General features: G+C 38.0%; 49 protein-coding genes and 10 tRNA genes. 7 read left to right on the plus strand and 52 right to left on the minus strand.

Features of this window, described 5'->3' with window-relative positions; genetic code table 11:
• Positions 1 to 161: 161 nt before the first annotated feature.
• The 10 genes from AC4NPH_RS29415 to AC4NPH_RS29460 form a co-directional block, all read right to left on the minus strand.
• Positions 162 to 247 (minus strand) — tRNA-Leu (locus AC4NPH_RS29415).
• A gap of 22 nt (positions 248 to 269) precedes the next feature.
• Positions 270 to 352 (minus strand) — tRNA-Leu (locus AC4NPH_RS29420).
• Between the two features lie 12 nt (positions 353 to 364).
• Positions 365 to 437 (minus strand) — tRNA-Lys (locus AC4NPH_RS29425).
• Between the two features lie 4 nt (positions 438 to 441).
• Positions 442 to 516 (minus strand) — tRNA-Gln (locus AC4NPH_RS29430).
• Between the two features lie 10 nt (positions 517 to 526).
• A tRNA-Asp gene (locus AC4NPH_RS29435) sits at positions 527 to 602 on the minus strand.
• Between the two features lie 28 nt (positions 603 to 630).
• Positions 631 to 706, minus strand: a tRNA-Val gene (locus tag AC4NPH_RS29440).
• Positions 707 to 729: 23 nt separating this feature from the next.
• Positions 730 to 804 (minus strand) — tRNA-Glu (locus tag AC4NPH_RS29445).
• 9 nt (positions 805 to 813) lie between these two features.
• A tRNA-Ser gene (locus tag AC4NPH_RS29450) sits at positions 814 to 904 on the minus strand.
• Positions 905 to 907: 3 nt separating this feature from the next.
• Positions 908 to 982 (minus strand) — tRNA-Asn (locus tag AC4NPH_RS29455).
• A gap of 134 nt (positions 983 to 1,116) precedes the next feature.
• Complete coding sequence (locus AC4NPH_RS29460; protein WP_013055015.1) at positions 1,117 to 1,566, minus strand: SprT family protein; 450 nt, start codon at positions 1,564 to 1,566, stop codon at positions 1,117 to 1,119.
• A gap of 109 nt (positions 1,567 to 1,675) precedes the next feature.
• On the opposite strand from AC4NPH_RS29460, the gene cmpA reads away from it, so the two are divergent.
• A complete protein-coding gene (gene cmpA / locus AC4NPH_RS29465) occupies positions 1,676 to 1,792 on the plus strand; it encodes a cortex morphogenetic protein CmpA (protein WP_013055014.1) in 117 nt (38 codons plus the stop codon).
• A gap of 57 nt (positions 1,793 to 1,849) precedes the next feature.
• Here the strand turns inward: cmpA and AC4NPH_RS29470 are convergent, their stop codons facing one another.
• The 14 genes from AC4NPH_RS29470 to acpS form a co-directional block, all read right to left on the minus strand.
• On the minus strand, positions 1,850 to 4,024 hold the full coding sequence (locus AC4NPH_RS29470; protein WP_057274099.1) for a Tex family protein: 2,175 nt from the start codon (positions 4,022 to 4,024) through the stop codon (positions 1,850 to 1,852).
• Between the two features lie 84 nt (positions 4,025 to 4,108).
• Entirely contained in the window at positions 4,109 to 4,714 is a 606-nt protein-coding gene (locus AC4NPH_RS29475) for a PP2C family serine/threonine-protein phosphatase (protein ID WP_013081423.1), read from the minus strand.
• Positions 4,714 to 5,508 carry an RNA polymerase sigma factor SigB gene (gene sigB, locus AC4NPH_RS29480; RefSeq protein ID WP_013055011.1) on the minus strand — a complete coding sequence of 265 codons (795 nt, stop codon included), beginning with the start codon at positions 5,506 to 5,508 and terminating at the stop codon, positions 4,714 to 4,716. Before sigB ends, AC4NPH_RS29475 begins: the two co-directional genes overlap by 1 nt.
• Complete coding sequence (gene rsbW / locus AC4NPH_RS29485; protein ID WP_013055010.1) at positions 5,474 to 5,959, minus strand: anti-sigma B factor RsbW; 486 nt, start codon at positions 5,957 to 5,959, stop codon at positions 5,474 to 5,476. Before rsbW ends, sigB begins: the two co-directional genes overlap by 35 nt.
• On the minus strand, positions 5,956 to 6,288 hold the full coding sequence (locus AC4NPH_RS29490) for an anti-sigma factor antagonist (RefSeq protein ID WP_013055009.1): 333 nt from the start codon (positions 6,286 to 6,288) through the stop codon (positions 5,956 to 5,958). Before AC4NPH_RS29490 ends, rsbW begins: the two co-directional genes overlap by 4 nt.
• A 59-nt stretch (positions 6,289 to 6,347) precedes the next feature.
• Positions 6,348 to 7,358 carry a PP2C family protein-serine/threonine phosphatase gene (locus AC4NPH_RS29495; protein ID WP_013055008.1) on the minus strand — a complete coding sequence of 337 codons (1,011 nt, stop codon included), beginning with the start codon at positions 7,356 to 7,358 and terminating at the stop codon, positions 6,348 to 6,350.
• Between the two features lie 13 nt (positions 7,359 to 7,371).
• The gene (locus AC4NPH_RS29500) at positions 7,372 to 7,773 is read right to left on the minus strand and encodes an anti-sigma regulatory factor (protein ID WP_013055007.1); all 402 of its coding nucleotides are present in this window, start codon (positions 7,771 to 7,773) and stop codon (positions 7,372 to 7,374) included.
• A 3-nt stretch (positions 7,774 to 7,776) separates the two neighbouring features.
• Entirely contained in the window at positions 7,777 to 8,133 is a 357-nt protein-coding gene (locus AC4NPH_RS29505) for an STAS domain-containing protein (RefSeq protein WP_013055006.1), read from the minus strand.
• A gap of 2 nt (positions 8,134 to 8,135) precedes the next feature.
• Positions 8,136 to 8,972: an RsbT co-antagonist protein RsbRA gene (locus AC4NPH_RS29510; RefSeq protein ID WP_013055005.1), complete on the minus strand. Its 837-nt coding sequence runs from the start codon at positions 8,970 to 8,972 to the stop codon at positions 8,136 to 8,138.
• 157 nt (positions 8,973 to 9,129) lie between these two features.
• On the minus strand, positions 9,130 to 9,480 hold the full coding sequence (gene ndoA / locus AC4NPH_RS29515) for a type II toxin-antitoxin system endoribonuclease NdoA (RefSeq protein ID WP_013055004.1): 351 nt from the start codon (positions 9,478 to 9,480) through the stop codon (positions 9,130 to 9,132).
• Positions 9,481 to 9,484: 4 nt separating this feature from the next.
• The gene (locus AC4NPH_RS29520; protein WP_013055003.1) at positions 9,485 to 9,766 is read right to left on the minus strand and encodes a CopG family ribbon-helix-helix protein; all 282 of its coding nucleotides are present in this window, start codon (positions 9,764 to 9,766) and stop codon (positions 9,485 to 9,487) included.
• Between the two features lie 200 nt (positions 9,767 to 9,966).
• Complete coding sequence (gene alr / locus AC4NPH_RS29525; protein WP_406643764.1) at positions 9,967 to 11,208, minus strand: alanine racemase; 1,242 nt, start codon at positions 11,206 to 11,208, stop codon at positions 9,967 to 9,969.
• 62 nt (positions 11,209 to 11,270) lie between these two features.
• On the minus strand, positions 11,271 to 12,329 hold the full coding sequence (locus AC4NPH_RS29530; RefSeq protein ID WP_013055001.1) for a LolA family protein: 1,059 nt from the start codon (positions 12,327 to 12,329) through the stop codon (positions 11,271 to 11,273).
• Positions 12,330 to 12,387: 58 nt separating this feature from the next.
• The gene (gene acpS / locus AC4NPH_RS29535; RefSeq protein ID WP_013055000.1) at positions 12,388 to 12,753 is read right to left on the minus strand and encodes a holo-ACP synthase; all 366 of its coding nucleotides are present in this window, start codon (positions 12,751 to 12,753) and stop codon (positions 12,388 to 12,390) included.
• Positions 12,754 to 12,817: 64 nt separating this feature from the next.
• Here acpS and AC4NPH_RS29540 point away from each other — a divergent pair, with 64 nt between their 5' ends.
• Entirely contained in the window at positions 12,818 to 13,420 is a 603-nt protein-coding gene (locus tag AC4NPH_RS29540) for a rhomboid family intramembrane serine protease (RefSeq protein WP_013054999.1), read from the plus strand.
• Between the two features lie 8 nt (positions 13,421 to 13,428).
• Here AC4NPH_RS29540 and uvsE read toward each other — a convergent pair whose 3' ends face one another.
• From uvsE to AC4NPH_RS29560, 4 genes are all read right to left on the minus strand, one after another.
• Positions 13,429 to 14,400 carry a UV DNA damage repair endonuclease UvsE gene (gene uvsE / locus AC4NPH_RS29545; protein WP_035439664.1) on the minus strand — a complete coding sequence of 324 codons (972 nt, stop codon included), beginning with the start codon at positions 14,398 to 14,400 and terminating at the stop codon, positions 13,429 to 13,431.
• A 94-nt stretch (positions 14,401 to 14,494) separates the two neighbouring features.
• Complete coding sequence (cshA, locus tag AC4NPH_RS29550; RefSeq protein WP_013054997.1) at positions 14,495 to 16,006, minus strand: degradosome RNA helicase CshA; 1,512 nt, start codon at positions 16,004 to 16,006, stop codon at positions 14,495 to 14,497.
• Between the two features lie 196 nt (positions 16,007 to 16,202).
• Positions 16,203 to 17,585, minus strand: a complete 1,383-nt coding sequence (locus tag AC4NPH_RS29555; protein WP_057274102.1) for a UDP-N-acetylmuramoyl-tripeptide--D-alanyl-D-alanine ligase — start codon at positions 17,583 to 17,585, stop codon at positions 16,203 to 16,205.
• Between the two features lie 96 nt (positions 17,586 to 17,681).
• Complete coding sequence (locus tag AC4NPH_RS29560) at positions 17,682 to 18,764, minus strand: D-alanine--D-alanine ligase (protein ID WP_013054995.1); 1,083 nt, start codon at positions 18,762 to 18,764, stop codon at positions 17,682 to 17,684.
• Between the two features lie 293 nt (positions 18,765 to 19,057).
• Here AC4NPH_RS29560 and AC4NPH_RS29565 point away from each other — a divergent pair, with 293 nt between their 5' ends.
• The 3 genes from AC4NPH_RS29565 to AC4NPH_RS29575 are packed head-to-tail and all read left to right on the plus strand — an operon-like array spanning position 19,058 to position 21,385.
• On the plus strand, positions 19,058 to 19,570 hold the full coding sequence (locus tag AC4NPH_RS29565; protein ID WP_308334669.1) for an FMN-binding protein: 513 nt from the start codon (positions 19,058 to 19,060) through the stop codon (positions 19,568 to 19,570).
• Positions 19,571 to 19,581: 11 nt separating this feature from the next.
• Positions 19,582 to 20,514 carry an FAD:protein FMN transferase gene (locus tag AC4NPH_RS29570; RefSeq protein ID WP_308334670.1) on the plus strand — a complete coding sequence of 311 codons (933 nt, stop codon included), beginning with the start codon at positions 19,582 to 19,584 and terminating at the stop codon, positions 20,512 to 20,514.
• Complete coding sequence (locus AC4NPH_RS29575) at positions 20,498 to 21,385, plus strand: RnfABCDGE type electron transport complex subunit D (RefSeq protein ID WP_192101323.1); 888 nt, start codon at positions 20,498 to 20,500, stop codon at positions 21,383 to 21,385. The genes AC4NPH_RS29570 and AC4NPH_RS29575 overlap by 17 nt, the downstream gene beginning before the upstream one ends.
• Before the next feature lie 16 nt (positions 21,386 to 21,401).
• Here the strand turns inward: AC4NPH_RS29575 and AC4NPH_RS29580 are convergent, their stop codons facing one another.
• From AC4NPH_RS29580 to mscL, 10 genes are all read right to left on the minus strand, one after another.
• Complete coding sequence (locus tag AC4NPH_RS29580) at positions 21,402 to 22,637, minus strand: sensor histidine kinase (RefSeq protein WP_308334671.1); 1,236 nt, start codon at positions 22,635 to 22,637, stop codon at positions 21,402 to 21,404.
• Positions 22,630 to 23,307, minus strand: coding sequence for a response regulator transcription factor (locus AC4NPH_RS29585; protein WP_013054991.1), 678 nt, complete (start codon positions 23,305 to 23,307; stop codon positions 22,630 to 22,632). The genes AC4NPH_RS29580 and AC4NPH_RS29585 overlap by 8 nt, the downstream gene beginning before the upstream one ends.
• Positions 23,308 to 23,452: 145 nt before the next feature.
• Complete coding sequence (locus AC4NPH_RS29590; protein WP_057274105.1) at positions 23,453 to 24,565, minus strand: acyltransferase; 1,113 nt, start codon at positions 24,563 to 24,565, stop codon at positions 23,453 to 23,455.
• A 218-nt stretch (positions 24,566 to 24,783) separates the two neighbouring features.
• The gene (locus AC4NPH_RS29595; protein WP_029325470.1) at positions 24,784 to 25,857 is read right to left on the minus strand and encodes an ABC transporter substrate-binding protein; all 1,074 of its coding nucleotides are present in this window, start codon (positions 25,855 to 25,857) and stop codon (positions 24,784 to 24,786) included.
• Positions 25,854 to 26,660: an ABC transporter permease gene (locus AC4NPH_RS29600; RefSeq protein ID WP_013054988.1), complete on the minus strand. Its 807-nt coding sequence runs from the start codon at positions 26,658 to 26,660 to the stop codon at positions 25,854 to 25,856. The genes AC4NPH_RS29595 and AC4NPH_RS29600 overlap by 4 nt, the downstream gene beginning before the upstream one ends.
• Position 26,661: 1 nt before the next feature.
• The gene (locus AC4NPH_RS29605) at positions 26,662 to 27,462 is read right to left on the minus strand and encodes an ABC transporter permease (RefSeq protein ID WP_013054987.1); all 801 of its coding nucleotides are present in this window, start codon (positions 27,460 to 27,462) and stop codon (positions 26,662 to 26,664) included.
• Complete coding sequence (locus tag AC4NPH_RS29610; protein WP_025601794.1) at positions 27,452 to 28,561, minus strand: ABC transporter ATP-binding protein; 1,110 nt, start codon at positions 28,559 to 28,561, stop codon at positions 27,452 to 27,454. The genes AC4NPH_RS29605 and AC4NPH_RS29610 overlap by 11 nt, the downstream gene beginning before the upstream one ends.
• Before the next feature lie 20 nt (positions 28,562 to 28,581).
• On the minus strand, positions 28,582 to 29,124 hold the full coding sequence (locus AC4NPH_RS29615) for a helix-turn-helix domain-containing protein (RefSeq protein ID WP_013054985.1): 543 nt from the start codon (positions 29,122 to 29,124) through the stop codon (positions 28,582 to 28,584).
• A gap of 195 nt (positions 29,125 to 29,319) precedes the next feature.
• Positions 29,320 to 31,389 (minus strand): LTA synthase family protein, encoded by a 2,070-nt coding sequence (locus AC4NPH_RS29620; protein ID WP_308334673.1) that lies wholly within the window; start codon positions 31,387 to 31,389, stop codon positions 29,320 to 29,322.
• A gap of 195 nt (positions 31,390 to 31,584) precedes the next feature.
• Positions 31,585 to 31,980, minus strand: coding sequence for a large conductance mechanosensitive channel protein MscL (gene mscL, locus AC4NPH_RS29625; protein ID WP_013054983.1), 396 nt, complete (start codon positions 31,978 to 31,980; stop codon positions 31,585 to 31,587).
• 280 nt (positions 31,981 to 32,260) lie between these two features.
• Here mscL and AC4NPH_RS29630 point away from each other — a divergent pair, with 280 nt between their 5' ends.
• On the plus strand, positions 32,261 to 32,797 hold the full coding sequence (locus tag AC4NPH_RS29630) for a L,D-transpeptidase (protein WP_029325467.1): 537 nt from the start codon (positions 32,261 to 32,263) through the stop codon (positions 32,795 to 32,797).
• A gap of 37 nt (positions 32,798 to 32,834) precedes the next feature.
• Here AC4NPH_RS29630 and AC4NPH_RS29635 read toward each other — a convergent pair whose 3' ends face one another.
• From AC4NPH_RS29635 to sigW, 12 genes are all read right to left on the minus strand, one after another.
• Positions 32,835 to 33,320, minus strand: coding sequence for a VOC family protein (locus tag AC4NPH_RS29635; RefSeq protein ID WP_308334674.1), 486 nt, complete (start codon positions 33,318 to 33,320; stop codon positions 32,835 to 32,837).
• 89 nt (positions 33,321 to 33,409) lie between these two features.
• Entirely contained in the window at positions 33,410 to 34,552 is a 1,143-nt protein-coding gene (locus AC4NPH_RS29640; protein ID WP_013054980.1) for a mannitol-1-phosphate 5-dehydrogenase, read from the minus strand.
• 5 nt (positions 34,553 to 34,557) lie between these two features.
• On the minus strand, positions 34,558 to 36,648 hold the full coding sequence (locus AC4NPH_RS29645) for a BglG family transcription antiterminator (protein WP_013054979.1): 2,091 nt from the start codon (positions 36,646 to 36,648) through the stop codon (positions 34,558 to 34,560).
• Between the two features lie 60 nt (positions 36,649 to 36,708).
• Complete coding sequence (locus AC4NPH_RS29650) at positions 36,709 to 38,601, minus strand: PTS mannitol transporter subunit IICBA (RefSeq protein ID WP_013054978.1); 1,893 nt, start codon at positions 38,599 to 38,601, stop codon at positions 36,709 to 36,711.
• Positions 38,602 to 38,761: 160 nt separating this feature from the next.
• Positions 38,762 to 40,096 carry an SH3 domain-containing protein gene (locus tag AC4NPH_RS29655; protein ID WP_013054977.1) on the minus strand — a complete coding sequence of 445 codons (1,335 nt, stop codon included), beginning with the start codon at positions 40,094 to 40,096 and terminating at the stop codon, positions 38,762 to 38,764.
• Positions 40,097 to 40,240: 144 nt separating this feature from the next.
• Positions 40,241 to 40,957: a YebC/PmpR family DNA-binding transcriptional regulator gene (locus tag AC4NPH_RS29660; protein ID WP_013054976.1), complete on the minus strand. Its 717-nt coding sequence runs from the start codon at positions 40,955 to 40,957 to the stop codon at positions 40,241 to 40,243.
• 893 nt (positions 40,958 to 41,850) lie between these two features.
• Positions 41,851 to 43,653, minus strand: a complete 1,803-nt coding sequence (gene glmS / locus AC4NPH_RS29665; RefSeq protein ID WP_013054974.1) for a glutamine--fructose-6-phosphate transaminase (isomerizing) — start codon at positions 43,651 to 43,653, stop codon at positions 41,851 to 41,853.
• Positions 43,654 to 44,083: 430 nt separating this feature from the next.
• Positions 44,084 to 45,430 carry a phosphoglucosamine mutase gene (gene glmM, locus AC4NPH_RS29670; protein WP_013054973.1) on the minus strand — a complete coding sequence of 449 codons (1,347 nt, stop codon included), beginning with the start codon at positions 45,428 to 45,430 and terminating at the stop codon, positions 44,084 to 44,086.
• Between the two features lie 28 nt (positions 45,431 to 45,458).
• Entirely contained in the window at positions 45,459 to 47,012 is a 1,554-nt protein-coding gene (locus tag AC4NPH_RS29675) for a CdaR family protein (protein WP_308334677.1), read from the minus strand.
• Positions 47,005 to 47,826, minus strand: a complete 822-nt coding sequence (cdaA, locus tag AC4NPH_RS29680) for a diadenylate cyclase CdaA (protein WP_013054971.1) — start codon at positions 47,824 to 47,826, stop codon at positions 47,005 to 47,007. The genes AC4NPH_RS29675 and cdaA overlap by 8 nt, the downstream gene beginning before the upstream one ends.
• A gap of 192 nt (positions 47,827 to 48,018) precedes the next feature.
• Positions 48,019 to 48,624 (minus strand): anti-sigma factor family protein, encoded by a 606-nt coding sequence (locus tag AC4NPH_RS29685; RefSeq protein ID WP_013054970.1) that lies wholly within the window; start codon positions 48,622 to 48,624, stop codon positions 48,019 to 48,021.
• A 14-nt stretch (positions 48,625 to 48,638) separates the two neighbouring features.
• On the minus strand, positions 48,639 to 49,202 hold the full coding sequence (sigW, locus tag AC4NPH_RS29690) for an RNA polymerase sigma factor SigW (RefSeq protein ID WP_013054969.1): 564 nt from the start codon (positions 49,200 to 49,202) through the stop codon (positions 48,639 to 48,641).
• Between the two features lie 155 nt (positions 49,203 to 49,357).
• On the opposite strand from sigW, the gene AC4NPH_RS29695 reads away from it, so the two are divergent.
• On the plus strand, positions 49,358 to 49,528 hold the full coding sequence (locus AC4NPH_RS29695) for an aspartyl-phosphate phosphatase Spo0E family protein (RefSeq protein WP_223260213.1): 171 nt from the start codon (positions 49,358 to 49,360) through the stop codon (positions 49,526 to 49,528).
• 82 nt (positions 49,529 to 49,610) lie between these two features.
• Here AC4NPH_RS29695 and rocF read toward each other — a convergent pair whose 3' ends face one another.
• Together rocF and AC4NPH_RS29705 are read right to left on the minus strand one after the other, a co-directional pair.
• On the minus strand, positions 49,611 to 50,510 hold the full coding sequence (rocF, locus tag AC4NPH_RS29700) for an arginase (RefSeq protein WP_013054967.1): 900 nt from the start codon (positions 50,508 to 50,510) through the stop codon (positions 49,611 to 49,613).
• Positions 50,511 to 50,673: 163 nt separating this feature from the next.
• Positions 50,674 to 50,749, minus strand: a tRNA-Ala gene (locus AC4NPH_RS29705).

Raw genomic sequence — 50,749 nt, forward strand, 5'->3', positions numbered from 1 at the left:
GCCCGAGAGGAGTCGAACCCCTAACCTTTTGATCCGTAGTCAAACGCTCTATCCAATTGAGCTACGGGCGCTTCTTATGATGTTTACCGCCGTTGTTTTGGCGACTTTATTATAATATCATTTCTATTTTCTTATGTCAACACTTTTTTAAAAAGTTTTTTTGGTGCGGCCGAGAGGACTTGAACCTCCACGGGGTCGCCCCCACTAGGCCCTCAACCTAGCGCGTCTGCCATTCCGCCACGACCGCTAAATACATAAAATGAATAAGATGCGGGTGAAGGGACTTGAACCCCCACGTCGTAAAGACACTAGATCCTAAGTCTAGCGCGTCTGCCAATTCCGCCACACCCGCAAGAAATGAAAATGAGCCATGAAGGACTCGAACCTTCGACCCTCTGATTAAAAGTCAGATGCTCTACCAACTGAGCTAATGGCTCTTTATGGCTGGGCTAGCTGGATTCGAACCAACGCATGACGGAATCAAAATCCGTTGCCTTACCGCTTGGCGATAGCCCAATAATTTAAATGGCGGTCCCGACGGGAATCGAACCCGCGATCTCCTGCGTGACAGGCAGGCATGTTAACCGCTACACCACGGGACCATCCAAAATTATGTATAAAACAGTCAAATGGTGGAGGATGACGGGATCGAACCGCCGACCCCCTGCTTGTAAGGCAGGTGCTCTCCCAGCTGAGCTAATCCTCCACGAATATGTAAATAAAAATCAATGGTGACCCGTACGGGATTCGAACCCGTGTTACCGCCGTGAAAGGGCGGTGTCTTAACCGCTTGACCAACGGGCCATTATAAAATGGCGGAGAAGGAGGGATTTGAACCCTCGCGCCGCTTACACGACCTACACCCTTAGCAGGGGCGCCTCTTCAGCCACTTGAGTACTTCTCCATATGGCTCCACAGGTAGGACTCGAACCTACGACCGATCGGTTAACAGCCGATAGCTCTACCACTGAGCTACTGTGGAATAATATTCATCAGACTTCTTACATTGTAATCGACATTATATTTAATGTCAATAAGTTTTTGTAATTTCTTTGCCGTTTATTTGAGACGGCTTTATTAATTTATCATAATCAATCTATTTTAGTCAAGCATCTTCTACATTTTTTTTAATTTACCTTTACACTTTCCACAAACATATTTAACCGTGTTCACTTTTCTTTTTCGAACATATTTTTGATCACACTGCATACATACATATATGTGCTCTTTTTTCTTTCCATCACTTTCTTTTTTCAATGCCTGACAAAAGCGGGGGGCGCCTACTTCTTTCATTAGCCTTTTAAAGTCTTGATCTCCATGCTTATACCCTTTCCCCTCAATATGCAAATGATAGTGACAGAGCTCATGTTTAATAATTTCTACTATTTCTTGTCTGCCATATTGTTCAAAGTATTTGTAGTTTACTTCTATATTAGATGTACGTAATAAATACCTTCCACCTGTCGTACGTAAACGAGAATTAAAAGTGGCTTCATGACGAAATGGTTTGTGAAACAGCTTCAATGAAATTTCTTCTACAAGTATTTGTAAATCCTTATCATTCATCTTATATACTCCTCTACTGTATGAAATCACCTGACTAGCTCTTTGGGCATACACTTCATTACATACTCACTATTCACCTTATCATAAATGAAAAGGAGTGATTGTCCTTATGCCAATGTGGCTACAAAAACAAATGAGGCGCGCTTATTCTGAAAAAGACCGTGCACAAATAAAATTGCTCAATCAATGTTGGTTTTTTTATCAAAAAAATAATTCCGCTTCTTAAATCACTTCTTTTTACAAATAAAATTGCCTTTTCAGATTTTCTGAAAAGGCAATTTTATTATTGATGAGGCGGAATCATCGTCAGTGCGACTCTTCCTTTTTTCATATCTACGTCTTCTACCCACACATTCACCAAATCTCCTACTGAAACGACATCGAGGGGGTGCTTAACGTACCGATTCGTTAATTTAGAAATATGGACTAGACCATCTTGCTTAACTCCTATATCGATGAACGCTCCGAAGTCTACGACGTTTCGCACCGTACCTTCAAGCTGAATACCTTTGGCAAGATCCTCTAACTTCAAAATATCCTGACGGAGCAAAGGTTTTGGCAGTTCATCACGAGGATCTCTTTCCGGTCTTACGAGCGCTTCTATAATGTCTTTTAAAGTAAGCTCCCCTATACTTAGTTCTTCTGATATTTCAGGTAAAGAAATATGTTTTAATGCTTCTTTTACTTTCTCCGTTCCAAGCTCAGTCTCTTTCACTTCCGCCTTCTTTAAAAGCTTTTTAACGTCTCCATACGTTTCAGGATGGATACCCGTTCTGTCTAAAGGTTCTTCACCTTCTATAATACGTAAAAACCCAATACACTGCTCATACGTTTTAGCGCCTAGACGCGGAATTTTCTTCAACTGTTTTCGGTTAGAGAATTTTCCGTTTTCATCCCGATATTTTACAATGTTTTGAGCAACTGTCTTATTTAGACCAGCAACGTATTGTAGAAGCGAAGCAGAAGCCGTGTTTGCATTTACTCCTACCTGATTTACTACTGTCTCTACAATAAAAGTCAGTGAATCATTTAATTGCTTTTGAGACACATCATGCTGATACTGCCCTACTCCTACCGACTTAGGATCGATTTTCACAAGTTCAGCCAGCGGATCTTGCAGCCTTCTGGCAATCGATACAGCGCTTCGCTCTTCTACTTGAAAATCAGGAAATTCCTCTCTAGCAACATCAGAAGCCGAATATACGCTTGCTCCCGCTTCATTCACAATCAAATAATAAACTGGGTTTTCAATTTCTTTAAGAACATCCGCTACAAATTGCTCCGTTTCGCGAGATGCCGTTCCGTTTCCAATGGCTACTACTTCAATAGGGTATTCAGCGAACATTTTCTTTAATTTATTTTGCGCTTCAGCTGCTTTTCTCACAGGAGGATGTGGATAAATAACATCAATTTTTAATACCTTGCCTGTTTCATCTACTACAGCTAATTTGCAGCCTGTTCGAAAAGCTGGATCTACTCCTAATACCACTTTCCCTTTCAATGGAGGCTGGAGAAGAAGTTTTCGTAAGTTTTCAGAAAAGATGTGAATGGCTCTTTCTTCCGCTTTTTCTGATAGCTCTTTACGGATTTCGCGTTCAATAGATGGTTCTATTAAGCGTTTATAAGCATCTTCTATAGCTGAGATGATATAACTTTCAGCTGAAGAATCCCTTTTTTTGATTACTTGTTTATGTAAATATGAAAGAATACGATCTGTAGGCGCATCAATACTCACTTTTAAAATACCGTCTTTTTCTCCTCTATTCATAGCTAAGATACGATGAGGAACGATTCGCTTTACCGCTTCTGTATATTCGTAGTACATTTCATAGATATTTTTTTCATCTTTTTCCGGATCTTTGACTGAAGTAACAATTATGCCATCTTTTACAGTGGTCGTACGAATCCATTGACGGTAAGATGCTTCGTCAGAAATTTGTTCCGCTACAATGTCTAGGGCTCCCTGAATAGCTTCGTCAGAAGATTGAACTCCCGCTTCTTCATTTATGTATGTTTGCGCTTCATTCTTCACGTCAGAACGTGGAAAACTTAGTAGCCACTCTGCTAATGGTTCAAGACCTTTTTCTTTTGCTACAGTTGCTTTTGTACGTCGTTTTTGCTTAAAAGGGCGGTATAAATCTTCTACTTGCTGCAATTTCTTCGCTTGATGAATTTGAGCAGCCAGTTCCTCAGTTAATTTCCCTTGCTCTTCAATTAATCGAAGAACTTCCTCTTTACGCTCCTCTAAATTCATTAAGTAGTTCCAGGAATCTAAAATATTCCGGATTTGGACTTCATCCAAAGCACCAGTTTGTTCTTTTCTATATCGAGCAATAAAGGGAACTGTATTACCGTCTTCTACTAAAGCAATTACATTTTGTACTTGCTTTTGTGAAATCTCCACCTCTTTACTTACACGTTGAACAATTTGATTATCTAATTTCGTTGCAACAGACACAGCTTATCCTCCTACCTAAATGAAACTTTGTCTCTATTGTAACAAAACTCACATGCAATAACACATGTGAGCTAAAAAGAAAGGCTATGCAGTTGGAAGATGACCAGCGATATACGTAATATCGTCATTATGAGATCGAATTGCTGCCTGTAGCCGTGTCGACAATTGATCTACATTCATCGAGTTAGCAAAAACAGATTTAATCTCTTTTAATTCTAAGCCATCTGTATGAATCAAAAATTTAGAACCGGAGTCATATGGGAAGGTTTGTGTGCGGAACTTTTGAATTTTCCCTGATAAAAAACCTTGAATTGGCAGAGGGTACGTTAATTTCCCCTCCGGAGAATACAGATAAAAGCGGATATTACCTACATTTGTATAATGAAATTCGTTATGTTTTTTATCAATTTTCAAAATAGCTACTGCCGCGCCTCTTGTATGTCGAGTAGCTTTGTTGCACTTAGAAATGATTTCATCCACATCTAGATGATGATGAGCTTTCGCTACATCCGTAACAGCTACAGAAGCGGCTCTAGCTTGTTCACCGCTTCCTAATCCATCTGCCACTGCACATAGAAAATAGTCATCCGTTTCTTTGACATAGTAACTATCTCCACAACATACGTTCCCTTGCTTTGGCTCTTGGTATATATGAGTTTGAATCAACTTTGTATTAGGGTCTACTGTCATCACGACATATACTCCGAATCGTTAGAATCTGAGCGAGCTGCAGTCCTTAGCTTATCAAGAGCTCTTCTTTGCAGTCGAGATACATGCATTTGAGAAATCCCTAACTTCTCACCGGCATCTTTTTGACTCAGATTTTCAATAAATGTATAGCGAATCACTTCTTTTTCTCTATCGCTTAATACATGAAGAATCTTTTCTAACACTAAGCGCTGATCAGTTTTCTCATAACCCGACTCTTGTTCACCTACTAAATCAAGGATTGTAACAGTACTTCCATCAGAGTCTGCTTCAATGGAATGATCAACAGACAACGCTTGATAACTTTGCCCCATCTCCATCGTTTCTAAAATTTCTTCCTCTGTCACTCCGATATGATCAGCAATTTCTTTCACTTGAGGAGATCGCTGTAAACGGGTTGTTAGCTCTTCGACAGCTGCTTTAATTTTAGGACCTAATTCTTTGATGCGGCGCGGTACGTGAACACTCCACGTTTTATCGCGTAAAAATCGCTTAATCTCTCCAATGATTGTAGGAACAGCAAACGATTCAAAGCTTCTTCCAAATGAAGCATCATACCTTCTAATAGCTCCTAACAGTCCTAGCATCCCTACCTGCACAATATCTTCATGTAAGCTTCTGCCTTTTGAATAACGACGTGCAATAGATTCAACAAGGTTCTTGTAATGTACTACTAGATCACTTTGTGCTTCTTCATCCTGCGTTTTTTGAAAGCGCTCAATTCGTTCCTGAACCTGTTCTTTAGTTAATTTCATAGGTTGAGACTGTGTTTTCATCACTCTCCACCTGCTCTCTTTGCACATACTTAGTCATCATTAGCGTTACACCTTTTGAATTGACCATTTTCACTTCGTCCATTAGTGTTTCAATTAAATATAAACCAAGTCCACCTTCAGGAAGAAATTCAACTTCTTTTGATGTTTCATAAGGTCCTATATGTTCCTTAAGCTCTTCAAAATTAAAACTTTCACCTTTATCGACCACCATGATTTCTAAACGGTCATCAAATAAACCAAAACCTACTCTCACTTCACCATTTTCTTCATTCTTGTAAGCATGCTGCACGGCATTCGTACATGCCTCACTCACAGCAATTTTCATATCTTCAATTTCATCATAAGAAAAACCCATCCGGTTCGCTACACCAGACAGCGTCAGTCGAATAATCGCTACGTAGTCTGGCTTAGCAGGAATCTTCATCTCAACAAAGTCATAAGGCTGTTTCATTTTACGCCACCTTCTACTTGTGAATTCACGTTTAAAATGTCTGTGAGGCCCGTAATATCAAATAAGCGCTTGATGCGCTCTGATACACCAACAAATTTCAAAGAGCCGTTATTTTTCTTATTGGCTTTTAACAATGCAATAAATACACCTAGTCCTGTACTATCCATGTATGATACATCGGTTAAATCGACTATAATTTCCGGTTCAGTATGTTCAGTAATTTCCATGAACTTTTCTTTTAGCTTAGGTGCTGTATATGCGTCAATCTCTCCAGCCAGCTTAATACGATATGCTTGACCGTCCTTTTGTATATCTATTTTTAAATTCATCGTATTAGTAGACCCCCTCTAATTTTGTGCTATCTTTTTTGTACCCTTTTTTAGAATACTTAAACTAAACTCTTCAAAATAATCAATGTAAAGTCATCCCTCAATTGAAAATGCTGTAATTTTTCCAGCTCTTTATATACAGATTCTACAATTTCTTGAGGAGACAAATGCATGTATTTTCGAATTAATTTTATGATGTCCAATCTTTCAATAAATCCTTCTTCAGTTCTGCATTCTGTTACGCCATCTGTTAACAGAACAATCATATCGCCTTTTGAAAGCTGCTGCTCATACTGAAGATATTTCACATGGCGATCGACTCCTAGCACGAGTCCTTTTGCCTCCAAATCTTCAAATGAATCAGCTTTTGCATCATAATAAAAACCTGGCTCATGCCCTGCAGAAGCATAATCAAATAAGTTTGTCTCGGGATTATAGCTTCCGTAGAACATCGTAATAAACATACTTGGATCTACGTTTCGCTCTACAATATTATTCAAGTTCTCTAATACATAACTTGGATTTTTTCTTGAGTCCGGTAAGCTGTCCATTGCATATTTGATCATAGACATACACATTGCAGCTGGAATTCCTTTTCCGATCACATCGGCAATGGCAATACTTAACCCACCGTGCTCTTCTTCTACAAAGTGAAAATAATCTCCGTTCATCTGTTTAGCCGGTACGCTAATCGCACCAATTTCTAAAGTTGAACTAGCCGGAACCTTTGTCCCCAACAGCGTCTGCTGGACGTTAGCAGCAACTTCAATCTCAGAACGAAGTTCCCGCTGCTTATTTTTTAATGTTTGATGCTCACGAAGAGCAAGACCGTAGCTAATCATTACCTCAAGTAAAAAGTCCAGAGAATGCAGCACTTTTTCTGGAATATCAGAATAAATTTCTTCAATCACTTCTTTATGAATGCTCACTATATCTTCTGGCGATATTTCATTCTCTAAAGATTTTCTACTTAGTTTTTGTCCTTGATACAAAATTTGTTCATTTTGTGTTTGGATATAGTTCCCCAAAATATCTTTGTATAAATCTCTCATCTCTTTATCAAAAGACATTATCTATTTCCTCCTACCGGAGCCACTTAACTGCTTTAATCTCAGTACCTTCTCCGACATTTGTTTCGATGTCAAACTCATCCATCAATCGTTTTACCCCAGGAAGCCCAGCTCCTAGTCCACCCGATGTTGAGTATCCATCCTCCATTACTTTGCGAACGTCGGGGATACCTGGCCCTTCATCTGTTGCTACGACAAGAAGACCGTTTTTTCCTCCACGATTTAATTTCTCAATATAGATTTGACCCTTACCCGCATATAGGTAAATATTACGAGCTAATTCAGAAATGGCGGTTGTAATACGAGCTTGGTCAACTGTTCCAAACCCTAGCTCTTTCGACACATTTCTACCTAATTGGCGTGCCGCTACGATGTCCCATTCTGTTACGATTTTTACGCTGGATTGGAATTCCATATACTAATCCCCCAATTCCGATTGGAGTTTCTCAAGACCTTTTTCTAAATCGAGTGCAGTAAGAACATCATTTAGGCCAATCCCTAACTCAACAAGTGTAATAGCTACTGCAGGCTGGATACCTGTTAATACTACTCTAGCCCCCATCAAATTAGACATGCTAACCACGTCACCTAACACTTTTGCGATGAATGAATCGATCATATCAATTGAAGTTAAATCGATTACCACTCCTTTTGCTCCAGTTTGATGAATTTTACTTAGCAAATCTTCTTGGAATTGAATAGCCGTTTGATCATCCAGCTCCCATTGAATGGATACCAATAAATAGTCGTACAATTTCAAAATGGGTATTCTCACGTTTATTCCTCCGATTCTATATCAACTATTTTCCGCTCAGTCATTTCTAACGCAAACTCTACGCCTTTTTTTAATGAGTTTTTCGTAATAATTTCGTTTAAGTTAATACCTAAGTTCACAATAGTCTGAGCAATTTCCGGACGAATTCCTACTAACAAACACTTGGCTCCAACCAAACGTACGGCTTCAGCAGCTTGAATGATATGATGGGCAACCATCGTATCCACTACTGGTACTCCGGTAATATCTATTAATACGACCTCTGATCGGTGCTTTACGACACCTTGTAATAAATTTTCCATAATTTTCTTAGCGCGATCAGTGTCAATTGTTCCCACAAGCGGCATTACTGTAATTTTATCAAATACCGGTATTAATGGAGCAGACAATTCTTGAAGTGCAACTTTTTGCAACATAACTGTATTTTCCCACGAGTTGGAGTATTGTTCTACTATTTTGTTATAAATAGGGCTTAACCACTTATCAAACCGATAGAATAATTCAGAATGAGTTTGGTCAGCCTTCACATGTTCACTGTTTACATACCCTTCAACCACTACGTGACCCAAGTTACGTACACCCTGTGTCAAATAAGCAAGAGGCCATCCTAAACTCACAACTCGTCCTACTACTTCCTCTAGTTCCTCTGCAAAATTTTCCTGATCACGGAATGCTTTTGCCAAAAGTAAATTTACAAAATCAGAGCTTACATTTACGTACACTTGCTCGGATACAATATTTTTAATCCGCTCTGTTTCCACATCATTCATTAACACTAGCCATCGATCAAAAATTTCTGATTTATGATTTTGTATATAATTGAATAAATCTTGATTCATGAGGTCCTCCTTGTGAGTCAATACACTCATTTATATCTATATATATATTATCATTTTTAAAACGTTTCTTATTACAATATACGTTTACTGATTATTCCTAGTCAAATTAAAAAAGTTGCTCATAAAGGAGCAACTTAGTATAAATGGAAGTATAATTCTAAAAGTCGATAAGTCCTACACTGATTTGCAAGGCTTCATCCACTCTGTCCATCATTTCATCATCTAAATGGGTAATCTTGTCTGTTAGCCTCTGTTTATCAATAGTACGAATTTGTTCTAGTAAAATAACTGAATCTCGCTCAAATCCATAGCGTTTTGCATCAATTTCAACATGCGTAGGTAACTTTGCCTTTTGAATTTGAGCAGTGATCGCAGCTACAATAACAGTTGGGCTAAAACGATTGCCTATATCATTTTGAATGACAAGTACAGGGCGAACGCCTCCTTGTTCTGAGCCAACAACAGGAGATAGGTCAGCAAAATAAACGTCGCCACGTTTGACTACCAAGTCATTACCCCCCGCTTACTAAACGATCCACAGTATGATCAGCTTCATACTCTGCTAGAAAAGCCTCGGAAGCAATATTTAAGTTTATCTTTGCCATCTCCATATATCCACGTCTCATTGATTCGCGAATATGGCGTTTTTTTCGCTCACGAAGGTACAATTTTGTTGCTTGGTGAATAAAATCACTTCGGTTGCCATTTTCTTGTTTAACCATAAGATCGAGCTCCGATACTAAATTTTTCGGTAATCTTACTAGGATTTCTGTAGTTGCGCTCGCTTCAGACACAAACATACACCTCCAACATCAATACACACACCAATAGTCTCATCTTTCCTTATCATAACATTGATTAGCTTTAATGGAAAGTTAATTCTGTCAATTTCTACACTATTATCGTCAATTGATACCCTCTTTTATGCATGGAAGTTATTATTTTATTGTCTTTTGTTCGCAGACTTTTTATGTTGACTCAGGAAGATGTATATTCAGCGCAAGATATAATTATTAACATCAATATGCTGCGAATCTCTTGTATAAACCCTCGGAACCCTTGCTGCAACCATGCAAGGGATTTCATAATTAATTGTTTCAAGATGCTTCGCTACTTCATCAATTGTAATTTCAGCACCTTTTTGTTTTCCAATAAATGTTACTTTTGTACCCATTTTATACATTTTAGGTAATTTAATCATCAATTGATCCATGCAGATTCTACCAACAATTGGCACTTTAACTCCATCTACTAATACTTCAAAATTGCTTAATTTACGAATCCAGCCGTCTGCATATCCTACTGGAATAGTAGCAATCCATTCATCTTCTTTAGCTTCATAAGTAGCTCCGTAACTGATATGACTCCCTTTTTTGACTTTTTTAACATGCACAATACGGCTGTGCAGCGAAAAAGCTTGTTTTAACGGAATTGGCAAGACTTCTTTTAATTCCTCAGAAGGACTCAAGCCATACATAGAGATACCTAAGCGTACGCCATTAAAGATATCTTTCGGACGACGAAGCAAGGCTGCGCTATTTGCACAGTGAATCATCGGAGGTGTAAAATTATACTCTTTCACAATTCGAACCATTTCTTCAAAGAATGTGTATTGTTCTTCAAAATAAGACGAGTTTAGCTCGTCTGCTGTTGCAAAGTGTGTAAACACTCCATCCAGCACGAATCCCGAATGAGAAGCGATGATCTTCATCGTTTCGTGTAATTCTTCTTTTGTTCTAACTCCCAAGCGACCCATGCCTGTATCTATTTTTAAATGCATATGCAGCTGACTGTTTTCATCTAGAATGGACGCCGCTTCTTCAATCCAAGCTTTGCTATAAGCAGTGACCGTTACATCCCACTCCAATGCAGTTTGAATGTGTAGGGTAGGCACGGCGCCTAATACTAAAATGGATTCCTTTATCCCTTTTTTCCGAAGAGCAATAGCTTCATCCAAAAAAGCTACAGCTAGCATATCAGCACCAGCTTGAAGCGCAATCTCTGCTACTTCTTTATCTCCATGCCCGTACGCATTCGCCTTCACTACGGCCATTAACGTTTTATGCCCCGGTATCAGTTCTCTTACATGATTCACATTTTGAAAAATGGCTTCTACATCAATTTCTGCCCATGTTTCTCTATAAAATGCATCCATTACTACGACACTTCCTTTTTTCAGAACCATTCTAAACGTACTTTCCTCTGTTAGTATAATACATCTATAGCCAAACTTCATCTCGATCTTTATTCAAATTAAGCAAGAACAAGCCTACATGTATGCAGGCTTGTAAGCTTCTCTTATTTTCCCATCTGACTTTGCACAGATCTAGCAACTGTACTCAATTCATCTGGTGTTAGCTGATCAGAAGCCAGCATAAAGTCTACTCCATTATATGTCCAAGATAGACTTTTATCCGTTAAAGCTCCCACAGTAAAACCTAAATCAAATGGCTCTCCGGCAGTAACTGTAGATGTTGCTGTTTTAGCTACTTGCGCTTTTTCTTGTACAAGCGTAAACGGCTTTTCTCCTTTGTACATTAAAACGACTCTCTCGCCATTTTCCGTCTCAATTTTCTTTTCCTTGGACAGCTTTGTACCTTTTGGAACATCCTTAGGATAAAGGACGCTAAATGATTTCTGCTGAGCTAATGTCGGAACGTCAATCTTTGCACTTGTCATGTTTCTTTTTGTATCAAAAGCCCCTTTATCAAACTTAGAATCGAATTTCACCTTAGAGAAATCAACTTTTATTAACACTTTATTATCCGTATCCATAATTTTAACAGAAACAGGCGCTAAATCACTTTTGTTCAGCGTAATTTCTTGTTTAGGAAGCATCGTGCTATTTTGATAGTTGGTTTTTGTTTCAAAAATATAATGCTTATCCGTTGATTTAAAACTTGCCTTTTCATCCTTCACAATATCTTGGACAAGGGATTCATACAAATAAGCTTGGCTGCTATTTTGCGGCCAGTCACTTTGAAAACGAAAGCTTTTATTTAAGGCAGGCGTTAAAACAAAAACCCCTTCATCATTACGCAAAATCATTTGGCTTTGATCTTTCTTTGTATTTTTCAAATTCACTCGATAATACATAGGCTTACTATGCCAAATCTCTACATCGTATACTTGAGCATCTTTCCCTGTATTCAATGTCATCTTAGCATCTGATTTATACCCCGCCATTTCTTGTACCTTGGCATCCAATGCATCTGTTACATCCTGCTGACTTTTTTCACCGCATGCTGATAAGGCTAAGAGAAAAAAGGCGCAAACAAATAAGCCAATCCATTTTTTATGCATTTCCCCAACTCCTTTATTTCGTATATTCACAGCTAAACGGAGAAGCAAGAACATATCTTGTATCCCCTATCCACACTATGAATATATGAACAAGAAATAGTGAATATGCAGACTAGCTTGACAAGCGTTCAATAATTACTTGAGCAATCGCATAGTGCGCACTGTGGGAAATAGATACGTGTACGGACGCGTCCAGTGGTTGTTTTGTAACAATGTAGGGCTTTCCTCTTTCATCATTCATGATTTCGATATCTTGGAAGCTGAAATCTTTTCCTATTCCTGTTCCAAGAGCTTTCGAATATGCTTCCTTCACAGCAAATCTTCCTGCTAAAAATTCGACCTTACGTCGGCTTGATAGCTTTTCATAGCGTTCTCTTTCATTTTTTGTTAAAATCCGAGTAACAAAAGCACTTTGACGCTGCACCATTTTTTCAATCCGCTCTAACTCTGTAATATCAATTCCAGTTCCTATAATCATTTTCATTTAATCCTCTCTTACAGAATAGTATATAAAAAGGCCTTTATAAAAAGGAGTGACAAATATGTTCGTACGCACAGAAAATGCAGCTGAATTTAAACGTTTTTACCCTGTTACCTTCACGCTTATCTGCATCCACATTGCGCTATGGTTACTTGCCGCTCTTCCCTCACACCTTGCAGAATCTTTTATACATCAGCTTATTGGTGTGAATAGCTTAATTTCTCAAGGAGACTACTGGCGACTTTTCACACCTATCTTTTTGCATCTAAGCTTTTCACACCTTCTTTTTAACTCATTTTCATTGTTCTTGTTAGGGCCAGGTGCTGAGCGTATTCTTTCTTCTTATAAGTTTCTTCTATTCTACCTTACGTGTGGATTGCTTGGAAATATCGTTACATTTTTAATCCAATCTTCTTTTTACAGCCATGTGGGTGCATCCGGTGCCATTTTCGGGCTGCTTGGGTTTTACCTCTACCTTGTAATAAAACAAAAGCATATGCTTTCTCAAAGTAACCAGCAAATCATTGTCGTCTTTTTAATTATTGGATTACTTTCAGGTCTGCTAACGCCAGGAACCAACAACACAGCTCATTTCGTTGGAGGTATTGCTGGATTTCTTCTCGCTTTTCTCGCGTTCAAACAGAAAAACAAGCCACAGATATGAGGCCTGCTTTAAGATTTAATATAAAAAGTGGATGAGTTAATAAATTCCACATCTTCATAAGACTTCAAGTCTCTTACTAACTGAAAGAGCGCTTCATCTTTTTTCTTAGCTTCAATCATGCAATCAATTTGCGGTATCGTTCCATTTACTTCTTTTAAAAAGCTGTAAAACCCATTGACATCGATATAATCTGCATGGGCTCTAAATTCTTTATCACTTTTAGGACTAGATATATGCATTTTTAGAGGAAGCGTTTCCTGTTCCCACGTTCTAATGATACGGTCCCAATGCTCTTGCCATGAAGTTTCATCATTGTTTGCCTGATGATGATGAAGATCAAAAATGATTGGGACATTTAGTTTTTCACATAAATACAAGACGTCCTTTATATGAAAGGTTGTATCGTCGTTTTCTAACATAATCATTTGCTGAAGGGATTGAGGTACAAGCCCCCAATTATGAATAAACTGCTCCAGTGCTTTTTCTTTATCATTATAAGCCCCTCCAACATGTAAAACACAGCGATTTTTAAGCGGAATGTCCATTCCTTTTAGCAACTTTTGATGCATGCGAAGAGTTTGGATAGAATGCTTAAAAACCTCTTTATCCGTTGAGTTTAAAACAACAAAATGATCCGGGTGAAAATCTACTCGCATTGGATGTTCCTTCAAAAATACAGAAATACGCTGAAGAGCATCCTTTAAAGGAGCTATGTAGTTCCAATCTTTTAGCGCCTCATGGTTAGCTAATGGAATTAACTTAGAACTGAATCGAAAAAACTCAATTTCACTCCACGCATTATGTTTTAATAACCGTAAGCAGTTTTCTAAGTTGGATATTGCAATACGTTCGAGCTTGCGAATGGCCGCTTCATGGTCTTTCACACGCTGAAATTGTGCAAAAGTCATTGTTTGAGAAGGAGAACTATTTTCCAAATGAACGCTCATCGCCACATAACCTAACCGAACAATGGTCGACATCAGTGAACACCCCATTTTATTTTACTCATAGTGTGCACCAATAAAATAGCAATTAACACATAAAAAAACGAGCCTGTTAAGGCTCGTTTTTATTTTACGCTTTGCTGCGAGAATCTTTACGATTACTGCTGCTATTACGATTTCTATTATCACTGCCGTTGCTTCCACCGCGACGCTTGTCACCAAAACGCTTTGAGTTTCCACGACGATTTTGCTGTGAGTAGTTTTTAGAGTTAGAACGTGAACGACCTCCGCCATTTCCACGTTTGTTTTTATCACCTTTTGCAATTACCGGTGGTTCAGCAGTTAATTGAATTGGTGATTCGTTTGGTTCTTTTGTAAATAATTTGATTGCTGCTGCCACTAATGAAACTGAATCGTGCTCTTCAAGTAACTCTTCTGCCAACTGTTTGTAGTAAGATAAGTTGCCTTGTGTCACAGATTCTGTTAATTTGTCAGCTGCAATACGCTGTTGACCTTCCATTGCTTCATCAAGCGTTGGAGGAGTAAGACGCTCCATTTTACGTTTTGTTGTACGCTCAATATTGTGTAACTGTCCAGTTTCTCTTGGCGTTACAAATGTCATAGCAGCACCCATTTTACCAGCACGTCCTGTACGTCCGATACGGTGTACATAGCTCTCTGGATCTTGAGGGATATCAAAGTTGTATACATGAGTAACACCAGAAATATCAAGTCCGCGTGCAGCTACGTCCGTCGCAACTAATACATCAATAGAACCTTCTTTAAATTGACGTAGTACAGATAGACGTTTCGATTGCGTCAAGTCACCGTGGATACCTTGTGCAGAATAACCACGCATATTTAATGCTTCTGATAACTCATCAACACGGCGCTTTGTACGACCAAAGATAATAGCTAATTCAGGTGATTGCATATCTAAAAGACGAGTAAGGATATCAAATTTACGCTTTTCTTGTACTTCTAAATAATACTGCGTAATGTTTGGCATCGTTACTTCTTTTGCTTTTACTTTTACCACTTTTGGTTCGTTCATGAATTTTTCAGCAATGCGACGGATTGGAGTAGGCATTGTTGCTGAGAATAAAAGTGTTTGGTGGTTCTCAGGTACGTTTGATAAGATTTTTTCAATGTCTTCGATGAATCCCATGTTTAACATTTCATCTGCTTCATCTAAAATAACTGTATGAACATCTTGTAGACGAAGTGTACGACGATTAATATGATCTAGCATACGCCCTGGTGTCCCTACGATGATATGAGGGTGCTTTTTCAATGCACGAATTTGACGACTGATATCTTGACCACCGTAAATTGATAGCACGCGTACGCGCTTTGTTTGACCAATTTTGTAAAGTTCTTCAGATACCTGTACAGCAAGTTCACGAGTAGGAGCAATAATTAACCCTTGAATTGCATCTACGTTTACATCAACTTTTTCAATAAGAGGAATACCAAATGCCGCTGTTTTCCCTGTTCCTGTTTGTGCTTGTCCGATCAAATCGTGACCTTCTAGTGCTAATGGGATAGTTTCTGATTGAATTGGTGTTGCTTCTTCAAAACCCATTTTACTCACAGCTTTATTAAGCTGTTGACTTAATCCTAAATCTTGAAATAATGCCAAGTTTTTCAAACTCCTTTTATATTTAGACTATCTATATTTTACAAAAAAAAGCATTCTCCGAGGAAACGGAAAATGCTCTAAACGACTACTTCAATAAATTCAACGTTTAGAGTATAAGCGCCTCAAGACACTCAGACTACATCATAACACTATGGCTTTCCGTTTGCAATAGAGCTTACTTATACTCTTTTTAATATCACGGTAATTTATGCATCATTTTTGAGATAACTTCCTCAAGCTTCATCCCTCGAGATGCTTTCACTAAAACCACATCTTCTCTTGTTGTAATCGCTGTTAATTTTTTAACAAGCTCATCTTTCTCCTCAAAGTGCATTACCTTATCTTCTGCAAAATTATTTTTTGCTCCTTGCTCAATTTCAACAGATAAGGGGCCGTATGTTAGAACATAATCAATTTTTTCTGCTTGAATAAACTCTCCCACTTCTTTGTGGAACTCTTTTTCCTGATCACCTAATTCAAGCATATCGCCGAGAACAAGAATTTTTTGCTTATAGCCTTCTAAATCATGCATCAACGTGATAGCAGCTTTAACGGACGTTGGGCTTGCATTATATGCGTCATTAATGAAGGTCAGGCCATCTGTTCTTTTCACGAGCTCCATACGCATATTGGTTAGCTTTAATTCTTTTAATCCCTTAGCGATTGTTTCATTGTCTAGTCCAAAATAATGACCTACCGCAATAGCAGAAAGCGCATTGTGAACATTATGTTTACCTAATACCGGGATAAAGAATGAATATGTTGTTTCACGTGAAACAGTGAATGTTGTGCCTAACTCTTCAGCTGAAATAGCACTTGGATACAAATCGTTTTGTTCTGAGCTGCCAAATGTCACCGTTTCAAATACTGGATTAACAACGCGCGACGTTAAAAGTGGCTCATCACCATTATAGACAAGCTGACCTGTTGGCGCTAAGCCGCTTGTAATTTCTAATTTTGCCTCTGCAATTCCATCACGGCTTCCTAAGTCTTGAAGGTGCGATTCTCCGATATTTGTAATAATGGCCACATCAGGCTCCGCTAAATTAGAAAGAAACTCAATTTCCCCTCGGCTGCTCATGCCCATTTCTAAAACTGCAATATCATGAGTTTCATCTAAACGCAAAATAGTAAGCGGCATGCCAATGTGATTATTAAAGTTTCCATCTGTTTTCAGCACACGGTAAGTTGTATCGAGCACAGCTTTCACCATGTCTTTTGCCGTTGTTTTTCCGTTACTTCCTGTAATGCCCACTACTTTAATATCTAACTCGTGACGATAAGATTTCGCTAATTGCTGAAGAGCTACTAGCGTATCATCGACTAAAATAACACTAATGTCTGTCGGTGGATTTTCTTCATCTTTGTTCCACAGTGTAGCGACCGCTCCGTTTTCAATTGCTTTATGAACAAATGTATGCCCGTTAAAACGTTCCCCTTTGATTGGGATATATAAATTACCTTGCTGAATGGTTCTCGTATCAATTGAGACTCCCTCAATTACAGCTGCTTCGTTCCCGCTATGAAATACACTTCCTGGAATCATTGTAGCTAGCTGTTTAAGCGTACGTTTAATCATTGTTGGTTTGCTCCTCTCGATATAAAGTAAACTATGGATAACATTAATTGAAACTAAACACAGAAACACTATTCATGATGAATAGTGTTGTGTGAGTTACATTGTGTGTTTAATTTGCTGCTTTTCGGTATGACGTTCAATTGCTAGTGATACAAGTTTTTCAATTAAATCTGGATATTCAACACCTGCGTGTTTCCACAATAACGGGAACATACTGAAAGGTGTAAAACCAGGCATCGTATTCACTTCATTAATAATGAATTTACCTTCTGATGTTAAGAAGAAATCTGCACGTACAAGACCAGATCCATCGATTGCTTTAAATGCTTTGATTGCTAGTGCTGACATTTCTTGATGCTGTTCTTCTGTAATTTCAGCTGGAATAATAAGACCTGTATCGCCGTCTTCATATTTGGCTTTGTAATCGTAAAACGCTTTTTTAGGTAAGATTTCTCCAACTACTGAACAAGCTGCTTCATCATTCCCTAACACACCAATTTCAACTTCACGACCAACTGCTGCTGCTTCTACAATGATTTTCCGATCGAATAAGAAAGCTTCAACAAATGCCGCTTCTAACTCTTCGCGGTTATCACATTTGCTAATCCCAACGCTTGAACCTAAGTTTGCTGGTTTAACAAAGCAAGGGTATCCAAGTGTTTCTACTTTTTCATAAGCAGCCGTTCGATCTGCTTCCCACTCGCGGCGGATAAATGATACGTACTCTACTTGAGGCAGACCTGCCTGTGCAAACAGCTGCTTCATTACAACTTTATCCATACCAGCTGCTGAAGCTAATACACCGTTTCCAACATAAGGAATATTCAATAATTCTAATAATCCTTGTACCGTACCATCTTCTCCATTTGGACCATGAAGAAGTGGGAAAATAACATCTAGCTGATCATCTGTTTTTGAATCTGTTAATGCAAACATTTCCGTATTCAATGAAACTGGTGAAATAGCAGTTCCGTTATCTTGAATTTCTAATTGAGCAACTGTTTCAAGCGGACCAGTCAGCTGTGTGCCGCGAATCCACTTTCCTGTTTCTGTAATGTAAATTGGATGCACTTCATATTTATCGTGGTTAATTGCTTTTGAAACTGCTAGAGCTGTTTGTAAAGATACTTTATGTTCAGCGGATTTTCCTCCGTATAAAAGGCCAAGCTTAATTTTCACTGATGTTCCTCCTAACACATATTCATCTTTTCTATTTTATCATGCACGTTTAGATAGTAAACAGAAATATTAACTATTATTACGTATGTCAAAATAGCTAGGCTTGTGAAAGAAATTCCATCGCCTACCTTTATTATTTAGAATCATCTTTTCCTTTGGCCCATTTATTTTTGAAAAAACTTTCTTGATTTTAAATCTTTTTTAAAAGTTTATTTGTAAAGTTTATTTATGCTAAAGACAACCATCAATAATCGAAACTATAGTTCTGGTACAAAACAGGAGGTTCAACAAACATGAGTAAAATGGGAAAGAAGATGATTGCTGCATGCAGCGTAGCCATTGGAAGTATTTATGCAACTGGTTATATAAACACTCTATCTGATGCACAAGCTGTTCAAGTCACACCTGCTCATCATCAGAAGAAAACGACAGATCAGACAGACAATCAAACGATTGTCAATGACAACTGGGGAGAAGATATTGCTTCATCTAATGAGAACAATTCATCAGCGAGTGCCGAAAGTTCTGCTCCTAAAACAAAATACAAAGATGGAACGTATTCTGGCCAAGGAAGCAACCGTATCGGAACGGTCTACGTATCCGTGACCATTAAAAACGACCGAATTGATACCGTTGAAATTACAGAAGCGGATACTCACTATTCGGAAAGTTACATTGAGGGCCTTCCGACTCAAGTCGTACAAAGACAAAGCTCAGATGTCGACGTCGTGAGCGGAGCAACGCTTAGTACAGAAGATTTTCAAAATGCCGTGGACGACGCACTTCAGCAAGCAATGAATGCATAAAGGAGAAACGAATGATGTCCATAAAAACGTATAGCCGCTCTGTCTTATGTATGGGAACAACCGTGTCCATTCAAGTAATTGCTCCGCAATCAGATGAGGCAAATGTCCTTCACCACATCTCAAAGGCATTTACTATTTTTAAAACCGTTGAAACGACGTGCAGTCGATTTGATGCCAAAAGCGAAGTTATGAAACTAATTAGACATGTCAAAGAACCCGTTTCTGTTAGTCCTCTATTATTTGAAGCCCTTCATTTCGCTGTCTTAGTAGCAAATGAAACAAATGGAATCTTTGACCCAACGGTAGGAAAACAATTAGAAAACCGCGGTTTTAACGAACACTACTTATATGGAAAGCCCGTACAAGTGGACGAAGCAGTCGATTCTGGAAGTTATAAAGATATCGTATTGGATACACATAAAAAAACGGTTTGTTTACAAAAACCGATGATTATAGATCTTGGAGCGGTCGCCAAAGGGTTGGCGATTGATTTGGCTACCCGCTCCCTTCCTTATCAGCATTTTATGATTAATGCAGGAGGAGACATCCTAGTTAAAGGACGCAATCAACACGGAGAGTTATGGAAAGTCGGGATTCAGCACCCTGGAATTCAAACGCAGTCATTACTGACTTTACGTGTAACAGATACGGCTGTCTGCACATCAGGAAATTATGCTAGAAAAAATAAGACGCAACCATTCATGCATCATTTGGTTAATCCCTTATCTCCATCCACTGGAAGCAGTCTACTGAGTTGTACAGCTATTTCTCCTTCTGCCATGCTGGCCGATGCATTATCTACGTCAGCTTTTATTTTAGGAGCGGAAAAAGGAATAAATTTATTGAATGATGCCGACATAGGCGGCGTACTCTTCGATTCTAGTTTCACTCCTTTTTTTACATCAGATATGGAGGAATTAATGAATTATGACCACACGTTCTGAACGAAGAAGCGGTGTTAAATATATTAGTACACCAAAAGGTTATATTATTGTAGATGAAAACAAACCAAAAGAAATAAGCCCTTGGGCGCAGCTAGTTAAAACACCAAAAAGATACGTGATGGCTATGCTGCTGCTTTTAACCTTATTAGGTGAATTCAACTCTTCTGCCTTTCAAGGATTAGGACACCTACTGCTTGCCGTATGCTCGGCAGCCGCCTTAGATTTAGGATTTTCTTTTGCCTATAAAAAGAAAATTCAGCTTCCTGACGGCGGAATTATTACTGGATTAATTATTGCCTTAGTGCTCAGCACCTCCACACCTGCTTGGGTCACATTTTGCACTGTAGCTGTTGCGATTTTATCGAAGCACTTAGTAAAAGTAAAAAAGAAGCCTATTTTTAACCCTGCCGCTTTTGGTCTTCTCTTTTCACTTATTGTCTTTTCAAACGGCCAAAGCTGGTGGGGAAGCTTATCTTTACTACCCGTATGGCTCATTGTATTCGTGTTTGTGACGGGGTACCTTGTGACCAGCAAGGTAAATAAATTCCCTCAAGTATTTGCTTTTTTGGGCGTGTATTTTGCTATTTTTACGATTATGTCATTAATAGGAGTAGGCGATGTAGCGGATGCTTTACGAGCTCCTTTTGTCAATTCCGCTTTATTTTTAGCCTTCTTCATGGTGGCTGATCCGCCAACTTCTCCTGCCAAGTATAAAGACCAAATAAAATTCGGACTGCTTGCGGGGGCGATTAGCGCTGTAGATTACTTAGTTTTTGGCGGCCTTGCCTATTTATTAATTGGCCTGTTACTTGCTAATGCATGGAAAGCGTGGAAGACTGCCAACAAAAAAGTGATGAAAAAAGCTGCCTGATAATAGGCAGCTTTTTTCATAGCGGAATTTTCACATGAAATTCCGTACCCACGTTTTTTTGGCTAAAAACCTTAATTTCTCCGTCATGAGCTTGTACAATCCATTTGGCAATCGCGAGACCTAAACCTGACCCTCCTTCGGCACGTGCTCGGCTCTTATCACTTCGATAAAAGCGATCAAACACATAAGGAAGATCTTTCGCTTCAATTCCAACGCCTGTGTCCCTAACGATTAACGTCATAGAGTGATGGTGTTTCTTTAGACAGATGTGAATGCTTTCTCCAGATGGGGTGTATTTAAAAGCGTTATCTAATAAAATCATACATAGCTGATGAAGTCTTTCTTGATCTCCTCCGCACATTAACGATTCAATTTCCCTTGTGAAGTGTAGCCCCTTTAGTTCAAATATGGGCTCAAATTGATTAGCTACTTTATCAACCAGCTCGCCCATATTAAAGACCGTTTTGTTTAGCAGCTGCGCATTTGAATCAGATCTAGCCAGTGTTAGTAAGTTACCCACCAGCTTCGTCATCCGCTTCACTTCGTTTAAGCTTTGATAAATATTTTCGCTTTCTTGCTCGATCGTATGATTTGGTCGTCTAAACAATAGCTCGAGATGCGTTTGCATCACGGAAAGAGGCGTTCTTAACTCATGGGAAGCATCTGCAATAAATTCGACCTGTTTGTTCCACGACTTTTGTATAGGTACAAGCGCTCGATTAGCTAAAAACAAGCCAGCTACAAGCGAAAGAAGCAGTCCAATAAACGCTGAAATGATAAGAAGAAAAGCAAGGTGCTCTAAGGTTTGAGTTTCTGGATCTACGTTTAAGACAAGTTGAATCGTTGAAACGTCTTGGTCTTTTATATATCCTTCGTTTTTCACATTCATCACTCGATAAGCATGACCGTTTACCTCTTGCGACGTTTGGGTTTTTCCTTCTGAGAGCGCAGGCTTAAAGTCGTCAATATCGTTTGTATATAAACCTTTTTTAGGTGTGATTTTGATTAGTTTTTTATCACTGCTCCAAAGTAAAAACGCAACGCGTCTTTCTGTTTCTCTCTCATTGTTTTCCTGAATTTCATGTAAGTTTCTTTTTTTAACTTGCTCGCTCATCTCACTTAACCGATTGTCTGGATTTAAAAAAATAACATGCTGCATATAAACATATAAAACTAAACTAAAAATGCTCAAAATAACCATCAGCACGATTGTGTTAAATAACACAAGCCTGATTCTCGTCTTTTTAAACATGCTCTTCCCCTTTTAACATAAAGCCTACGCCTCTCACTGTACGTACATAACCGTCACAATTAAAAGGCTGAAGCTTCTTTCTTAAATGGTGAACATAGACATCTACTACACCCACTCCTACGTCAGATGTAAATCCCCATACCCGATTAAAAATTTGATCTCGAATAAGGATTTGTTCTTTATTTCGAATAAAGTATTCCAAAAGCTGAAATTCTTTAATCGTTAACGTTAGGGCACTCCCATTTATCATAACTTCATGATTGGCTTCTCGTATAGAAATGGGACCATATGAAATCATGCCTTCTTCTGCCTGCAAGTCTCTGAGCATCACCCTTAACCTTGCAAAAAGTTCAGCCATAGCAAAAGGCTTAACCAAATAATCATCAGCTCCATAATCGAGCCCTTTCACTCGATCTTCTACACTATCTTTTGCAGTGAGAAAAATAACTTTCGTCAGCACCTTTTGTTTTCTTAGCTTTTTTAGTATGTCAAGCCCTGTCATACCCGGCAGCATAATATCTAAAATCAAGGCATCATAAATATTCTGCTCTGCTAAAAACAAACCTTCATCTCCTTCAGACGCACAATCAACTTCATATCCTTCTTCTTTTAAGCCTTCTACGATACCGTGTAATAATGAAGCATCATCTTCTACCACAAGTACACGCATATCAAACTCCCCCTTTTGTGAGTACCTAAGTAAGCATTATCTTAGCATGTCACTTTTAAAAATATTTTAAAACTAGCGTGTTATCATCTCTTATACTTTATAAAAAAAGTTATGCCTGCAAGCAGACATAACTTTTAACTAAACGCTATTTATGATCCGGACGTCGGTAAATGAACACCGCTTCTTTTGGCAGTTTACCAAACAAAAAGCTAGCAAACGGTAAAAGACGATGACATCCCCAAATGATGAGGTAACAGCCCGCTAATGTTAGAATATAGCGTGCCAAGATTTCAAAGTGAAACATGTAGTTGCCTTGTATTGGTACTGCTTTTGCCACAAAGTTTAAAACCATTGGGTGAATCAAGTAAAATCCAAACGAGTACATGGCAATATTTTTAACAATCGTCACAGACTTCACAGAAAGCTTTTCAGCTAATATCTCTGCAATTCGGAAGAAGAAGTAACTTCCAGCGACCAAATAAAGCGTATTAACAGCCTCATACGTAAAGCCTGAAATTTGGATTGTCTTCATTGTGTACAAGTGATAATTTAACAGTGAAATAGCTATTCCCGATCCGAGCGTCACTAGAAATAATACAATATTCGAACGACTGTACTTTTTATCCACTTGCTCACGATAATAAATGCCAATCCAACCGCCGAGTAAAAACGTAGCCATTGTATTTAAAAATAAATTAAATGAAGTGATATGATACGTATTGTTAAGCATTAAATAACCAAGCTGAATGATAATGCCAAACAGCCACATGTATTTTTTAAAAATGGTTACTTTTTGTGCTAGCCATACAAAAACAGGCAGCACGAGATAAACTTGTACAATTAAAAAGATAAAATGAAGCTGATAGTAGGACTCTCCGCGTAAAATACGTTTCACAATATCAGCTGCATTTAATTCTGTTGCTCCTACATAGTACGAATAAAATTCATAAATAAGTGCCCAAATAATATAGGGAACCAAAATATATGTCACTCTTCGAGCATAATACGTTTTCCATAAAGTCTTTGTTAAAGGCTTGTTAATATAACTATAAAAGAAAACCAAACCTGTGATCACAATAAAGATCCCTGCTTCAATTCGAACAATTCGGTTAAGAAAATGATATTTCTGATAAGCTTCGCTTGCAAATGGCAGTACCGTTGCATATGCTGCTGTTACATGTACGAGCACAACCATCATCATAGCGAATAATCGTAAAAAATAAATGGATTGAATATGCTGCTTTTGTTTTTGCTTCACTTTTTCTCTCCTATATAATGTGAAATATAAATTCTAGATGAATAATAGAACATTCAATTTTTTCTTATCTTTCCCGTTTTACAAATAAAAAAGCTAATAACATAAAATAAATGTTATTAGCTTTACTCGTTTGTATTTTATCTTTCCTCTTTCTATCACGCAACTGAATTTACAAAAACAATAAAGAACTTAAGTATAAAGACCTAATTAAGTTCCTTTTATTTACGGTGCATTTTAAATTCTAAAAATAATTCATTGTAATAAGCAAGCATTCGTTTGCCTAAGTTATTATATACTTCAAGCTTTTTTGTTAGTTCTTCCTCTGGATAAAAACGTTCATCTTCCGCTACTTCTTTTGGCAAATAATCTAACGCTTGTTTATTAGGCGTAGAATACCCTACATATTCCGCGTTTTGAGCAGCGTGTTTAGGATCTAACATAAAATTCATGAATTTATGTGCGCCTTCTACGTTTTTAGCCGTTTTGGGAATAACCATGTTATCAAACCATAAATTTGAACCTTCTTCTGGAACAACGTAATTCAGCTTATCGTTTTCACTCATAATTTCAGAAGCATCGCCTGACCAAACAACGCCAATTGCCGCTTCTTCATTTGCTAGGAGCATCTTAATCTCGTCTCCTACAATGGCTTTAACATTTGGTGTTAATGTATCAAGCTTTCTTTTTGCTTCTTGAAGATGGGCTTTATTCGTATCATTTAATGAATAATTTAAGCTGTTTAGCCCCATTCCCATCACTTCTCTAGCGCCATCTGCAAGTAAAATTTGATTTTTCAGCTTAGGATCCCATAAATCATCCCAACTTTTTATCTTCTTACCATGAATCATATCAGAGTTATACACAATACCCACAGTTCCCCAAAAATAAGGAATAGAGTACTTATTGCCAGGATCAAAGGATAAGTCTAAAAAACGCGGATTAATGTATTTTAGATTAGGCAGCTTCGAATGATCAATTGGCAATAGTAAATTTTCTTCACGCATCTTGCTAATCGCGTACTCAGAAGGCACAGCAATATCAAATGTCGTACCGCCTTGTTCAATTTTGGTCATCATTGCTTCATTCGAATCAAAAGTCTGATAAATGACTTTAATTCCGGTTTCTTTTTCAAACTGATTCACTAAATCAGGATCAATATAATCTCCCCAATTATAGACAGTCAGCGTATCTCCTCCAGAGTATCCTTCGGCATTGTTCAAATGATGAACCACATACATAAGAACGAAAGAAAGGATGACGATGAAGATAAACGGCTTTGCTAATTGCTTCATTTTCCAGTCGCCACCCCTTTCACTTTATTGCTATATCGCTGACTGATAAAGTAATAACCAATTACAATCAGCACGGTAAACATGAAAATAAGAGTAGAAAGAGCATTGATTTTCAGCGAGACCCCTCTTCTTGCTAACGAGTAAATTTCTACTGAAAGCGTGGAAAAACCGTTCCCGGTCACAAAGAACGTAACCGCAAAGTCATCCAAAGAGTAAGTTAAAGCCATAAAAAAGCCTGCAAAGATACCAGGACGAATAAATGGCAATACCACTTTCGAAAGTACTTCAAAGCGGCTTGCTCCCAAATCACGGGCTGCATCGAGCAGTGTCGGACTCATTTCCTGCAGCTTAGGCAGAACCATGATGACCACAATCGGTACACTGAATGCAATATGCGCTAATAATACCGATATAAATCCGAGCTTTACACCGATAATGGTAAATAGAATTAAAAAAGATGCTCCAATAATAACATCTGGACTCACAATTAACACATTATTAAATGTTAACAGCGTATTTTGAACACGTCTGCGCTTCACGTATACGATAGCAAGTGCCCCTATCACGCCAATAATAGTTGAAATAACCGAAGACAATAGAGCAATAATAAGGGTATTCAAGACAATAATAAGCAAACGTGTGTCTTGAAACACTTCTTTGTACCAATCTAACGTAAACCCTTCAAATTCACGCATGTTCCCTCCGCTGTTAAAAGAGTAATACATTAAATAAAAAATGGGCGCGTATAAAATGAAAAACACAAAAAATAAATAAAGGTGGCTGAACTTCCACTTTCTCTTCATTTTACACACCTCTCTTTCCAGTGCCTGTTATGAGCATCATAACGGCCATCGCAATAATTAAAAAGACGGCTATTGTGGCGCCCATGCCCCAATCCTGCGTCACTAAAAAATGTTGTTCAATCGCTGTTCCCAGTGTAATGACGCGGTTTCCAGCAATTAAACGCGTAATCATAAAGAGTGATAGTGCTGGAATAAAAACAGCCTGACAACCTGATTTAACCCCTTCTAGCGTTAGCGGAAATACCACGCGCTTAAATGTCACCCATGAAGATGCCCCCAAGTCTCGCGAAGCGTAGATAAGCGAGGGATTAAGTTCTTCTAAAGAGTTAAAGATCGGCAAAATCATAAAGGGGATAAAAATATACACCGATACAAATACAAAACTAAAGTCAGTAAATAAAATTTGATGAGTACCAAGTCCCAGAAATTCAGTAAACTTATTAACCGTACCATACGTGCCAAATATACCTAAAAAAGCATAAGCTTTTAATAATAGGTTAATCCACGTCGGTAAAATAATCAGTAGAAGCCAAAGCTGCTTGTGCTTAAGCTTCGTTAGTAAATAAGCTGTAGGATAAGAAAAAACCAATGAAAATAACGTAATTAAAAAAGCATACCAAAATGAACTCAGTGTCATCTGTAAATAAACTGGGGTAAAAAATTTCTTATAGTTTTCAAGCGTCAGCTCATTATCGATGCTGAAAAAAGAATAATAGACAACTAATACAATGGGAGCAACTACAAAAAGCAAAATCCATAACACGTAAGGGACTAAGTAAATATTTCTTGATTTAGTTTGCATCGTAATCCTCTTCATAACCTTCGAGTCGCTTATCGAATTCTTCTTCCGTTTCATTAAATCGCATAACATGAATAGCTTCAGGTTCAAAATATAAACCAATTTCTTCGCCAACCGTTGCCTTTTTCGTAGAGTGAACGAGCCACTCATTCCCTGCATGGTCATAGCCTAAAATTTCATAATGGACTCCTCTGAACAGCTGTGAATCTACACGAACCTGCAGCTTTCCTTGATCGGAGCTTGTAATGGCTAAATCTTCAGGACGAATCACAATTTCAACCTGCTCATTTTGGTTTAATCCTTGATCAACACATTCAAATTGCTGGCCGCCAAACTCCACTAAAAAGTCAGCAATCATTTTACCTGGTACAATATTTGATTCACCAATAAAATCGGCAACAAAACGATTAATTGGCTCATCATAAATATCTGTAGGTTCCCCGCTCTGCTGAATTCTTCCTTTATTCAAAACAAAGATTTCATCGGACATCGCAAGCGCTTCTTCTTGATCGTGCGTAACAAAAATGAACGTAATACCTAGACGACGCTGTAATTCTCTTAACTCGTATTGCATTTCCGTACGCAATTTTAGATCAAGAGCTGAAAGCGGCTCGTCCAGCAAAATGACTTCGGGCTGATTTACAATTGCTCGTGCAATTGCTACGCGCTGTCTTTGGCCGCCCGACATTTCCTTTATTTCTCTGTTTTCATATCCTTCTAAGTTAACAAAACGAAGGGCTTCTTTAACTTTTATTGTAATATCAGCATTTTTCATCTTCTTGATTCGAAGACCAAATGCTACATTTTCAAATACATTCAAATGGGGGAAAAGCGCGTAGTCTTGAAAAACCGTATTAACCTGACGTTTGTTAGCCGGAACATCATTAATTCTTTTCCCATTAAAATAAATCGTTCCGCTTGAGGCTTCCGTAAAGCCTGCAATTAATCGTAAAATCGTTGTCTTTCCACATCCCGATGGACCTAAGAGGGTATAAAATTTCCCTTTTTCAATTTCAAAGCTTACATGATCCAATACAACTGAATCATTATCATATTGCTTGGTCACATTTTCAAATTGAATAATTGTATTCGTAGATGTCATTTCACTTCACCTCTTTTGTTCTATAAATAAGACTCTGTCGCCACGATAATTAACTCTGTTATTCCGTCATGAGCATTTAAAATCTGATGTTCTTCAGAAGCTTGAAAATAGATGGTTTCTCCTTGTTTGGCTTCATATATTCTGCCTCCAAGCTTCACCTTCACACACCCGCGCAAAATGTAGCCAAACGTTTCTGAAAGGGAAGGCTCAAATCTCTTAAATGCACCTTTTTCATGAAGAATAAGACGAATTGGCTCCATTTCTTTTTCATTTGATTCATGCACAAGCCACTGAATATGGTAACCTTTTTCATCTTCGCAATAACTCGTGTAGTCTTCCTCTCTGTATACAACCTTTTGAACATGCGTATCAATTTCGAAGAATTCTTTCGGTTCGCATCCTAGCACTTCCAAAATACTAAAAAATGTTTCTAAAGACGGCGAACTTAAATCGCGCTCTAGCTGCGAAATATAGCCTTTGCTTAAATCAGTACGTTCTCCTAGCTCTTCTTGTGTTAAACCTTTTTTTAATCGTAAATTTTTAATTTTCTTTCCTATTTCCATACTCTCGATCCTCAACTGTATTTAAAATTAGCAAACAGCATGAATGATTGTTCATGCTGTTCCAAACTCAAGTTTTGTTTTACTTAACTTAAAGTTTACTTTTAACCTTAAAATATTATACATGAATTATTTTTTAGTACAACCTTAAACACTTAAAAAATAAAAACTCCTTTTATTTAAAAGGAGTTTTTATTTTTATTTATACAACTTATGCGTTTCGTACTGTTTCCCAGATAATGTATCAAACTCAACTTCATGGTAATCTTGAAGGTCTTTTGCAGCTTTTTTAGATAGCGCTGCCGGATCATCCACTAGCTTTCCTTTTGAATCTATATACATATTTGAACGAAAAGCCGGCACTTCTGTTTTCATTTGATTCAACTGATCGTAGAACAGATTACTTTTGTAACCAAGAGATTGAGCAAGCGTCGGAGCAATATAAATAGGACTCATCGTACCGAGATTTTTATCTATTTTCGTATCGTAATTAGATAAAAATAAGAGCGGCGTCTCATAAAATTTTTGAGATGTTTGCTGCGTTTTCTCGTTTCCAAAACCCGTTTCTTTGTAAGCTTGAAGGTTTTGTCCAAGTGCTGGCAAATGATCTCCCCAAAATACTACAATGGTTGGCTCGTCCAGCTTTTGAATTTCATCGTTCAATCGTTTTAAAGCAGCATCTGAACGTTTAATTCCTTCAGCATAAATTTCAATTTCCTTTTGCATTTCCGGTGATAACCCTTTACCGGTTACTTTAATGGTTTCCTGACCGTTATACTTATCCGCTGAATAAGGAAGATGATTTGCAATCGTTACAGCATGCACAAATGCAGGCTTTTTCGACTGACGAAGCATATCGAGTACTTCATCAACTACCGCTTCATCGGAAACAAATTCTTTGTTATCTTTTTGCGTATGCTTCATTTGATCAATAAACTTCACTTGATCAAATCCCAAATTTGGATACACATTTTGCCTCATATAAAGCATACCGCTGTTTGGATGCATAGCTGTTGTAGCATAGCCTTGTTTTTCTAAATAAGAAACAAAAGACGGATATTCTTTTTTACTCAATACATGCTGATAAGGAAGGCCTCCAGGGTTAAAGAAAGACAAAGAGTAGCTCGTCAGCGCTTCAAATTCCACATTAGCTGTCTCCCCGCCAAATGAAGGACTTAAAGACCACCCAGAAGGATATTTCTTTTGAAGTTCTCTTGTATTTTTCATTGGATCTTCAGAGAACGTCACGCTAAGCTTTGTTGGGTCCCAAAACGTTTCGTTCATCACAAACACGACGTTTGGTTTGACTTCAGCATTGCTTTCTTGTGTTTTCTCTTCCTTTGACTGAATCCGCTTTGCCACTTTGGCCATTACTTCTTGTGAGTAGTCATCCGGCTCTTGCAGCACATCTGTTTTAACATTTGAAATCATGCCAATAACAGGTCCATTATAGTAATAATTATTTTGCTGATTCCAAGGCATCAGCGCAGCATATTGATCATAATATTTTTGAGCAAACGAGTGTTCAAAGAATAAAAATGATTTCATTAAAAAGATGAGCGGCAGAATCATAATAATTCGAAGAAACCATCGAATTTTAATTTTCGGCAAGAAAAACCAAAGAGCGATCAGTACGACAATGGATCCAATAACTCCTATTACAATAGGAATTGAAATCGAATCTTTAATCATCGGAATAACTTCTTTTAACTGACTCGCCTGAATAAAATCGTTCGGGAACAATGGTTCATTTCGAAAGATTTTTTTATAATAGTTTACAAGAGCTAAAATAAAATACAGAACAAAGGTAATCCCAGCCCCTAAATAAGCTTCTCCTACTAGCATAATGATCGCTAGTGTTAACAGCGAAAGTAAAAATACCGTAAAAAGATAGCGTTCGGGATATGCTTGCATCCACTCTATTGTTTTGCCTGGATTATGTATATCAATATGATATATAACAAAAACCATAGCAGAAACCGCTGCTACCGCAATTGAAAACACAATTGCCGTAAAAATGGCATACCACTGCGAACCTTGTATTCTCTCTATCTGATTAAATCGAAGTAGCAAATAGAAAGTGAGCGCCCATAAGACAAGTGAGCATCCCCCTATTAATACTACGAACCCAGCTGTATGGATTTGGGCCCAGTCAAACAACATTTTTGTGTCATTTGATACATTAAACATAACAACACTGTATAAAAAAACGCTAAGCAGGCCATACGCTGCCAGCATTGGCAAAGAACGATACAAATGTTTAAACATAACCTTAAGCCTCCTATTTACAATATCTTAACACTTTTAATATGATTTTAACATTCCTATCTCTCTCACTTTCACGCCTAATTTTCCCATGATTATACCACTAACATTTCCCGAGAAATTTCACACGAAAAAAGCCCGCTTTTCTTATGAAAAGACGGGCCTCTTAGCCGTTTTATACATATGTAAAAATTGTTGTTATGAACGCTCTTTCACTGCTTCTGCTTTTAGCAGATCACGAATTTCTGTTAAAATCTCTTCTTCTTTTGACAGAACAGCCATTTCCTCCTCTACTTTCTCTTCTTCTTTTCTCTTAAAACGATTAAAGAAACGAACAAATAAGAAAATCGAGAATGCGACAATTAAGAAATCAACAATTGTTTGAATAAAAGATCCATATAATACCGTAGCTTTTCCAACCGTGAAGGATAAATCTTTAAAGTCTATCCCTGCTAACAACAAACCAATCAGCGGCATAATAATATCATTTACAAGAGACGTTACAATTTTTCCAAATGCCGCTCCAATAATAACACCGACAGCTAAATCCAATACATTTCCACGCAAAGCAAACTCTTTAAATTCTTTAAGCATCTGTTTCTTCCACCTCCTGCCCTTCATTTCAAACTTTCATGATAATACATCCTAAATTAAACATACAAGGTGCATTTTCACTTTTCTCTTTTTTATGAGATATATACCAGACCTTTAGTTGTATTTCTGCCCAGATTTTTACTTTATATTCGCTTATAAATAAAATGCACTTTCAGTTTTCATTCAGGAAAGGTTCATATTCAGTCCATTTTCCTTTTATACACTAATAGCATGTAATTCATCAAATATGTAAACGAACAATAGAGGAGATGGCTAGAACGTGAGAAAAATTATACTGCGAGCAGCTGCTTTATGCCTCGCAGCTATTATCAGCATTTCTTATACAGCAAGTGCGGCGAATGCAAGTGAAAACGCAACAAGTGGAGATTTAATTATTATTAATAAAAAAACAAATCAGCTTGCTTATTTTCATAATGGAAAGTTAGAAAAGACGTATTCAGTAGCTACGGGAAAAACATGGAGCGATACGCCGGTAGGCTTTTTCAAGATTGTTAACAAAATTAAAAATCGCCCTTACTATACAGGGCATATTGCAGGAGGCGCTCCTAATAATCCTCTTGGCTCTCGCTGGCTAGGGCTTAATGCAAACGGCACAACCGGCGACACATACGCTATTCACGGCAATAACTCAGAAGATAGCATCGGCAAATATGTAAGCCACGGCTGCGTACGAATGCATAATGCGGATATCGAAGAATTATTTGATAAAGTGGCAGTAGGAACATCTGTAACTATTACCTATTCATCAAAAACCTTCGAAGAGCTGGCAAAGGTATACGGCTACGGGCAGCCATGAAAGAATAAAAGCTTATCCAAGAAATCTGGATAAGCTTTTATTCTTCTCTATTCCCATACATGAGCTCCGTACTGTGTGAATATAGCTCAATAATATTCCCAAACGGATCTTCGCAATAAATTAAGTAATAAGGTTTTTCAGGTCTTGTATTCCATACTTGGCTGCGCTTTTTACCGCCTGATTGTTCAATTTTATCCGCTAATTTTTCCACGTCATCGGCTATTAAACACATGTGAAAATAACTTTGATACTGCTCATCGCTGTCTTTTAATACAAGCGGCATTTGCGGCTTATTAAATTCAAACAGTTCAATGCCTACCTGGTTGTCAGCTGTCATGTGAGCATTTTTCATTTTTTTGATATGAGACCCCAGTAAATCTTGAGTCATATTTTCAGCTTGTTCTTCCTCCGCATTAAACGTATAAGGACCAGCAATCAGCTTAAAACCTAAAACTTTTTCATACCACTGCACGGCTTCTTCTATATCAGGCACAGCTAACCCAACGTGTGTAATAGCTACCATTTTATCATCCTCCTATACACAAACATTCCCTTTCTGCTAAAAGAAAAACAGCCCATTTAAAATGGACTGTTTACACGCACTAAATTCATTCACGACTTTAAAGCATTATATTGAGCAATGATTTCTTTTGTTAAATCATCACTTGCCTCTAACCCACTAACCTCTTTTAACACGTACTCAATACCATACTCATGAATATTCGCTTGAAGCTTCATAGCCTCTTTATCTTCTTGCGGGTCAAATAAAAGCGCAGCGGCGATAGCCTTTGCCAAGTAGGTGTAAGAAAGGCCCACTTTTTTTGCTTCTAGCGCTGGACGAATCAAGCGATCCTGAGGTCCAAGCTTGCGAATTGGCGCTCTTCCTACCCTTTTAACTGAATCATTTAAATGAGGATTTTTAAAGCGTTCAATGATTTTAGTAATATAGGCTTCGTGTTCCTCTCTATCTAAGTCATATCTTTTAATTAGATAGTTTCCTGTTTCTTGTAGCGTTTGCTGTACTTGTTCGTAAATATCTGAATCTCTTAACGTTTGATCAATCGTTTCTTTTCCTTTTAAATAACCAAAATATGCAATTACCGCGTGTCCCGTATTCACTGTAAATAACTTTCTTTCAATAAAAGGAGCAAGGTCAGGCACAATCGTCATTCCTTCTACAAAAGGAATATCTTCAGGTGCCTCTACTACCCATTCATAATAGGATTCTACTAAAACATCAAGCGAACCTTGGTTATGCTGAATAGGCACGATACGATCTACAGCTGAATTAAAGAAAAAGACCTTATTTATCATATGAGCTTTTGTCTCTTCATCCAGCGCGTCAAAAATATAGCCTTTTAATAAATCTGTCGCAGAGATTTGATTTTCACATGCAATCACATATACATTTTCGTCGCTTGTTTTTACACGTTCAGCCAAACCTTTAGCAATTAAAGGAGCAATTCGCGGCAGAACGTTCGGTCCGATGGCCGTCGTAATGTACGTTGCTTCTTTAATCGCTTTAATGACGGCTTGTTCTTGTGTCAGATTATTTAAACCAGATACGTTTTGAACAGCTAATGTCTCCGCGTGCTCTGCAGCTGTCACTACGTTATACCCTTTATCTGCGTTTAACTGATTAATAACCTTTTCAGCAATATCTACGAATGTGACGTGATAGTTGCTTTGAGAAAACAATGCCCCAATGAATCCTCGACCAATATTGCCTGCTCCAAAATGAACTGCTTGCTTCACAAAAATCATTCCTTTATCAAATTATTTCGAAGGTATTCATGAAACGTATCCTCTAGCTTTTTGCGAATTATCTCTTCGTTCGAAGACGAAAAAATCATCATTGCTTCATGGTCTTCAATTAAACTGGTACTAATTAAACTTAAGATTTCTTGCTGTGCTTCACTTAACTCTTCAGGTGCGAGCATTAATAGAAGGTTACGCGCCTGCATGTTTGTTCCGTCCATACCTTTAACTGTGCAAGGCTGTTCTAAATGTGAAACTTGAAAAATCAGCTCTTTCACGTGATGTTCACGGCAATGGAACAGTGCCATACTCGTTTGCGGAATGCCTAAACCGCCTTTGTTTTCTCGTTCCTTAAGCTGATGAATAACGCAGCTGGCATTGGTTATTAAACGTTCTTTTTCAGCGGCGCGTACTACGTGCGAAATCACTTGATCGTGACTCACTGCATCCGAAAATCGATACATTCTAAGGTTTTGAAGAATTGATTCGATACTTCCATGCACATCTTTAATTTGTTTCATCGTTTCCTCAAAAGACGGCTTTTCTGTAGAAACGGTCTTATTTTTATATTGGAACGAACGATAGTCCTTATCCTTGGTTAACTTTTGAATGTTTTTCTGTAAAAAATTCTGGACGGATTGAATATCCTCTTCGGTTAAGAGTGGATTGACTAAAATGTAATCGACATTTAAAAAAGGCAGTCTTACTGTTGAAATCACTACGTCATACCCTTCAAGCGCGGCTTCTTTGATTTCTTTTACCGATTTAATGACAACTGAATTAATCTCCGGAATCTCTTTACGAATACGGCTAGCTAACATTTTCGAGGTGCCAATTCCAGTTGGACATACAATCAGTGCCTGAATTTCCATGACTTCTTCTTTTAGCACTAGCGTTGAACCAAAATGCAAAACAAGATATGCCACTTCATCATCTGGAAAAACTAAATCCGGCAGCTCTTGATCGATACTGTTTCTCACAGCCATAAATAAAACAGGATACTTTTTCTTAATCTCTTCTGTTAATGGATTAAAAAGCTCCATTTTTTGCTTAAGGCGAAAAATTGCCGGTTCCATATGAGCAAGTAACCCTTGATAAAGGGAAAAATCACCGGTTAAGTCGGTGTTAAGCTGAACAGAAACATGAGCAATCATATTCTTAATAATCTGCCCAACCACTACGCTGTCGTAATATACGTCTCTAGTAGTTTGGAATTTTGCTGCACGTAGCCGCACTGCTAAGAAATGAATATCTTTTTCTGTAAAAGAAAGAGAAAATACCCTTTCAATTTCGCGGCAAATATCCTTCATTAAGAACATTTCACTTACCAGCTCTTCCGTTTGGCCGCCGTCGTCTTCTAGATACATTTGCTTTTTCGTTCGCTGTATCATAATGCAAATATGAACAATGAGCCCTATATAATCGCTGTCAGCCAGCTTAGAATGATGCTGATTAATCGCTTGATGTACAATTCGGTCTACTTCTGCCAAATAATCCGGATAAAAATAATGCAAAATTGTTTCATCCGTATGCTGCTGATCTTCTGCTAAAAACAAGCACTCAATTAACTCTTCATTAAAGTGAACAAGAAAATAATTAGCTAATGCTTTCCGTTTATTGGCTTCAGTAGCTTGAACCTCTACTCCCACCCCTCTTTTTCGATGAAGGAGAACGTCAAATGTGGTTAACCACTCTGTTAATTCATCTAAATAAGCAGTTAGTGTAGTGATACTTACTTCTAAGTCTTTAGCCAGCGTTTGTAATTTAAATGAATCTCCTTCTTCTAGAAGAAGAATTAAAAGAATTAATTTTCTTTCCTGTGGAGACTGATCCGTCGTTTTAATCTTCATCAGCTCTTGGATAAGACGAAAAATTTGTTCATTTTTACCTTCAATCATTAGGCCTTCATCTTGTGTACGAATCAGCTCCAAATCAAATTTTTTAAGTATTGATTCAATTGCCTTCAAATCTCGGTGAACGGTTCTTACACTTACATTCAAAAAAGTAGCAAGTGTAAGTGCTGTATGCTTTCCTGCCGTTTTAATAATTAACTCAATGATTGATTTTTCTCTTGAAGTAATAAACAAGAACATCAACTCTTTTCTTATTTATAAACAAAGGATAAAAAGGCATCTCCATGCCTTTCTATCCCGTTAGTTACTTTGAATAATAGCCATTAATTCTTTAGCTGATTTGGCATGAACCATCTTTTCAATATTGTCCATATCAGAACATGTAATCGCGATACCAGATAAAATTTCTAAATGGGTGCCGTCTTTTCCGGCAATTCCAAAAATCAAACGAACTTTCTCACCATCAAAATCAACGCCTTCTGGCACTTGAATCACTGTAAAACCGGATCTTAAAACGTTCTTTTTCGCTTCTTCTGTACCGTGCGGAATCGCTACGTCATTTCCCATATAAGTAGAAGTCATATTGTCGCGATCAATCATCGCTTCAACGTAGTTTTCTTCTACATATCCGCCTTTTACTAACACGCTTCCTGCAAATCGAATTGCTTCTTCCTTAGAAGAAAAGTGCTGATTCAAGAAAACGTTTTCTTCTTTTAATAAACCATCATTACTATCTGTATTATTTTCTGCAGATACTCTCTTTTCTTCTTCCGCTTTAGAAGTAGTATGATCATTTTTTAGTTGATCAATTAGTTTGTCATATTCCGGACTAGATAGAAAATTATCAACCGAGATATGATACGCATCTGGAACTTTGTTTTGAGCTCTTGGCGTTAGCTCTTCCTGTGTAATAACGATTTGAGCATCACTTGGAATATTACTGATCGCTGTATTCGTTACCGAAATATTTAAATCTGCTTGTTTAACTTTCTTGCGAAGAAGAGAGGCGCCCATCGCACTCGATCCCATACCTGCGTCACAGGCAAAAACAATTTTCTGAACGCTTGCTGGTACTTCGCCTTGCTGTTTTGTAAAGCTTCCTGCTACAGAACTCTTCTTGCCCTTCATCTCTTGCATTTTGCGAGCTGCTTCATCTAAATCTTCGGACTGCTTACCTGTTTTTAAAATGAGTGATCCTACAATAAACGATACGACGGCTGCAACGAGAACACCTGAGATATTTGCAACATAGCTGCCTGCATTACCTGGTGTAGCAGCCAAAATAGCTAAGATACTTCCTGGTGAAGCAACCGCTTGTAAGCCTCCGCCTAAAAGAACAAATGTAAATACGCCGCTCATTCCTCCTAAAATAGCCGCAATGATTAGAAGCGGACGCATTAAAACGTAAGGGAAGTAAATTTCGTGAATTCCGCCAATAAAATGAATGATGGCCGCTCCCGGCGCTGACTGTTTTGCTGTTCCTTTTCCAAAGAAGCAATACGCTAACAGAATTCCTAACCCCGGACCAGGGTTTGTTTCTAATAACAATAGAATGGACTGTCCATTTGTTCGAATTTGTTCTGCTCCGATCGGAGATAAGATACCGTGATTAATAGCATTGTTTAAGAATAAAATTTTAGCTGGTTCAATTAGAATACTTGTAAGTGGAAGAAGGCCATGTGCAACCATCCAATCTACACCCACTACAAGCGCACCTGTAAATCCGTCCACTGCTGGACTAACTCCTAAAAAGGCTAGAATTGCTAGAATTCCTCCAAGAATACCTGCTGAGAAATTATTAATTAACATCTCGAATCCTGTTTTGACTTTACCTTCAATAAACTGATCAAACTTCTTGATGATATAACCGCCAAGCGGTCCCATAATCATAGCGCCTAGAAACATCGGAATATCAGATCCAACGATGACGCCCATGGTCGCGATAGCACCTACAACGCCTCCGCGCTGATCGTGTACAAGCTTTCCTCCTGTATAGCCAATTAGCAGCGGAAGCAAATACTTGACCATTGGATCCACTAGTTTGGCAAGGCTTTCATTTGGAAAAAAGCCTGTTGGAATAAATAAAGCAGTAATAAGTCCCCATGCAATAAATGCTCCGATATTTGGCATAACCATTGAACTTAGAAAGTTCCCAAACTTTTGTACAGCTACTTTTATATTAGATTGAGCCATTTGCTCTCTTCCTTTCTCTACGTGATGATACTTTAATCGTAAGAGATTAAACGCTTTCATTCAATGAATAGGAAAACTAACTTTGTCGTACCACAGACAGACAAAGCTTTTAATTACATAAAAAAGCAGCTGAACTGTAAAAGTTCAGCTGCTTTCTAACTTAATATTTATCTAATTCACTTACAGGAGATTGAATAATAACCGGATTTTTCTCTGGATTTAACCATTTTAAAATAGAGACAACTTGTTCTTTAGAAGTAGCCGTACATCCTGCGGTATAATTTGTTCCTACATGGAAGAAGATTGCACTTCCATTTCCTGGCGTTCTAGATTCATTATAATTAATGACAAACCCATAATCGTAAGCCGGGATGTCCATGTTCTCAGCGCTCGTCCAGCGGCCATTAGCCGGCTTTTGCTGCCACGTATTATATAGAGAACTTTTTGAATCGTCTACCCACACATCATTTGCTGTAATCTTTCGATATGGAAGCTTAGTTCCAGGATTTTCATAGCGTCCGAATGCTGTGCCAATTGTATATTTCCCTGTCGGAGATTCCATATCTCCTTCTTTTTTCGATAAAGCAAATCCTTTTTGCCCAAGTACACCGTTCGCAGTTAAAACTTGCTTCCATTTCCCATCAACTTTTTCAAACGTTTGAATTTTAGCAGACTTCGTATCGTAGTTATCTGCTGTAACCAAGATGACTTGCTGAGCGTTACCTAGCGTTTTAAAAGAATCGACTACGAGCTTTGGAGACGCTGTAGCTGAAGCCTGTACATAGTCACTGCTTACATAGCCTGTGCGGCCGTTGTAATTAATTTTGTACCAGCTTCCGCTTTTGCTCACTACAGACAGCTTCTGGCCTTTTGTCACACTTCCTATAGACGCATAGCTAGTGCCCGCTCCGCTTCTTACGTTCAGCGTGCTTGCCGTTACTGTGTACGTTGTGCTTTCTGCTGGCGGCGTTGTTGTTCCTGATGCTTGTACATAATCGCTGCTTACGTAGCCCGTGCGACCGTTATAGTTAATTTTGTACCAGCTTCCGCTTTTGCTCACCACAGACAGCTTCTGGCCTTTTGTCACACTTCCTATAGACGCATAGCTAGTGCCTGCTCCGCTTCTTACATTCAGCGTGCTTGCCGTTACTGTGTACGTTGTGCTTTCTGCTGGCGGCGTTGTTGTTCCTGATGCTTGTACATAATCACTGCTTACGTAGCCCGTGCGACCGTTATAGTTAATTTTGTACCAGCTTCCGCTTTTACTCACCACAGATAGCATTTGATCTTTCACTACGCTGCCGATAATCCCGTAATTCGTTCCCGCTCCGCTTCTCACATTTAGCTTGCTTGCCGTTACTTTATATGTAACTGTCGCTGCATATGCCTTTCCTTGATTTCCCCCAATTGAGCCAAAGCCAGGCGTTACAGCCGTTGCAAGTGTAGCCGTTAACGCCATCCCCACCATTAATTTTTTCAACTGCTTTCCCTCCATTTATCTCTTATAAAATTCTACTATTTTCTATTCTTAATTCATTATCTTACCATATTCCAAACGAAGAGAAAGGGTCAATAGATGCTTTTCACACGGCCTATAAAAAAAAGACAGACCTCTTTGATAGGTCTGCCTCTTTCACTATTATCCTAAATCAACGTTGTGATATACTTGCTGCACGTCTTCTAAGTCCTCTAATGCATCAATCATTTTTTCAAACTGAGCTTGTGCATCTTCAGGAAGAGTGACATCATTTTGAGCAAGCATCGTTTGCTCAGCTACTGTAAATTCCGTAATACCAGCATCGTTGAACGCTTTTTGTACCGCATGGAATTGATCCGGATCAGCATAAACAATTACAGAATCTTCTTCTTCTAAAATGTCACGCACGTCTACATCTGCTTCCATTAACAGTTCTAGCGTCTCTTCTTCATCCTTACCTTCTACACCAATAACAGCTGTTGGATCAAACATGTACGCTACTGATCCGCTTACTCCCATATTACCGCCGTTTTTACCAAAAGCAGCACGCACGTCTGAAGCTGTTCTGTTTACGTTATTCGTAAGAGCATCTACGATAACCATTGAGCCATTTGGTCCAAAACCTTCGTAACGAAGATTATCGTAATTTTCTTCTGATCCGCCTTTTGCTTTTTCAATCGCACGATCAATAATTGCTTTTGGCACATTGTATGTTTTCGCGCGTTCTAATACAACTTTTAACGCTTGGTTTGATTCTGGATCTGGCTCGCCTTGTTTCGCAGCCACATAAATTTCACGGCCAAACTTGGCATATATACGACTTGTATTAGCATCTTTTGACGCTTTCTTTTCTTTAATATTGTTCCACTTACGGCCCATATTGTTTCACTCTCTTTCAAAATTGAATCTAATAAAATAAATAGGCAATGATATATCCGTTTTTATTATACATCAATTCCCTCTTATCTTTCGAGTTTAATACTTAAAAAAGAAAAGCAATCTTTTGGTATATTTCGTTAACTAAATAAATGAGAAAACCATTTGAGAACAGGCTGAATGATTTTGATATACACTTTTTTAAGGGGGTTATATATACATGTCATCCAAAACCAGCGTAAAGGGTAATAGATTATATGAATTCCGATCCACTTAAATCCCTTCCAGAAACAGAAAAAGATACGCTGACAGAATGAAAGCACAGGAAGAACAATTTCATTGTAAAAAGGCAGCACAAGGTATTTCCAAAAAAGATAACAAGGGTAACAAACTAAATACAATATAGGATATACGGCATACCTCCATATAAATCTAGTTATAGGCAAAAAACATCGTTTCCAAACAAAGAGAATACAAGGATATATTATCTCATTCCATAGCCAAGAAATAGGGTAGACGAACAGAAAACGTATGATGTATATCCAAATGAAATAAAAGATAGGTTGAATGATTCTTTTTCCTATCCACATGAGGGGCTGAGCGATGAAATATATCCATATTTTACAAAAGACTTGAAATACAAAATAAAAGGGAAAATACAAGACAAAAAAGATGCCTCTCAACACGTACTTTATACTTTGAGCCAATCCACTAATGCTTTCCACATCCTTTTTAATAGCTGAGGTTCGTTCCTTTACCTATTTCATTATATAAAATAAATGGAGCAAGCAAATATATTTTTTAGCTCAATGAGACTTATGATAAAACAAGTGTTTGTTCTCTTTCTCGGATATACAAAAACACCCTTCTATAGTAGAAGGGTGTCTAGAACCTTATTATTCTACAGTAACTGATTTTGCTAAGTTACGTGGTTTATCTACATCACAATCGCGGTGCAGTGCAGCGTAGTAAGAGATTAATTGTAAAGGAATAACCGCTGCTAATGGTGAAAGTGTTTCATGAACTTTCGGAATCACGTAGCGATCTTCTTCTGTTTCTAATCCTTTCATTGAAATGATACAAGGATTAGCTCCACGTGCTACTACTTCTTTTACGTTACCACGGATGCTTAAGTTTACATGCTCTTGTGTTGCTAATGCAATAATTGGCGTATTGTTTTCAATTAAAGCGATTGTTCCGTGCTTAAGCTCTCCTCCAGCAAATCCTTCTGCTTGGATGTAAGAGATTTCTTTTAGTTTTAACGCACCTTCTAAACCTACATAATAATCGACAGAACGTCCAATAAAGAATGCGTTGCGAGTTGTTGCTAAGAATTGAAGAGCAATGCTTTCCATTTCTTCTTTGTCGTCGCAAAGTACTTCCATTGTGTTTGCTACGATTGCTAACTCTTGAACTAAATCAAATTCTAATTCAATGCCGCGTGTTTTTGCTGTTACAGCCGCTAGAATTGATAGCACTGCTAATTGAGCTGTGTAAGCTTTTGTTGATGCTACAGCAATTTCCGGACCTGCATGAAGTAATAACGTATAATCAGATTCACGAGATAATGTTGATCCCGGAACGTTTGTGATTGTTAACGCTTTGTAACCTAGTTCTTTAATTTGAACTAATACTGCACGGCTGTCAGCTGTTTCTCCACTTTGAGAGATAAAGATAAACAATGGCTTTTCAGATAAAAGCGGCATGTTATAAGAGAATTCACTTGCTACGTGCACTTCTACTGGAACCTTCGCCCACGTTTCAATGAATTGTTTACCTACTAGGCCTGCATGATAGCTTGTTCCACATGCTACGATATAGATGCGGTCTGCTTCATCCATTGCTCCTAAAATGTCTGCATCAATGTGCAGTTCATTGTTCTCATTTTGATACTCTTGAATGATTTTACGAACAACTAAAGGCTGCTCATCAATTTCTTTTAACATATAGTGAGGGTACGTACCTTTTTCAATATCACTTGCATCAAGCTCTGCTGTATAAGGTGCTCTTTCTACCACTTCACCATCAAGCGTTTTAATTGTTACGCCTTCTTTTGTAACAATTACTGTTTCTTTATCCATTAATTCTACGTATTGATCTGTTACTTGAAGCATTGCCATAGCATCGCTCGCTACAACGTTAAATCCTTCGCCAACACCTACAAGAAGCGGGCTTTTGTTTTTAGCTACGTAGATTGTATTTTTATCTTTGTTATCAACAAGAGCTAGTGCATAAGAACCGTGAAGCAAGCTCACTGTCTTACGGAACGCTTCTTCTACATCTAAGCCTTCTGCTGCGATTTTTTCAATTAACTGAACGATTACTTCTGTATCCGTTTCGCTTTTGAACGTTACATCTTGTAAATATTCACGTTTCAAAATAGCATAGTTTTCAATTACACCGTTATGCACAAGTGTGAAGCGTCCAGATGTACTTTGATGCGGGTGAGCATTTTCTTGGCTTGGTACACCATGAGTTGCCCAACGCGTATGACCGATACCTGCTGGTGCTACAACACTGTTATCTACTGCCTGACGCAATTCTGCAATACGGCCTTTTTCTTTGAATACGTGTACGCCTTCATTGTTAACAACTGCAATACCCGCTGAGTCATAGCCACGATATTCTAACTTTTCAAGACCACGTAATAAAATTTCTTTCGAATCTTCTGTTCCAATATATCCTACAATTCCGCACATAGATAAAATCCTCCTTCATGTATGAAAAGAGAGTCTCTTTTCATCATCAATGATTATCATCTCAATGCTTTTGTCCAATAAGTCACCTCATTGTTTTTCACATCAAGTTTTCGGCCGTGATAATCAACAACCGGGAGGCATCCGCCGATACTTCGATAAACCTCCTCCTCGTCAACTAAGTCGTTTCCGTCCCTTTACTTAGTTCAGGCGCTTTGTATTCACTTTTAAAATAGATTGTTCACTCCTTTACATAAATTAAGAGACGAACAGATTTAATATTACAATAAGAAGTGAGAAAACGTCAATTATCTTCTTTATTATCTGCAAAAACAGCCTTTGGCATCAGATAATTTCCAAGAATTTTTCTCAACAATATAAAAATATGCATAAACGGCTTGAAACGTCACCGCTTATGCATATAATTAATGAATTACTCTAAGCCCATTTCTTCTTTTACTACTTCTACGATACGCGTTACATAAGTTTCACATTCTTCTTGTGTTTGTGCTTCAACCATCACACGCACTAACGGCTCTGTTCCTGAAGGGCGTACAAGTACTCGGCCATTACCGTTCATTTCTTTTTCCACTTCTTCAATAACCACTTTTACCTTCTCGTTATCTGTAACATGATGCTTATCTGTTACTTTTACATTTACAAGAAGCTGAGGATATTTCTTCATTTCAGCTGCTAATTCTGATAAAGGCTTTTTCGTTGCTTGCATAATGTTTACAAGCTGAATAGCTGAAAGCATACCGTCACCTGTTGTGTTGTAATCTAAGAAAATAATATGACCTGACTGTTCTCCACCTAGGTTATATTGATTAGCTTTCATTTCTTCCACTACATAACGGTCGCCCACACCAGTTTGTGCACTTTCAATCCCGCTAGCTTCTAGTGCTTTATAGAAGCCTAAGTTACTCATAACGGTAGAAACAAGCGTGTTTTTCTTTAAACGTCCTTGTTCATACAAGTATTTTGCACAAATGAACATGATTTGATCACCGTCTACAATCTCGCCTTTTTCATCGATTGCGATTAAACGATCTCCGTCTCCATCAAATGCTAACCCAACATCTGCTCCTTTTTCTTTTAAGAAGGCACTTAATGCTTCCGGATGTGTAGATCCTACACCGTCATTGATGTTTAATCCGTTTGGAGATGCCCCCATTGTAGAAATATCTGCATCTAGATCTGCAAATAAATGTGCTGCTAAAGATGACGTTGCCCCGTGCGCACAGTCTAATGCCACATGAATACCTGAGAAGTCTTCATCAACCGTTTGTTTTAAGTATTGAAGATATTTTTGTCCACCTTCGAAGTAGTCATTTACCTGACCTAAGTCTCCCCCAACAGGTCTTGGTAATTGATCTGTGTCACTATCCATTAACGCTTCAATTTCATTCTCTTGGGCATCTGAAAGTTTAAATCCATCTGGACCAAAGAATTTAATTCCGTTATCTTGAACTGGGTTATGCGAAGCAGAGATCATGACTCCTGCTTGTGCGCCAAGTGCTTTTGTTAAATACGCTACCCCTGGAGTTGAAATAACGCCTAGTCGCATAACTTCTGCTCCAATTGAAAGCAATCCTGCAACAAGCGCTCCTTCTAACATATGACCAGAAACGCGTGTATCGCGTCCGATTAATACTTTTGGTCGCTCTGAATCTTTTGTTAGAACGTAACCACCTAAGCGTCCAATTTTAAAAGCAAGCTCAGGAGTTAATTCACTATTGGCAACTCCTCGTACTCCGTCTGTTCCAAAATACTTACCCATTAATTTTCTCTCCTTCATGTCAAAACATTTAGTTTCCTGGTGTATTATCTGTCTGTCCATCTACGGGTGTAGAATTTTCATCACTTTGATTACTACTGTCGTCACCAGTTTCTGTACTATCTGTTGGTGTATCTGTATTGTCTTCAGGTGTATCAGTCTCTTCGCTTGGTTTATCAGCTGAATCACCTGAATTTCCCGTCCCAGGATTTGTTCCTGATCCAGTTCCCGTGTCTGGCTTTGTTTCTTTATCGCTCGTACTTCCACTTGTTTCTTTATCATCTGTTTGCTCATCATTTGTCCCTGATTGTTTTTTCGCTGTTACACGAACTTTTGCCTGTTTAGTCGATAGAGTTGATGTAACGGAGTCGGGACTATTTATTATAATAGGAACCGTGTGCTCCCCGGCAGATAAATTCCCTACATTCGCTGACAAGCTAATGCCGCTTTTCGTCAACTTATCTAAATCAGATTTTGGTCCTTTTACATCCGCATCTACTGAAGTAGGAGAAAGCAGTTCATACGTGTACTTTGAGGATTGACCAGTTAAAGAAACCGGTAAATTCTTAAATGACTTAGTCTCAGCTGCACTTGCGTCCGTTTCTTCTGCGTCTTTCTCATCATCTTGTTTGTCTACTTCCACATGAACGGTAATTTGTTTAGGACTTACACTATCTATTCCGTCTGGAACAGGGACGTTCACCTTAATATCTTTAGATTTCGTAATACCGGTAACATCGACTGGAATATTATCAATTTTATCGATTTTTTCTAAAGAATCAGATGGACCGATAATTTTCACTGTATCTGTTTTAGGCTCTAGCTTCGTAATGTTGACACCGTCGCCTGGCGTGCCTTCTTGAATCACATCGATCGGCACTTTTTTACTAATATTTCTCACTGGGATTGTTACATTGACCGTTTCTGGTTGAACTGTTACATTCAATTTATTTAAATTCTTGTCTAGTGCGACAACAGTTGCTTGTTTCGTCACTGTTTTTGAAGCATTATCTAAATCAATAATAGCTTTCACATAAGCAACTTGATCTAATTGACTTGATGCGCCCGTTACCGTGACGGCTCTTGGACTAACGGTTGCTTCCCCTGCTTCATATCCATTCTTGACCTTGTTTTTATCATAGCTTGCCTCTACTGAAAACTGTTTTGAATCGCGTTCTTCAATTGTTACGTTTACAATATCAGGCTTAACCACTACGTTTAAATTATCAGAGATATTTCGATACTGAACCTTGACTCTATGCTGCCCTAAGCTTAAATTATCAAGGTCAATATAAGCTTGATAATCTTTTTGTAACTTTGTTTGAGCCAAAATATTTTTAGGACCTTCCAGTGTCATAATAACCGTATCCGGAACACCTCTTACAATTCTGTTCTTCTCATTATAGGATACTTGAACTGGAACATCTGTTAATGTTTCTACTCCAGTGTTGGCAGAACTGCTTCGGTTCAGAATCTTATTTGATGAACTGGCACCATCATCTAAATTAACAGATAAATATAACATGAAGGCTAACAGCAACGCGATAATTTTCATAACCCACGATCGATTCATCAATTTATCCATTCTTCTTCAACCTCCATTGCCAACGAGTGGAAGAAGTTGCTTTAGAAGTTGTGACTAATTCTTTTTCTAGCATTTCTCTTAATGTATCAATTGTCAATTCACGATACAATTCACCATTTTTGGTAACGGAAATGCCTCCAGTTTCTTCAGATACAATAACAGTCACACTATCTGTTACTTCACTTATTCCTACAGCAGCACGATGGCGAGTACCTAATTCTTTTGAAATAAAAGGACTTTCAGATAAAGGTAAGTAACATGCTGCAGCGGCTACTTGATCCCGCTGTAAAATAACCGCTCCATCATGAAGTGGTGTATTTGGTATAAATAAGTTGATTAATAATTCAGAAGAAATATTCGAGTTGAGCGGTATACCTGTTTCAATATAATCACCCATACCCGTCTCTCTTTCGATTGAGATCAATGCACCTATGCGTCTTTTAGCCATATAATGCGTTGCTTTTATAATCGCCTCAATCGTAACGGTACGCTCATCTTCTTCAGGCAAATTACTGCGTGAAAACAAACGTCCTCTCCCAAGCTGTTCAAGCGCTCGGCGCAGCTCTGGCTGGAAGATAATAATGATAGCTAAAAACCCATACGTTAACGCTTGGTCCATTAACCATTGCAGCGTATTTAGTCCAAGGAAGTTACTTATAAAGCGAACAACTAAAATCACCGTGATTCCTTTTAAAAGCTGTACTGCTTTTGTACCTCTTATGACCATAATTAATTTATATATGACGAACCATACCAGGAGAACATCAACAATTTTTCCTAAATATGAGAGGATTGGCAGGTCTCCAATAGGCATCTTCTCACTTCCTCTATATATGTAATAAAGATAACATAACCGTTTTATTATACCATAAAACAAAATTACACTGTAAATTACATCTTATTTTTAAATCCTTGTTCCTATATAATGTAGCCTTCTTTTTATATAAATAAAACCGTCCACTGTTCCTCTCTAACAAGATAAGCGGACGATTTTATGTTTCAACTATTAAAAGTCAACAGCTTGTTTGGCGTGAGTTTTGACGTTATACCATACCCAGTCAAAAATCTTGTCTAACTCTTCAATATTGCCTGTCACTTCTCCTGCAGAAGCTAGATACTTATCACCATGTATAACAGTAACGTTTCCATCTACTTTTCCTTCAATTTTAATATCGCCATTTCTCACAGTAATATCACCTTTGACGGTCTCACCTTTTGGTACAACGACTGTTTTATCGTGAATGACCAAGTTCGACTGCTTTGAAACAGAAAAGTCTTCATCCGTTTCCCAAGCTGAAAACACGGTGCCGGACATTAACAGCACAAATACAGCAGCTGCACTAAGAATCGGGTGGTTTGTAAACCATCTATTCATTCGAATTCGATTCTTCTCACGTGGTAACCCAGCCATGACACCTGCTGTAAAGTTCATAGGTAATTCTATATGAGAAGTGCTTTGCACAAATGCAATGGTTCTTTTTAACTGATGCATATGCTGCTGACAATCTTTGCATTGATGCAAATGCTCTTTTAATAACAGTTCATTTTCTTTTGTAATATCTCCATCTAAATGCTCATGAATGAGATTTACATACATTTTTGGACATTTCATTCTTAGTTCACTCCTTACAAGTGGCGAAGTCGATTTCTTAAAGCTTCACGTCCTCTATGAATTCTAGTCTTTACCGTACCAAGAGGCAGGTCTAAAATATCGCTGATTTCTTTTAACGACAGCTCATCTATATATTTTAGGACAATGACAGTTCGATATTTCTCAGGTAGCTTTAATATTTCCGACTGAATGAATTCTTGCAATTCTACTTGCTCTAGTTCTTCTTCTGGTAAGGCCTGATCGGCAGCTATTTGAGAGTACATATTTAACCCGTCGGTCCCGGCTACTTCTGCATCTAAATAATAGTCTGGCTTTTTTTTACGAATTCGATCAATACAAAGATTTGTAGCAATTCGATATAACCAGGTGGAAAACTTTTTACTCGTGTCATAGCTATGAATATTTACATAGGCTCGAATAAACGCTTCTTGGGCAGCGTCTTGCGCTTCTTCCCGGTTTCCTAACATTCGATAACATAGATGAAAAAGTTTATCCTTGTGATATTCTACTATGTCAGCAAACGCATCCTGGTCACCTTTTTTTACTTTTTTTATTTTTCTTTTTAATAATAAATCCATGTAACGGTTACCTCCGCCCATTGCGGGATAGTATATATACGTGTACTTTATCATAAAGTTTCACTTATGCTTAATTATTTTAACAAAAATTTGTCAAATACGTTTAAAAAGATCGTACGTAGGTTATGTAATTAGTATAGATGAAAAGAAGAGGAGTGGAAAGCTTGACTCATACAAAAGAGAACCTTTTGAATCAAATTGAAGAATGTAGAAATAACATGGTCACTCTTGCAGCAGAAAACCCTTTATCATCACTAACAGTAGTGAGAGTAAGTTCAGAGCTAGATGGTTTATTAAATGAATATGAAAAGTTTTTCTCTATATAAAGAAGCTCTCGAATCCGAACTAAGAGCTTCTTTTTTTTATCTTCATATATATTTCATGTACCTTTTGGTAGGTACTAATGTTTTATACTAATTTCTCTCCTAAAAGTGAGCCCATTAATGCAACAGCTACGGTAGCTGTTTTATTCCGTTCATCTAAAATAGGATTTACTTCCACAAACTCAGCAGAAGTGATTAGCTGAGATTCTGCTAACATCTCCATAGCTAAATGACTTTCTCTGTAGCTTATTCCACCGATAACTGGCGTTCCTACTCCAGGTGCATCATGTGGATCCAATCCATCTAAATCGAGTGATAGATGAACGCCATCTGTTTTATCACGCAAATATAAAATTGTTTCTTCCATTACTTTTGTCATACCCATTCGATCTATCTCATGCATCGTATACACTTTAATCCCTTTTTCCTTTATTAACTCTTTTTCTCCTTCATCTAAAGAACGTGCTCCGATAATCACAATATTTTCCGGCTTGACTTTAGGTGTATAACCACCAATTCGAGTCAATGCGTCGTCTCCTATACCTATACTTGCCGCCAATGGCATACCGTGAATATTTCCTGAAGGAGACGTATCTGCTGTATTCAAATCTCCGTGTGCATCATACCAAATCACGCCCAAGTTTTTATAATGACGACTTACTCCTGCTAGTGTTCCGATAGCGATGCTGTGATCTCCCCCCAGTACTAAAGGAAACCTTTTATTTGTAATAACATCACTTACGGTCTGAGCAAGCCTCTCGCTAGCATCTGCTACAGCTTTTAAATTCTTTAAGTTTGTATTTTCATCACTATGTACTCGTTCAGCTAAGGCAATTTCAATATTCCCTTTATCTTCTACACTATATCCAATATTCTCGATGCGTTCAATAACACCTGCATATCGTATCGCACTTGGCCCCATATCGACCCCTCGGCGAGTTTGACCTAAATCCATTGGTACTCCAATAATTGAAAGCTTATTCATAATATGTCCCCCCATCACAAATGTTGCTACTCTCCTATTGTAACGGCTAAATGAGCGATGGCTCAACTCGACACTTTTTTGAATATATATACAATTCTAATTTGTAGAAACTACATAAAAAAACCTTTAAGCAATTTGCTTAAAGGTTGTATGTTTATATGTATGGTGGAGCCTAGCGGGATCGAACCGCTGACCTCCTGCGTGCAAGGCAGGCGCTCTCCCAGCTGAGCTAAGGCCCC

The sequence above is a fragment of the Priestia sp. MDV22-iso46 genome, from assembly GCF_058629175.1.

Excerpts from the sequence above, each read along its gene's own strand:
- AC4NPH_RS29510 (WP_013055005.1), bottom strand. The coding sequence starts at position 8,972 with ATGAATCAAGATTTATTCAATTATATACAAAATCATAAATCAGAAATT.
- AC4NPH_RS29660 (WP_013054976.1), bottom strand. The coding sequence starts at position 40,957 with ATGGGCCGTAAGTGGAACAATATTAAAGAAAAGAAAGCGTCAAAAGAT.
- cmpA (WP_013055014.1), top strand. The coding sequence starts at position 1,676 with ATGCCAATGTGGCTACAAAAACAAATGAGGCGCGCTTATTCTGAAAAA.
- alr (WP_406643764.1), bottom strand. The coding sequence starts at position 11,208 with ATGAAGTTTGGCTATAGATGTATTATACTAACAGAGGAAAGTACGTTT.
- AC4NPH_RS29575 (WP_192101323.1), top strand. The coding sequence starts at position 20,498 with ATGACCACACGTTCTGAACGAAGAAGCGGTGTTAAATATATTAGTACA.
- acpS (WP_013055000.1), bottom strand. The coding sequence starts at position 12,753 with ATGATTATAGGAACTGGAATTGATATTACAGAGTTAGAGCGGATTGAA.
- AC4NPH_RS29650 (WP_013054978.1), bottom strand. The coding sequence starts at position 38,601 with ATGGCTCAATCTAATATAAAAGTAGCTGTACAAAAGTTTGGGAACTTT.
- AC4NPH_RS29605 (WP_013054987.1), bottom strand. The coding sequence starts at position 27,462 with ATGCAAACTAAATCAAGAAATATTTACTTAGTCCCTTACGTGTTATGG.
- rsbW (WP_013055010.1), bottom strand. The coding sequence starts at position 5,959 with ATGAAACAGCCTTATGACTTTGTTGAGATGAAGATTCCTGCTAAGCCA.
- AC4NPH_RS29530 (WP_013055001.1), bottom strand. The coding sequence starts at position 12,329 with ATGTTCTTGCTTCTCCGTTTAGCTGTGAATATACGAAATAAAGGAGTT.
- AC4NPH_RS29475 (WP_013081423.1), bottom strand. The coding sequence starts at position 4,714 with ATGACAGTAGACCCTAATACAAAGTTGATTCAAACTCATATATACCAA.
- AC4NPH_RS29615 (WP_013054985.1), bottom strand. The coding sequence starts at position 29,124 with ATGGAAATAGGAAAGAAAATTAAAAATTTACGATTAAAAAAAGGTTTA.
- AC4NPH_RS29540 (WP_013054999.1), top strand. The coding sequence starts at position 12,818 with ATGTTCGTACGCACAGAAAATGCAGCTGAATTTAAACGTTTTTACCCT.
- cdaA (WP_013054971.1), bottom strand. The coding sequence starts at position 47,826 with ATGCCTATTGGAGACCTGCCAATCCTCTCATATTTAGGAAAAATTGTT.
- AC4NPH_RS29600 (WP_013054988.1), bottom strand. The coding sequence starts at position 26,660 with ATGAAGAGAAAGTGGAAGTTCAGCCACCTTTATTTATTTTTTGTGTTT.
- AC4NPH_RS29460 (WP_013055015.1), bottom strand. The coding sequence starts at position 1,566 with ATGAATGATAAGGATTTACAAATACTTGTAGAAGAAATTTCATTGAAG.
- AC4NPH_RS29500 (WP_013055007.1), bottom strand. The coding sequence starts at position 7,773 with ATGGAATTCCAATCCAGCGTAAAAATCGTAACAGAATGGGACATCGTA.
- AC4NPH_RS29685 (WP_013054970.1), bottom strand. The coding sequence starts at position 48,624 with ATGAAATGTCCAAAAATGTATGTAAATCTCATTCATGAGCATTTAGAT.
- AC4NPH_RS29495 (WP_013055008.1), bottom strand. The coding sequence starts at position 7,358 with ATGTCTTTTGATAAAGAGATGAGAGATTTATACAAAGATATTTTGGGG.
- sigW (WP_013054969.1), bottom strand. The coding sequence starts at position 49,202 with ATGGATTTATTATTAAAAAGAAAAATAAAAAAAGTAAAAAAAGGTGAC.
- AC4NPH_RS29620 (WP_308334673.1), bottom strand. The coding sequence starts at position 31,389 with ATGTTTAAACATTTGTATCGTTCTTTGCCAATGCTGGCAGCGTATGGC.
- AC4NPH_RS29635 (WP_308334674.1), bottom strand. The coding sequence starts at position 33,320 with ATGGTAGCTATTACACACGTTGGGTTAGCTGTGCCTGATATAGAAGAA.
- AC4NPH_RS29585 (WP_013054991.1), bottom strand. The coding sequence starts at position 23,307 with ATGCGTGTACTTGTGGTAGAAGATGATGCTTCATTATTACACGGTATC.
- sigB (WP_013055011.1), bottom strand. The coding sequence starts at position 5,508 with ATGAAAACACAGTCTCAACCTATGAAATTAACTAAAGAACAGGTTCAG.
- AC4NPH_RS29555 (WP_057274102.1), bottom strand. The coding sequence starts at position 17,585 with ATGATTAAACGTACGCTTAAACAGCTAGCTACAATGATTCCAGGAAGT.
- glmS (WP_013054974.1), bottom strand. The coding sequence starts at position 43,653 with ATGTGCGGAATTGTAGGATATATTGGAACAGAAGATTCGAAAGAAATT.
- AC4NPH_RS29610 (WP_025601794.1), bottom strand. The coding sequence starts at position 28,561 with ATGACATCTACGAATACAATTATTCAATTTGAAAATGTGACCAAGCAA.
- AC4NPH_RS29580 (WP_308334671.1), bottom strand. The coding sequence starts at position 22,637 with ATGTTTAAAAAGACGAGAATCAGGCTTGTGTTATTTAACACAATCGTG.
- AC4NPH_RS29565 (WP_308334669.1), top strand. The coding sequence starts at position 19,058 with ATGAGTAAAATGGGAAAGAAGATGATTGCTGCATGCAGCGTAGCCATT.
- mscL (WP_013054983.1), bottom strand. The coding sequence starts at position 31,980 with ATGCTTAAAGAATTTAAAGAGTTTGCTTTGCGTGGAAATGTATTGGAT.
- AC4NPH_RS29675 (WP_308334677.1), bottom strand. The coding sequence starts at position 47,012 with ATGGATAAATTGATGAATCGATCGTGGGTTATGAAAATTATCGCGTTG.
- AC4NPH_RS29595 (WP_029325470.1), bottom strand. The coding sequence starts at position 25,857 with ATGAAGCAATTAGCAAAGCCGTTTATCTTCATCGTCATCCTTTCTTTC.
- uvsE (WP_035439664.1), bottom strand. The coding sequence starts at position 14,400 with ATGTCGACCATTGTTCGGTTAGGTTATGTGGCGATGAGCGTTCATTTG.
- AC4NPH_RS29490 (WP_013055009.1), bottom strand. The coding sequence starts at position 6,288 with ATGAATTTAAAAATAGATATACAAAAGGACGGTCAAGCATATCGTATT.
- rocF (WP_013054967.1), bottom strand. The coding sequence starts at position 50,510 with ATGAATAAGCTTTCAATTATTGGAGTACCAATGGATTTAGGTCAAACT.
- AC4NPH_RS29655 (WP_013054977.1), bottom strand. The coding sequence starts at position 40,096 with ATGGAGGGAAAGCAGTTGAAAAAATTAATGGTGGGGATGGCGTTAACG.
- AC4NPH_RS29570 (WP_308334670.1), top strand. The coding sequence starts at position 19,582 with ATGATGTCCATAAAAACGTATAGCCGCTCTGTCTTATGTATGGGAACA.
- glmM (WP_013054973.1), bottom strand. The coding sequence starts at position 45,430 with ATGGGTAAGTATTTTGGAACAGACGGAGTACGAGGAGTTGCCAATAGT.
- AC4NPH_RS29645 (WP_013054979.1), bottom strand. The coding sequence starts at position 36,648 with ATGTTCTTGTTTATTACTTCAAGAGAAAAATCAATCATTGAGTTAATT.